This is a genomic window from Aquimarina longa SW024 (assembly GCF_001401755.1).
Taxonomy (GTDB): domain Bacteria; phylum Bacteroidota; class Bacteroidia; order Flavobacteriales; family Flavobacteriaceae; genus Aquimarina; species Aquimarina longa.
Genome location: NZ_AVQK01000015.1, coordinates 1 through 57,671, shown reverse-complemented (window position 1 = coordinate 57,671; position 57,671 = coordinate 1). Strand labels below are relative to the sequence as shown.

Below are 57,671 nucleotides of genomic sequence, written 5' to 3'. Positions count from 1 at the left end.
TTGGGGACTTCAGATGAGGCAATGTATTTTTTAAGATTATGATTTGGTCTTTTATCAATATCCAACTGAAGCAAAAATCTACTTTTTTCTCCTCCTCCTACTCCTTCATCATCTGTATTATATAACAAATATACTTTTTTGGCTCTTTGAATTAATCTATAAAAATGATATGTATATATCGCATCCTTCTCTTTATAAGTAGGTAGATCATATGCTCTTTTTAAATCATAGGGTATAAAAGAGTTCATGCTCTTGCCTGCTGGTAAAATTCCTTCATTAACTGAGGTGATAATCACAGTTTCAAAATCAAGGCAACGAGATTCTAACATCCCCATAAGCTGCAAACCTCTAAATGGTTCTCCAGAAAAATCTAATGTCTCTTTCATCAAAATATCTTTATATAGTGTATACAAAGATCCTATTGTTTTTAAGCATTGATAGCTATCATGTAATGCAGATACTTTATTAAAGATCAAATGAAAATGGTATACACATTCTAATTCTAGTTCATCTTTTTTTACGGAAAGACAATGCTTAAGTGCTAATACTATTTTTTTACAATAATCCAAAGCAGTAGTAGTATCATTCCATGATCCAAACAATAATGCTAATGTTTCTTGTTTTTTATCTGAAACATGCTCTTGTAATTTTTTTAGTGTAATATAAATTATATTTTCTTTAGATATAATCGCAATCAAATGTGCAGCCTCAAGGCCTAATAATCTATTTCCGGGCTGGCTATTTAAAATCTCTAATACCGATTTATAATAAAACCCTTTATAACTATAGTTTTTATGAAGATTGAATAATAACTCAAAAAAAGAAGCTATAGGAACTTCTTTAAGAGGTAATCCCATTGTAATATTTAGAAATTCAACTGTATTCGGAAGGGAGTTAAGTACTGGTTGTAATAAACTTTCATCCGCAAGTACCAGTGCTGTTTTCTCCATATCAGATTTAGGAATAACAGTAAGTAATTGTCCAACAGATTTAGCTTGTCCTATATTCTTAGGAACTCCAACAAGTGTAATATCTTTTTGCTGAGAGAAATTATCACGTATCCACTTAAATGGTTTTTCTTGATAATACGTCCATTGTTTTTTATATTTTCTTAGGAACAGGGATGCTTCGTGGTATGTGTTATCAATAAAAAACTGATCTGCATCCCAATATACCTGTGCAATACCAGCTTCTAAAAGAGATTGAAAAATGATTTGCTCGGCATTATTTAAAGCATTAAATCCTACTAAAATGTGCTTCCTTTTTTCTTCTTTAATATAAGATGAGATATCTTCTGATGCTTTTCGATACAATAACCCTTGATATCCTATTTTTTTTAAAAGAAGTTTATCTCTAAAATTAGTATAATAATCTATGAGGCTTTCCCAGAATTGTATATAATTTTTAACTAATTCTGTTTTTTCTTTTTGTAAATACCAATGATTTAAATCTTGTATTCCTGATAAGTATGAAAAAAAAGACTCGTGATCTATACAATATCTATCGACTTCATTAAAATCATAAATCATTGTCTGAGCCCAATTACTAAATGTTTCGAAATTTTCTTTTTTTAAATGAGGATGAGTCTTTAAATAAGTATCATAAAATTCAAATAATGTCTGGATATTATCGATTTGTTGAAGCCCAGATAATCTAATTATGAACTCTTCTATACTAAGGATTATTGGAACAAAAAAAGTTTGATCAGGATATGTTTCTAACAGTTCTTTCTTAAGAAAAAGCCCTGCTCTTTTGCTAGGGACAATAAAAATCAAGTCGCTTATTTTTTCTGGAGCGTCTTGTAATTCTAATATTACTTCTTTTAAAAAACTTTTCAAGTGTTTGTTATTTTAGAGTGTTTAGCTATTTAAACGTATACTTGATCTCTAATTTTTCTTAAACCTACTTCCCTATCTTTCTTACAGAATTAAGCATAGATTTTTTTGTTTTATCACCTTGTATAATTTATACTCAATATACCATCTTATTTTCTCAATACAAATTCTTAAGAGGACACCATACAATTTAATTATCGTTTAAGTGGATAATGTAGTATATCGTTAATCTACATTATCTAAAATAAGCGTATTATACCGGTTTCTTATATGAAATCAATATAACCTAGAATTAAAAAAATAGAATTTAGAACAAAATATGAATTGGCATAAAGCCTTATATTTTGTTTTTAGGTAAAAATAAAAGCGCCTCGAAAATTCGAGGCGCTTTTTTACTATTTATCTTGGTAAGATTTTTATACTTATTTTACTAAGTTAATCTCTACACGTCTGTTTTGTGCTCTACCAGCTCTAGTTTTGTTAGAAGCGATAGGTCTGTCTTCACCGTAACCAACAGCAGATAATCTAAATTGATCGATCCCGTTATCTGTTAAGTAATTTTTAACAGCGTTAGCTCTAGAATCAGATAATCTCTGGTTTGATTTAGCAGCACCAGCGCTATCAGTATGTCCTTCTACAGTAAACTTAGCAGTAGGATATTCTTTTAATATAGCGATGATATCTCCAAGTGCCTTATTAGATTCTGCTTTAATACTAGATTTACCAGAATCAAATAAGATTGTTTTTGCATATGAGTTAAGTGTTTTCTGTACTTCTTCTGTTACTTCTGGGCAACCATTGTTTGCTACAGTACCAGCAACATCAGGACAGTTATCATCTTTATCTAATACACCGTCTCCATCTTTATCTTTGAAAGGACATCCGTTATTAGCAGCTGGTCCAGCTTCGTTTGGACAACCATCTTTACCATCAGCGATTCCATCACCATCAGCATCAGGACATCCATTAAGTGCAGGTAATCCAGCTTCAGTAGGACAATCATCTTTAGGATCTGGAACTCCGTCACCGTCTGTATCAGGACATCCATTAAATTCTGCAGTACCTGCAGTATCAGGACAATCATCTTTAGCATCAGTGATTCCATCACCATCAGTATCAGGACATCCTTTAAATTCTGCTAAACCAGGAACGTCTGGACACTCATCATCTTTATCATATACTCCGTCTCCATCTGTATCTTTACCTCCAAATGCAAAAGTAAGTCCTGCAGAATGTTGGAAATGTGTAGGAATGTAATCTACAAAACCTCCATTGCTATTAGCGTATTCTTCAAATACATGCTTATATGTTGATTGAATGTTGAACGCAAGATTCTCTGTTAACCAAAAGTTAAAACCAAGAGATCCGTTTAATGTTCCTGCTCCTACTTCATCAATCCAAGTATAACCTCCACCTACTCCTAGGTAAGGCTCAAACCATTTTGTGTTTAATGCATTTTTAAGGCTATAGCTAATTTTTCCATCAGCTGCATAGTAAGATAGGTCATCAACTTTTACCGTTTCCCCACTATTTGGAAGCTCTCCAAATTTTTCTATTTTATTAACTGACCCTGCAACTGTAAAAGAAAAACCATCCCCTATATATCTCCCAACAGATAATTTGGAAACAGATGGAAGAATGTTCCAGTGGTCGCTAGCATTAAAATATTCATCGAAAATTTCTCCCTGATTAGTAAGGTCTCCCCCAGTAGGAAAGATGTCAACGGCATTAATACCTATAGAAACCGCCCAAGGATTGTTTTCATCTTGTGCATTCGCCGTACTAAGTCCAAGTACTAGTAACGAAGCCACTAAAAATCTGCTAAGATGTTTCATATTCAATAATTTAATTTTTAAGTGTTAATTAGAGCAAATGTAATATGTTAAAAATAACTGTCAAAGACAAATCTAATAAATTTTTCTTAACATACCAGTAAATATAATAGCTTTGGAAGGTATTTCAATTTTTCCTTATAAAAAAAATATCCAAAAAACATGATATTAATCATGTTAGAGAAAAATTACAGTATTTGTCATAATAACTAGCTACAATTATAAGACAAAAATATCTTTTATCTCTAAAAAAAATTAGTAATTATAAAAATAATTCCTTAATCTATATATACATTAACGAGATTTCTTCATTAGAATATAATAAAATTGTATTCTTTACAACATATCCTATATCTTCGAGAAGTGACCTATATTTCTGTATCTGTATTGCATGAGAAATATCATATACACCTGTTTTATAGTCTATTATTGTAATTATATTATTTTTATCAATTACTATTCTATCTGGTCTAAACAATTTCCCATTAGAAATTATATCTCTTTCATTATATATTTTATTATCGATAGAAAAATATTGAGAAAGCTTAGGGTGATCAACAATCCTTTTTATTTCATTATAAAAGATTTCTTTTTCAGAACTCGAAACCTTGCCTATATCATGCGCTTCTTGGATAACTTTTTCAACATCACTATGTGTTTCGATAGAAGCCATAAGATCGTGTATCAAATTTCCTTTCTCTATGGCGCTTTGCTGAGAGGTATCCCATAGTTTCCCCGAATTAGTTACAATATTAACCTTATATTTCTTTGAAGCATCTTCGAATCGAGAAAGAGAAATTATTTTTAATTTTTCTTCTGCATCAGTGCTTATAATATCTGGCTTTATAGGGTTTCCAAAATCGTATGTTATCTTTTCGAGGTTCCATTGACCTAAATGTTTCAAATATGCAATTAATTTTCCTGAAAATTTATGAGGGTTACTCTCTTCTTTTGAATTTAGTTTCAAATTGGACAATATATATAATTGCTCTTTAGCTCTGGTAAGTACTACATATAAGAGATTAAAGGCATCTAATTCCAATTGAGATTGTCGGTTCAAAACAATTTCTTTAGTGGCATCACTATACTCAGATATGTTTTTATTGTAGTTAATAAATACTTCTTCAAAATTAGCATAGTCTTCTTTGACAACAGACAACCATGTTTTGGGTTCTATTTCTTCATACATATCAATATCTGCATATGGATAAATCACACAGGGAAATTCAAGTCCTTTGGCTTTATGTATAGTAATAATCTGTATAGCACCTTCTGCTTTGGGAGCTATAATACTTAGTTTATCTTTATGGGCATGCCAATATGCCAAAAACCCTACAACACCTTCTATATATCTCTGAGTGAATGTAAATACTACATCAAGAAAAAATTGCACATATGCTATTGCTTTATCAGCCAAAGAAAAAGTAGATATAATATATTCTACAGCATCATAGAGAGGTTTTACAGCTAATTCAGAAAAACTAAAACTGATTCCCAGAGTTTCTAACTCAGAAGAAAAGAATGTTTTGGTAGTATTATCCATCATTTTTTGTAAAAATATGTGCTTTTCTTCTACTGAAAATTGCTCGGTTAAAAAATGTAATACATTAATTTTTGATTGCAAATGATCTGGTTGTATACTCCAAGTCAGCAAATTGATAATGAATCTTACCTGAGGAGCATTATTAATTAATAGGGTTTCAGAAGAAATTATAGCTAAGCCTTTTTGAGTAAGAAAGTCTGCTATAACAACTCCTTCTTTACGCTTTCTTACAATAATGCAAATTTCATTAAGAGCATATCCTTTATTATTTAATTCTATTATCGTTTCATATGTTTTTTCTGGATATAATTCGTTTTCTACAGCAACATTTTTAGCTTTTATAAACGATACATTAACATATCCATTCTTCTTAGAATTAATCTCTTGTCTGTTACCTTCCAAATATAGCTTCTGGTGTTTTTCATCACTAAAATCTCCAGACAAAAAAGTAAATAAGCTATTATTAAATTTAACAACCTCTTCATGACTACGATAATTCTTAGGTAAATTAAGGACTTGCTTTTCTTGTATCGAAAAAGGATCTTTATCAGAAGACAGGTCTATAAATTGTTCTGCTTTACCACCTCTCCATCGATAAATAGCCTGCTTAGCATCTCCTACTATAGTAACTTTACCTCTTTTTCCTGCTAATGTTTCTGTAGAAACTGCATTATCTATAAGAGGAACCAAATTATTCCACTGCAATTCCGATGTGTCTTGAAATTCATCAACAAAATAATCCCTATACCGCTCTCCTAAACGTTCATAAATAAATGGTGCTGGTTGTCCTTGTATTGCTTCACTTATAATAGCATTAAACTCTGATATTAATAAAATCTTTCTTTCTTTTTTAATCTCTAACACTTCTTTATTAATTGCATTTAATACTGAGAGTGGAGTTATGTTTTTTAAGATGTTATTAAACAATGTAAGTTGCGATAATTGAGTTTTTGTTGTTACAAAAGCTTCTTCGATCTCAGGCCGGATACTATCAATACTTTCTTTTTTAGTATTCTCTAATGTTTTTGTGTAAAAACTAGTAGTTTCAATATTTTGAGCCCATTTTGTTTTTTTAAAATCAAATTTGGTTACTCCATCACAAAGTTTTTGAAAATGATTTGGAATAGTGCCTCTACTAAAATCTTTATGATCTAATCCTAAACTGTGTATTTGATTAAGAATTTTTTGTGAGGAATCTTTGATGATATGTTTTAAGTCTGTAATTTTTTTATGCAATATTTTTTTCAGCTCCTCAAAATCACTAGTTTCTTTCTCTGAAAGTTTATTAAGATGTTCCCGATCATTTTCACTAAACAAAAGTTTAGCAATCTTATTTAGTTCTATAGTAATATCCCAACTTTTATCATCTTCTAATTTACTGATTGCAAAATCAATAATTAGCCTAGTAAGTTCCTGATTTAAACCTATTTTAGCAATCACCGCATCTACAGCCTCTTCAATTAGAGCATCTGTATTCATTTCAATCTCAAAATTCATAGGAATCCCTAAATCATATGCAAATGTTCTGATTACTCTATGGGTAAATGTATCAATGGTAACAACATCAAACGCGGCATAGTTATGAAGAATACTCTTTAGAATTCGTTTTGCTTTCTGTTTAAGTTCTTTTTCAGGAACCTTAATTGCGACTACTAGTTCTTTTAATAAGCTCTGATATTTTAATGGGGTATTCTGTTTACTAATCGCAACAAGGTTTTCTAAAATCCTTGTTTTCATCTCGGCAACTGCCTTATTTGTAAAAGTTATCGCTAAAATATTTTTATAACTATCTTTAAACTCTCCTTTTAATAAAGCAATTAAGTATGCTTTTACCAAGGTATAGGTTTTCCCCGCACCTGCGGCGGCATTATATACGGTAAAAGCTGTATCTGGATTCAATTCTTTTTTTTACTAAAATACTAAAAGCAGAGATTTTTATATCATAGATTAGTATAAATAAAATAGCGACAAAGTCATCATTTTTACTAGTGTATTGTTTTTAATTAATTTATAACAATTATAAATTTTTATTCACCACTCGAATTGTTAAATTTGGTGTCATTTTATTTTTTATTAATCAAAATAATAACATATGTCATTCGAATTACCAAAATTAAACTACGCCTTTGATGCGTTAGAACCTCATATAGATGCCCGTACTATGGAAATTCATCATGATAAACATCATGCTGGGTATACAAACAAGCTAAATGCTGCCATTGAAGGAACTGATCTTGAAGGAAAAACTATAGAAAACATCCTTATTAATCTTGATCTTTCAAACACAGCTGTTAGAAATAATGGTGGAGGATACTATAACCATAATTTATTCTGGGAGATAATGTCTCCTAATGGTGGAGGAAAACCTTCTGGAGAGCTTTCTGATGCAATAAATGCAGCGTATGAATCTTTTGATGCTTTCAAAGAAGCGTTCTCTAATGCTGCTGGTACTCGATTTGGTTCAGGATGGGCTTGGTTATGCGTTCACCCAGGAGGAAAAGTAGAAATCTGTTCTACCCCTAACCAAGACAATCCTTTAATGTCTGGTATTGGTTGTGGAGGAACTCCAATCGTAGCATTAGATGTTTGGGAGCACGCATATTACCTAAACTATCAAAATCGTCGTCCTGATTATGTTTCTGCATTTTTTAATGTAATTAACTGGGACGAAGTATCAAAACGATACGCACAGTATAAATAATTTTTTCACATTAAGAATACGAAAAAGAGTCGCAATGAATATTGCGACTCTTTTTTATATATAAATTTTACGAAATGTCTAAAAATAAAAAAAGGTGGAAGATCCACCTTTTTTTGCCCCAAATCTACCATGAACTTAACCTACTTATGCTATGGCTCTGCTAATATATAAGGTTATTTCATAGTGAAAAAATGTTTTAGATGAAAGGTCAAAATATTTGTTGAACTACACAAATAAGCTTTTTTTAACAGCTAACATTTTTGATTTTTTAATAAGCTCTTTTATTTACTCCTTCAAAGAAGTTTATAAATGCCTTATTTACAACTCTATTTCCTCCAGCTGTTGGGTAATCTCCCGTAAAATACCAATCACCAAGATTCTTAGGACAAGCCTTATGAAGATTATCAACTGTTTGATATATAATTTTTACTGTTGCTTTTACTGAATCATCACTTAACAGCTCTGATATTTTATCACTTACTTCTTGATCAGAGAATCCGCTATAAATTTCTTTTACAAAATTTTGCACTTCTGAATCTTTTAAATTTTCTTGTGCTTTACATTTTTCATAAACCTGTTCTACCAAGTCATAATTTCCATTTTCTTTTAAAAGTTCTAATGCTGCCTGAAATGCAACCAAACCTTCTAATCTAGCCATATCAATTCCATAACAATCAGGATAACGAATCTGTGGTGCAGAAGAGACCACAACGATCTTTTTTGGCTCTAATCTATCCATCATTTTGATAATACTCTTTTTAAGGGTTGTCCCTCTTACGATACTATCATCGATAATCACTAGGTTATCTTCTTTTTTTACTGCACCATATGTTACGTCATAAACATGAGCTACTAAATCATCTCTACTACTATCTTCTGTAATAAAAGTACGAAGCTTAGCATCTTTAATTGCTATTTTTTCTGTTCTTAATCGAGAGGATAAAATTTCTGATAGTCGTTCATCTGTTAATGTTTCCTTTTCAGCAAGTATCGTTTCGGTTTTCTGCTTATTTAGTTCATCTTGTGCAGCTTCTACCATACCATAAAAAGAAGTTTCAGCAGTATTAGGGATAAAAGAAAAAACAGTATTCATCGTATCATGATCAATCTCTTCTAAAACCTGAGGCATAATTAATTTCCCCAACTTTTTTCTTTCTTTATAAATTTCAGCATCACTCCCTCTCGAAAAATAAATTCGCTCAAAAGAACATGCTTTTCGTTCTAATGGATCAATAATTCTATCTATAGAAGTATCTCCATTTTTTTTAATAATGATTGCTTTTCCTGGATCAAGTTCTATTACATCATCAAAATCGACATTAAATACCGTTTGAATTACTGGTCTTTCTGATGCTACCACGACTACTTCTTCATCCTTATAATAGTATGCTGGTCTAATTCCTGCAGGGTCTCTTAAAACAAAAGCATCACCATGTCCTAACATACCAGCCATAGCATATCCTCCATCCCAATCCCTAGATGACTTTTTAAGAATTTTAGTAACATTTAATCGATCTGCAATCTGTGGAGAGGCTTCATTTTTATTAAATCCTTCTTTTTTTAATTTCTTATATAGTTTTGCTACCTCTGAATCTAAAAAGTGACCTATTTTTTCCATTACAGTAATAGTATCCACTCTATCTTTAGGATGCTGACCTAATCTAATAAGGTTATCAAACAACACATCATTGTTTGTCATATTAAAATTACCCGCTACAATAAGATTACGATGCATCCAATTGTTTTGTCTTAGAAAAGGGTGCACACTCTCTACACTATTTTTACCAAATGTTCCATATCGTACATGCCCAAGAAGTACTTCTCCAATATAGGGGATATGTTTTTTTTGCAGAGTTACATCATCAGCGTATTCTGGGTGATCTACTAATTCTTTATTAATCCTATCATTAATCTGCGAAAAAATATCTTGTATTGGTTGTGATTGACTAGATCGAACTCTACTTATATAACGCTCTCCAGGAGCAGTATCTAGTTTAATACTTGCAAATCCTGCACCATCCTGACCGCGATTATGCTGTTTCTCCATCATTAAATACATTTTATTCACTCCATAAAATGCACTTCCGTATTTTTCTTTATAATACTCTAATGGCTTTAATAGTCTAATAAATGCTATACCGCATTCGTGTTTTAATGCATCACTCATTGTATTCCAAAAATTCTAAATATTGTTGTGTTTAGGTAACCCATAATTAAAAAAGCCCCAATAATCACTAGGGCTATGTTTATATCAAAACAATTCAATTTCGAATTGTGTTAATTTTTTAAACTGCTGAAGTCGTTTTAAAACCTCATTACGATCTAAATTTTCCATCCGTTCTGTACCAAATTTTTCTACACAAAATGAAGCTAAATTCGAACCATGAATAACGGCTTTTTTCATATTCTCAAATGAAATATCATTTGTCTTGGCTAGATATCCTGAAAAACCTCCTGCAAATGTATCTCCCGCACCAGTAGGATCAAAAACTTCTTCTAATGGTAAGGCTGGAGCAAAGAAAATCTGTTCTTCATGAAATAACAAGGCTCCATGTTCTCCTTTTTTAATTACCACATATTTTGGGCCCATTTTTTCGATCACCCTAGCAGCTTTTACCAGAGAATACTCTCCACTTAACTGTCTAGCTTCCTCATCATTGATCGTAATCACATCTACTTTAGCAATTACTTTTAATAAATCATCTAATGTATTATCCATCCAAAAATTCATCGTATCAAGTACGATTAGTTTAGGAGTAGTGGTAAGTTGTTCTATAACGCTAAGTTGTACTAATGGATGTAAGTTACCTAACATTATAATCTCTGAGTCTTTATGTGTATCAGGAACCACAGGGCTAAAATCAGCCAATACATTAAGTTGAGTTTCTAAAGTATCTCTAGAATTTAAATCATTATGATATCGGCCTCTCCAGAAAAAAGTTTTTCCTCCTTTTACTATTTCTATGGCTGATATATCTATATTTTTCCTTTCAAGCATAGTTAAATAATCTAAAGGAAAATCTTCTCCTACTACAGAAACAATTGCAGAAGAAACATTAAAATTAGATGCAGAAAGTGCAATATAGGGAGCCGCTCCTCCTAATATTTTGTCAGTTTTCCCAAAAGGAGTCTCAATAGCATCAAAAGCGACAGAACCAACAATAAGTAATTTGCTCATAAACTAGCGTTATATTTTTTTGCAAATATACGCTTTTGTATTTCCAAATCTAATTAACTTAGGGGTTAGTTACCTCATCATCAAAATCATCTTTACTATCTTTTTTATGTTTTCGTTTTCTATTATCATCCTAAGAACAGTACACTGGATAGTTACTATATCTTTTAAAACTAATAAAAAATAGCCTTCCTAAGTAAAAAACTCTACAAACCAAACACTTTCATAATTTACAACACATCCTTTTTAGAATCTATATAAAATAGATTACTACTTCTTAAAAATAAATCTATGATTCAAGGTGTCGTTTTTACATCAAAAAAAAAAATTATGTATAAATATTTAAAATAAATCACATGTTTTTAATTATAGGAAAAATATTATGGAAATTCACTTTTTAGCTCTGTTTTAAAAACAGTCTATTTATTTGATAGCCATAAATAACCTACTGTAAATCAACACTTATCTTATATACTTTATTAGAAATGTAATTGTTTTTAGGTCATGTCTTAAATTTTAAGAAAATGATAATTTTTTAGATAAAAAACTACCAATAATCATCAATTCTAAAATTAATATGAAGTAAATGTAAAATAAATGTAAAAATATAGCGTTATCCCCAGACACAAACTCAAAATTATCAATTTATGAAAAATTTAAATTTAACTAAATTTATTTTTATCGCTTTGCTTTCGATTTCATTCTTTAGCTGTGAAAAAGATTCTGAAAGCGTTTTCGAAACAAGTCAAAATGAAGCAGCTAAAAACGCTCATGTATGTATTGCTAAATGGGATATTGATTATTCAAAAGCAGCCAGTGTTAAAGCAAAACAATGGGAACCTGGTCAAACTATTCGTGTAAAATTTCTGAATGGTAATAACTTTGTCCAATCTAAAGTAAAGCAATACGCTAAAGAATGGGAAAAATATGCCAATCTAAAATTTGAATTTGTTTCTTCAAGTAGTAATGCAAATATTAAAATCGGTTTTAAAGAAGGTCAATTTGCAGACGATGGTGGATCTTGGTCTTATTTAGGAACTGATTCTAATAACTATGATCATAGTATGCATTTTGGATGGTTTAATAATAATACTTCTGACACTGAATTTAGAAGAACTACCATTCACGAATTTGGACATGCCCTTGGTTTGATTCATGAACACCAAAACCCTGTGGCTAAAATTAACTGGGACAAAGAAGCTGTTTACGCATACTATGCTGGACCACCTAATAACTGGAATAGACAACAAGTAGATCACAATCTTTTTAGACGTTATGAAAAAAACATCACTAATTATAGTGTATATGATCGTCAATCAATTATGCATTACTCTATCCCAGCAGAACATACCACAGATGGAGTTGCTGTAGGAAATAACACAAGATTGTCCTCTACAGATAAATCTTTTATCGCCTCGATATATCCAGGTACTAGTACTGGTGGTGGTAACTGTGATGGTGTAGCTGAATATAATGGTAATAGTAATTCTTATTCTGTTGGAGATAAAGTAACCTATCAAGGAACTTTATTCCAAAAAACAGCTACTGGATGGGATAACCTTGGAGCATGTGATAGTACTCCTAGTACTGATATTTGTGCAGGTGTAGCTGAGTATAATGGTAATAGCAGTTCTTATTCTGCTGGAGACAAGGTAACTTATCAGGGAACCTTATATCAAAAAACAGCTACCGGATGGAATAATCTTGGAGCATGTGGAACTAGTGCTGCTAATAAAGCAAAAAGCAACGCAGCGGTTGTATCCTTACCTGTTCAATAATTAAAGTTTAAGCTTAATTAAAAATGCTCCGAAAAAATATTCGGAGCATTTTTTTATAAATAACATTCCCTGAGGATACATTTTTTAAAACTATTTCATTTCCTTCCAAAATCTGCAGGAATCTCTCCCCAAGCTTTTGTTTCCCATTTTACAATTTTAGTAGTATAAGTATTGTCTTTGAGCCATTGTATTGCACGGTCTACCAAATGAAACATTTCTTCGTTTTTTGGTGTTCTTTCTAGCTTTGTTCTACAGATTTTCTTTTTCACCCATCCTATTGCTATTCTAGAATCAGAATAAATAATACGATCGCTATTTTTCTTTTTTAGATAAGCCAGACCATGTACTAGTGCTAAAAACTCTCCTATATTATTTGTGCCTTGTATAAAAGGTCCTTGATGAAACAATTGTTTTTCCGTTTGAGTATCTACTCCACGATACTCCATCTTTCCAGGATTACCACTTGATGCAGCATCTACAGAAATAGAATATAGATTAGGTTCTCCTATCTTTTCTACCTGTTCGGGGGTAAGTGTAGCTTTTGGCTTACTTTTTCCTTTATAATCCTCGTAATTTCCATCGTATGCCTTTTTTGCTATATCAAACGATTCAAAAGATTTATATTTTGCACCTGCATATCCATCTACTGCTGCCTTACAATCACTCCACTTAGTATAAATCCCAGGGGTATGTCCTTCCCAAACCACATAAAATTTTTCTTTCTTAGCCATTTTCTTTGTTGATCATTATTTATTAATAGATATGTTCGGCTTCGTCAAATATATTTTTGGATATCACATTGAACCTGTCAAAGCTAATTTATAATACAAAAGTACTTCACTAACTAAGCTATCTTAGATGAATATCCTTAAACTAATCTTCTTTAGTAAGTAATAATTTTTCGATAACAACAGGAAAGTGTTTATGTTCTAATCGATGAATCGCCTGAGCAACATCTTCGGCAGAATCTCCTTCTGATATTGAAGTTGTAGCCTGAAAAACTATTGCTCCTTCATCATAATGCTCGTTTACATAATGAATAGTAATCCCGCTTTCTTTTTCTTTATTTTTAACTACAGCCTCATGTACATGATGTCCATACATTCCTTTTCCTCCATATTTAGGTAATAATGCTGGGTGAACATTTACAACCATATTAGGAAAAACATCGATAATTTTTTTAGGAAATATCCATAAAAACCCAGCCAACACAATTATATCAGGTTTGGCATCTTTTAAAATATTAAGAACCTCATTGGTCTCATAAAATGACTCTTTGTCAAAGTGTAACGCCTTTACCTTCAAGGCATGAGCTCTTTTTAAAACTTTGGCACGCAGGTTGTTAGAGAATACATGTGTTACCTCGGCAATTTTTCGCTTGTGAAAGTATTTAATTATATTTTCAGCATTAGTACCTGAACCAGAAGCAAAAATTATAATACGTTTCATAGATAGTATGATAAATTGTTAATTAGAGAGCACAAAAAAAATAATTATTATCCATTTTTAGGCAGCAAAAAGCTAATACTTCGCTATATTTGATAAAATACAGATACATTTTTACGGGATTGTGGGGTTTTAAAATAAAGTTTTTTATTTTTGCCACCTAATTTAAAAATTAAAATTAAACATTATGTCAGACATTGCATCAAGAGTAAAAGCGATAATCGTTGACAAATTAGGAGTAGACGAAAACGAAGTTGTAAATGAAGCTAGTTTCACAAACGACCTAGGCGCTGATTCGTTAGACACCGTAGAATTGATTATGGAATTCGAAAAAGAATTCGATATTCAGATTCCAGATGATCAAGCTGAGAACATTGCAACAGTTGGTCAAGCAATATCATATATTGAAGACGCAAAGTAATAATTTCACAACAAAGTATGAATCTTAAGCGAGTTGTAGTCACAGGACTAGGGGCGTTAACGCCTATCGGTAACAATATTGATGAATATTGGGATGGATTAGTTAATGGTAAAAGCGGTTGCGCACCCATTAGCTATTTCGACACCGAGCATTTCAAGACTAAATTTGCTTGTGAAGTCAAAAATTATTCTCCTACAGATTATTTTGATAGAAAAGAAGCACGTAAGCTTGATAAATTTGCTCAGTATGCCATTGTATCTTCTGAAGAAGCTATAAAAGATGCTGCTATTGATCTAGAAAAGGTTGATAAATTTAGAGTTGGTGTAATCTGGGGAGCAGGAATTGGTGGAATAGAAACTTTTCAGGAAGAAGTAGTTGGTTATGCCAATGGTAATGGAACACCTCGTTTCAACCCTTTCTTTATCCCGAAAATGATTGCCGATATTGCTCCAGGACATATTTCTATCCGAAATGGTTTTATGGGACCTAATTATACCACTGTATCTGCCTGTGCTTCTTCTGCTAATGCAATGATCGATGCACTAAACTATATCCGTTTAGGACATTGTGATATTATTATTACAGGAGGAAGTGAAGCTGCAGTTACTATAGCTGGTATGGGAGGATTTAATGCGATGCACGCTTTATCTACAAGAAATGATAGTCCAGAAACAGCCTCCAGACCATTTGACGCAACCAGAGATGGTTTTGTTTTGGGAGAAGGTAGTGGGGCTCTTATTCTTGAAGAATATGAACACGCAAAAGCACGAGGTGCTAAAATTTATGCCGAAGTCGTCGGTGGAGGAATGTCTAGTGATGCATATCATATGACAGCACCACACCCTGATGGAATAGGCGTAGAACGTGTGATGCTTAACTGTTTAAAAGATGCAGGAGTTACACCAGAACAAGTAGACGCTATAAACACTCATGGCACATCCACTCCTTTAGGAGATGTGGCAGAACTGAAAGCTATTACTAAAGTTTTTGGAGATCATACATCTAATATCAATATCAATTCGACAAAATCTATGACAGGACACTTACTTGGTGCTGCAGGAGCAATAGAAGCAATAGCATCTATTCTAGCTATGCAAAACAGTATTGTGCCTCCTACTATCAATCACACGACTGTGGATGAAAACATAGATTCTTCATTGAATTTGACATTAAACAAAGCGCAAAAACGTGACATCACATATGCAATGAGTAATACTTTTGGTTTCGGAGGTCATAACGCTTGTGTGTTATTTAAAAAATTGAACGAATAAATGAATGTTATTCGAAACATATTTAATTCCCGCTCTGAAAAGAACGGGAATTTTTTTGCCAAAATTCAAAAAATACTAGGTTTCAAACCCAAAACTATCAGTACGTACGAAAAAGCATTTACTCATAGATCTTTAAATCTAAAAGATAAAAAAGGAAATGCAATCAATTTCGAAAGGCTAGAGTTTCTTGGTGATGCTATGCTTAGTTGCGTTATTGCTGCGCACTTATTCAAAGAAGTACCTGAAGGCAATGAAGGCTATTTAACCAAAATGAGAGCCAAAATTGTAAGTAGAAAGCATCTTAATGAACTTGGTAAAGATCTTAAATTAATTGAATTAGTAAGAACCAATATTCCAAAATCTCAATTTGGAATAAATATACATGGTAACCTTTTTGAAGCCTTAATTGGAGCTATTTATCTAGATCGTGGTTTTGTATACTGTGAACGATTTATACAAGAAGCCGTTATTAACCCCTATGTAGACATAGAAAGTCTCGAGGGGCAAGTTATTAGCTATAAAAGCTTGTTGATAGAATGGTGTCAAAAAGAGAAGAAAGCGTTTAATTATGAAGTGTATGAGGATACAGGAAAAGACGAAATGAAGCATTTTGCCGTAAAACTTTGGATAGATGACAAAGTAATTGCAAAAGCACGAGCTACTTCAAAAAAGAAAGCGGAAGAAAAAGCTTCAAAAAGAGCTTATTTTGCATTTCAATCTAAGATTAATATCTAGATCGTTACAAACAATATGTACCAAAATATCTGTTTCTTATATAAATTCTAATTTTTATAAGCAAAAGATACTAACTCTATCGTTTTCGTAAAATAACTTTATAATTAATTAAACTTGTTGGATGATATAATTTGTATATTTCGTGTTAATTATGAAATAAAATCAAAGTGGCTATTCAACGTTTAGTAATAGATAGCATTACCGATGATGACTATGAGCTTATTGCTATTCATTGTTCATTACCTTCATATAGATTAGCATTTTTGTTAAATAAAAGTCTGAATTTAAAGCTTTTTAGAAAAAAAGAAGATATTAATTTTAACTATAATAATGATCTTATAGCAAATTTTCCGCTATATCAGTATGATGATCATTTTAAGTATAATACATACAATCTTTTTGGAAATAAATTTCAAATTCACACAGGATCAAAAAGCCATCTTTCTGAAGGGTTATTTACTAATATAGTATCAGATATATATGCTACAAAATATTTAATTCCAGAATTAAAAAATGTAGATTATTTTTTAAAGGTAGAAACAGAATCTTCAAATTTCTCTAGTACATCTTTAGTTACTAACATAGCTGCTATTTCACAAATTATAACCGCATATACAATAGAGTGGTCAACACTTAAATCAAAAAACAACTTAATATTCGAATAATGCCAAAACGTAAAAAAACTAAAATAGTTGCTACCCTAGGACCCGCAACAAGTAGCGAAGAGATCTTAAAAAAAATGCTGGAAGCTGGTGTTAACGTTTTCAGGATAAATTTCTCTCATGCTGATTATAGCGATGTTAAAGAGCGTGTAACAATGATACGAAAATTAAGTAAAGAACATGGCTATAATGCAGCAATACTTGGTGATCTACAAGGACCAAAATTGCGAGTAGGTGTTATGAAAGGTGATGTCATTGTTAATGATGGAGATACTATCAATTTTGTAACAGGAGAACCCTTTGAAGGTTCTTCTGAGAAAGTTTATATGAACTACCAAAGTTTTCCTAAAGATGTAAAAGCAGGAGAAAAAATATTATTAGATGATGGTAAATTAATTTTTGAAGTTGTTTCTTCAAACAAAAAAGACACCGTTAAAGCCAAAGTAATACAAGGAGGGCCTTTAAAATCTAAAAAAGGTGTTAATTTACCAAATACCAAAATCTCTTTACCTGCATTGACAGAAAAAGATGTAAAAGATGCCATTTTTGCTTGTAAACAAGGAGTTGACTGGATGGCACTATCTTTTGTCCGACATGCTCAGGATCTTATCGAATTACAAGATCTTATCAAAGAACATAGCGAACATAAAATCCCAATTATTGCCAAAATTGAGAAGCCTGAAGGTGTAGAAAATATTGATAAAATTGTGGCTTATTGTGATGGACTAATGGTTGCCCGAGGAGATCTAGGAGTAGAAATTCCTGCTCAGGAAGTCCCGTTAATTCAGAAAAAATTAGTGTTGAAAGCAAAAACAGCTAGGATACCTGTAATTATCGCAACACAGATGATGGAAACCATGATTGATAGCCTTACACCAACACGTGCTGAGGTAAATGATGTGGCTAACTCAGTAATGGATGGAGCTGATGCTGTGATGTTATCCGGTGAGACTTCTGTAGGGAAGTATCCAGTACAAGTAATTGAAACCATGTCTAAAGTCATTAAAAGTGTCGAAGACTCGGATTTAATAACAGTTCCTCAAGCTCCTCCACACATTAGAACTAACAGATTTATTACTAAATCAATTTGTTATCATGCCGCGCATATGGCAAATGATATTAATGCTAAAGCAATCTGTACTCTTACCAATAGTGGATATACTGCTTTTCAAATCTCTGCATGGAGACCAGATGCTCATATTTTGGTCTTTACAAGTAATCATAGAATCCTTTCTCAGCTTAGCCTTCTTTGGGGAGTAAAAGCCTTTTACTACGACAAATTTGTAAGTACTGATGAAACTGTAGAGGATATTAATAAAATTGCATTAGAACGTGGTTTTGTACAACAAGGTGACATGTTGATCAATCTTGCTGCAATGCCTATTACAGCAAAAGGAATGGTAAACACACTTAGGGTTTCACAGATTTAAGAATAGTAAAAAATAAGTAGAAGAGGATACCCAGTTCTTTCGGGTATCCTCTTTTCTATAATGTTTGTTTTAAAAAGATAGCTTCTAGATCTTCTATTGTAACTGGTTTTATAAGATAATCTTTAACTGTATTAATCGTCTTTGCTCTTTCTATATCAACTGGATTAATCGAGGAGCTTACAATATAAAGCGTAATTGTTTTTCCAAGTTTATTTTTGATTTTAGTAAAATTTTCCAAAAATTCCCAACCGTCCATTATTGGCATGTTTAAATCAAGGAAAATAATTTCAGGAATTGCTTTTTTATCTAAATTAGTTAAAATAGCTTCAAAATAGTTAAAAGCATCCATCCCATTTTGGAATACCATTAAATTTCTACATAAATTTTTTACTTCCACAATTTTTTTTACAAGATTTACATACATACTATCATCATCAATAATACATGCTAGCCCTATTCTATGTCCCATAATAAAGTATTGTATTTGTTTTAAAATTCAATTATAAAAGTTGTACCTACATTAACCTCACTCTCAACAGTAATTTTACCATCTAATGATTCTACTTGGTTTTTTGTTAAAAACAGTCCTATTCCTACAGCATCCTCATTATAATGAAATGTCTTATACATCCCAAATATTTTATCTTTAAACAATTTCATATCAATTCCTCTACCATTATCTGAAATTCTTAAATATTCATTATCATCCAAACAGTAAGTTTTTATCTCTAGTATTGGATCTCTATCAGGATGTTTATATTTTATAGCATTTGTTATCAGGTTTAATAAAATACTTTCTAAATATGCAGGAATATAATTAATCGTATTTAAATTCTTAAAATCTACATTAATCTGCGCATTACTCATAACAATCATTTGTCCGATACCGTTTACTACCAAATTATAAGCATCTTGAAACTTAACCGGTTTTTTTTTCTGACTTTTATTAGTATGAATTGCTACAATTTCATTAAGGTGTTCAATAGTAGTATTTAGGCTACATGATATCTGTTTAACATCTTTAATAAATGCTATTTTTTCTTCAATATTATCTATGTCTTCGATTAATTGTACTAATAAAGATAAGTTACTAGTATGTGACCTAAGATTATGAGATACAATATGTGCAAAATTAAATAGTCTAGAATTCTGGGAAGCAATAATATCAATTGATTTTCGTAATCTTAATTCTTTTCTTTTGATCTCATCGATGTCTTGAAAAACACCTCTAACACCTATAATTTCTTTATTTTTATTATATACTGGTTTTCCTATTGCTTTTACCCAAAAAACTCTTTTTTTAGCAGTCACCATTTTAATCTCGGTATTAAAAGGTGTGCCTGCCATAGCACAATTAAAAAATAAACTTGCAGCTTGTTGCCTAGAATCTTCTGTATAATAATTAGTAGAATCTCTAAGAGAAGGAATATAATCATCTGGATATTCCAAAATTCGTCTAGTTTCAAAATCCCAATAACTTTTCTTTTCTTCAAAATCTACATACCAACTCCCTGTAGAAGTCATCTGTGCAGTTTCTTTATAATAAAAATTATCTTTTGTGGTTGCTTGTTCTGGTTCTAATTTTACTTCAGAAAAAAATATAAAATTAACTTCAGATTTTATATCTACTGGTAGTTCGTCATTAGTTGCGCATCGATATAACTTATACTTCCCTTCTTTTGCTAGAATCTTTATATGCTGCCTAAAATCAATAGAATTATTCTTATAATTTAAAAAATTATCTCTAAAAACAGAAGTATCATCCTCATGTATTAAATACTCCAAAAAATAATCTATTGTTGGTCGCACTTCTTCCTTCATATAACCTAAACTCTCATAGAATTTTTTTGACCAAATCTCTTTCTGTGAATCATCACAAAGCTCCCAATACCCTGAGTTGAAGTCTTTCGCTACAACATTAAATAGCTCCTTTTTAAGCATTAATACTATTTTAAATATCTAAATTACACTAACAAGATAGGGATTTATTAATTATTTGCTTTAGTTATATAGTCTCTAACAGTAATTTTAATGTAATTCATCCTTTTAGTTTACCATTTACAGTAAGGATAGTTTGCTGTTTAAAACAGCTCATTTAGCATAAATACGACAACCTAAATAATTAAAAGCTATAGTTTTATAATCTTAAAAAGCTATCTAAACGTTAGGACTGTCTTTTGAAACTAAAGTAGAATGTATCGAAGTATATAGTTTTAACTATATCTAAGATTTATAAATTCAATGAGTAGATATAGTGAATAGAACATACTGATCTTATTATCATAAAATAACAAAACCATACGTCAATTTAGCCGTATGGTTCTATATCTACTATTATATAAAATATTCTGAGATAATATTTAAGTATAAGTTACATATTATAAAAAAGGATATTATTGTATATCTGTATGATTAAAACTAAATAAATTAATCCTACAAAAACCTTATAAATACTATCGCTACTTAATTTATGTTAACACTCTTAACTATTTTTTAATTGTGGCCAGTTATTTACATGTCTTTCTGCATCTCCATAGCTTACTTGTTCACAACTTATTACAATACGCACTATATTTTGAGCAGTACCCTCTGTCTCCATAATATCATCATACCGCACACAATATCCTCGATCAAAGTCGATATTCTTACGTACCTGCATCCCTGTACTATCATGAACCTGCAATCCTCCCTTTTTTACTGCAGTTTTAGACAATGCCCATTCATTAAGCATTGTATCTTGTGATTTACTTACATCTAGAGTTACTGCTATTTGACCTGCTACTGGATTGGACCGTACCATGCCATTATAATCTGTTCCTTGAGAAATAGTATAATGATAATCTATCACTTTAATTGTTTCCCCATCAATATTTAATACCCCTTGTATCATAATTATAAGTTTTTAATTTTTTTATAAAAATACCTGCCGTTTTTTAGTATACCTAAATCAATAATACTAAATTTTTGTTAAAAAACCTTGCTTTCTGTTTTGTATTTTGGCATAGATAGATTTAATTTCTATAATCTTATATACTATAATACTTTAATCCATGGTTGAAACGTTTAATTCTTCTAAAACTTCTCTACATTAAAATATTATTTTCATAATCATTTCGATAAATTTACTCTGAAGTTGTCTTAATTTACTTCAAAACTAACCTGAACATTTTTCTTACCATTACTAACTACAGCGTAGTATGCACCTACAGGAAGATAATATTTCTCATTTTTTCTTTGAGTAATTTTTTCATCAGGAAACTCTTTTTCTAAAATATTTTTACCTTTTTCTGTAATAGATAGATCGTACGCTACATAATTAAACCCTTTAGCGCTTTTAGTAGAAAATTCTTGTATTACTTTTCCTTCTTGGGTAGTAATTTTAATTAAAAAATCTTCCGAACTATCTGTATAAAACTTAATCATGGTAGTTGGTTCACTAGAGTCAAACCATTTACTCCATGATGATCCCCATTGTTCTGACCATTCTATCTCAGGCATTTTAAAAACGTGTAGCGCTTTACTCATTATCTTATTATCTAGCAACTGCAAAGCTTCTATATTAGTTTTATAAATACCTCTGCCATGAGTACCTAATAATAGGTCTTTTTTATCTGGCTGTATAACAATATCATGTACTGCTACATTAGGCAATCCATTAGAAAATACTTGCCAAGTTGTTCCTTTATCTAATGAGACATACGCCCCATTATCTGCTCCTAGATAAAGTATATTTTCATTTTCAGGATCTTCTTTAATAACATTTATAGCAGATATTGGTAGGTTACTTCCTATATTTTTCCAATTCTGCCCATAATCTTCACTTACATACACATAAGGTTTAAAATCATCCCATCGATAGCCATTTAGAGTAACATATACTCTTTCTTTTTTATGAGAAGAAGCAAACACTCTTGACACCCAAAGGTCTTTAGGGAAAGTATTAGAAATTTTAGTCCAACTATCTCCAGAATTTTTGGTTATATATACCAATCCATCATCACTACCGGTATATATTAATCCAAACTGAAATGGAGATTCTGCAATAGTAGTCAATGTACCATAAACTACATTTCCTTTTTTTCCTCCCTTGGTTAAATCATTTGATATGGCAGCCCACTCTTCTCCTTTATTCATAGATCGCATTAGCTTGTTACCTCCCATATATAAAATATCTTGATTATGGGATGATAACAAAATCGGTGTTTGCCAATTAAATCGATATGGAGATTCGCCCAACTCATGTTTTGGCTGAATATATATTTGTTCTTTAGTTGCACGATTCAATCTAAAATAATTTCCGAATTGAAATCCTGTGTATACAATATCAGCATTCCTATTATCAATCTCAATTTGCATACCATCACCTCCCATAATACTCTCCCAAGAATAATGACCATTTTGATGCCATGATACATCTTCTTTAGCATTATGCGGGCCTACCCAAACTCCATTATCTTGTAGTCCTCCATATACATTATAAGGTTCTTCATAATCTATATTAATAGCATAAAACTGCCCTACACTAGGTTGGTTCGCTTTAATCCAGTGATTACCATCATCGTATGATATGTTTAACCCTCCGTCATTACCATTAACCAAATGCTTTGGATTCTGAGGGTTAATCCATAATGCATGATGATCTGCATGAACATTTTTATCACTGATGCTTATAAACGTTTTTCCTCCGTCTTTAGATTTCAATATTGGAACTCCTGATATGTATACATGATCTCTATTAGCGGGATTTACTTGTATCTGAGCAAAATAATAACCATAACTATAAAACAAATCATCTATATATCCTGTATGTGTTTTCTTCCAGGATTTTCCGGCATCATCACTACGATATACTTCTGCTCCTATAACAGGGGTATCAAATAGCATGGAATTAGCATCCTCTAGATACTTAGTAATATCAATTGGTTGCACGGTTCCACTTCTAATTAATTGTTTTAGGTTATCTGCTCGATATTTTTCCTGGAATCCATTGGTCTTTAAAAACGCATTCAACCTTTTGTTTTCTAGTTTCAAAAAGTTTTCGTCAGACATTGTTCTAAAGTCATCTTTGGTCAATCCTATATTATTTTTTTGAGAATCACTTTTCTTTCTTCTAAACTGATTATCATGTACAGCATATAGCGTATTTTCATCAAAAACAGCTAGCCCTATTCGTCCTACTCCTTCTCCTGTAGGAAAGCCACTCCCTTCTAAAGAAACTTTGCTCCACGTATCACCTGCATCTATACTTTTATAAATTCCTGATCCAGAACCACTACCACTAAAATCCCATGCTTTTCGATCTCTATCCCAAGCAGCAGCATACATTATACTAAAGTTATCTGAGGCAACCGACACATCAATAACCCCTGTTTTATCGTTTATAAATAAGGTTTTTTTCCAAGTAATTCCTCCATCAATAGTTTTATAAATTCCTCGTTCTTTATTAGAAGAATACAAGTGTCCTGTTACTCCTACAACTACCTCATCTGAATTATTCGGATTGAGTATAATTCTACCAATATGATGAGAATCTTGTAATCCTACATTCTTCCATGTTTTACCATTATCAATAGATTTTAAGATCCCTGTTCCTGCATAGGATGATCTTGATGAATTATTCTCTCCTGTACCAACCCAAATGATATTATTTTTCCAATCTACAGCAATATCTCCAACATTAATCGTTTCTGCTAAATCTAAAACTGGTTTAAAAGTAGTTCCATTATTTATGGTATACCATACGCCTCCAGAAGCATAACCGACATAAAATTCTGTTGTATTATTAGGGTTTACATCTACATCCACTACACGACCACTCATAACTGTCGGTCCTATATTTTTAAAAGGTATATTTTTTACCAATGAGGATGTTTCCATTTGTTTTTTGTGAACCAATCCTTTTTGTATCACATCTGCGGTAGTAGCGGGTTGTTGAGAAAAAAGAATAAGAGAAGAAAAAAAGAATATTAACGATGCGAATATTTTCATATTATAGATATAATTAAGCTACTGAAAATAGATATTGTTAAAATAACCTCAAAATTTTTACATATTGTTTAACATTACATCCTTTTGGCTTTAGTATTTTTGATAAAAAATTAGTATTCTTAATCCTCAATTGATCAATAAGATCTGTGAGGTTTATAATTAAATATCATATACATAATGAAGTATCACCAAATAGATAGAAATCTCTTTATCAAGAATCGTAAAAACTTTGCTGCGCAGATGAAACCTAATAGCATTGCTGTATTTAATAGTAATGATATATATCCAATAAGTGCTGATAGTATAATGCCTTTTCAGCAGCATAGAGATATTTTTTATCTAAGTGGTGTTGATCAAGAAGAAAGTATGTTATTACTTTTTCCTGATGCTCCTTCAGAAAAACATCGTGAAATTTTGTTTTTAAAAGAAACTAATGAACATATTGCAATTTGGGAAGGTGAAAAACTTACCAAAGAACGTGCTTTTGATGTTTCAGGAGTTAAAACAGTATATTGGCTTAAAGATTTAGAAAAGGTTTTTTATGAAGTAATGACACAGTGTGAAACAGTATATGTAAATACTAATGAACACTACAGATCAAGTGTTGTAACAGAAACTCGTGAGGATCGCTTTACAAAATGGTGGAAAGAAAAATATCCTGCTCACACTGTAGCAAAAAGTAATCCTATCTTACAACGACTACGTGCTGTAAAGGATGCTATAGAAATTGATCTAATGCAAACTGCTTGTAATATTACCGAAAAAGGATTTCGAAGACTTCTCAGCTTTGTAAAACCTAATGTTTGGGAATATAATATTGAAGCAGAATTGTTGCATGAGTTTATCAATCACAGATCCAAAGGTTTTGCATATACCCCTATAATTGCAAGTGGAAATAATGCTAATGTACTTCATTATATTGAAAACAATCAACAATGTAAAGCAGGAGATTTAATTCTTATGGATATCGCTGCAGAATATGCTAATTATGCTAGTGATTTATCACGTACCATACCTGTATCAGGAAAATTTACTACTCGCCAAAGAGCTGTGTATGATGCCGTTCTTAGAGTTAAAAATGAAGCTACTAAATTATTAGTTCCAGGAGCTATTTGGGCTGATTATCACGTAGAGGTTGGTAAACTTATGACTTCAGAACTACTAGGATTAAGACTTTTGGACAAAGCTGATGTACAAAACGAAGATCCAGAATGGCCTGCATACAAAAAATACTTTATGCATGGTACTTCTCATCATATTGGTTTAGATACTCATGACTATGGTATTCTTACAGAACCAATGAAAGCAAATATGGTATTTACTGTAGAACCTGGGATTTACCTCCCTGATGAAGGGTTCGGAATTCGATTAGAGGATGATGTCGTGATACAAGAAAAAGGGGTGCCTTTTAATTTAATGGGTAATATCCCTATTGAAGCTGAAGAAATTGAAGAATTAATGAATAAGTAATACTCATAACTCATTGATTTACAATTAAAATAAGGGCATCTATTAGCATAGATGCCCATTTAAAAATAACTTCAAATAAAAGATGCTAAAGATTTTTTCTTTAATATTTTGTTTCTATCTAACTGTTTATTCTGTTTCTGCTCAGGATCAAAAAGAAATAGATCTTTCTCAATTTAATCAAGTAATTTCTTCACCACAAGATAGTATTACTAAATATAAGAAACTGCTGAGTGCCTCCCACCGTACTGGTGACTTTAAAGCATTTAAAAATTATAGCCAAATAATTTTGCACATTGCAATCGCTAATGATCTGAAGGAAGAACGAATTTCAGCATTAGTATATATGGCTATTTATCATCAACAAATAGATCAATATGACGAGTCTATAGTCAAATACCTTGAGGCAGAAAAATTAAGTGAATCTCTCCCAGAAAACTCTTTTTCAAGAATTCTTGTACAAGTTAATATGGGAAATTTATATAATCATATTCAAGATTATGAAAAGGTAAAATCATCTATGAAAAAGGTCATTACGTTGGCCTCCTATCAGGAAAATCCTGATAGATTTATTATTTCGGCATATAATTCCCTCGGCACCGCAAATCTCAATCAAGGTAATTATTCGCAAGCTCTGAAATACATGTATAAAGTAAAAGATCTGGCTGAAAAAATGAACCGGAATGATAAAATCATTGGAGCCTTGATCAATATTGCCGAATGTCAGCGTTATTTAAAGCAATATGACCAAGCTATAGAGAATAGCAAAAAAGCGTTAGATAAAATTGATGAAAATGAATCGGTTGAACTAATCGCCTCGGCAAATGTTATTATTGGAATTTCTCGTTATTTATCGAACCAACCTATTAAAGCGCTTCCTAATTTAAAAAAGGCGAGAAATATTGCTGGCGAAGGTAATTTTCTAAATATTAAAATGGAAGCCCATCAATATTTAGCAAAAACCTATGAGGCTCTAGATAGTATAAAAAAATCTTTACAAGAGCAAAAAGCGTATACCAATACTCGAGAAAAATACTTAAAAACCCTCTCTAAAGCTCAGCGGCTAAAAGTGGAAAAAGAGTCTGAAAACAAGTCTGATATTATATCTGAACAACAGAGATCTATTGTATTTCTAAGTAAAGAAAAACAAGTATATGTATTTGTCGGAGTATTTCTAATGATCGTATTAATCGTGTCCTCAATAATTTATTGGAACAAACGTAGAAAACTTGCAGAAGAGTCTTTACAGCTACAAGATGATAAGGCTTTACTTAAAAACGAAAACGAAGCCTTAAAGGATAAATTAAATACGTTTGCTCAAAAGATTCAAAAACAAGAAAGTGTAAAAGGAAACACCAGAACTCAACAGCCAAAAAAATCTTCGCTTAGTCGTGAAGATCAACAAAAACATATGAAGCTTATTCTAAATTACATGGAAGAGAAAAAGCCTTATTTAGACCATGAGATCAAACAATCTGATATCGCAAATAAATTAGATATGAGTGTACATCTTTTTTCTGAAGTACTGAATGTGTGTTTTCAAAAAAACTTCAATAATTTCATTAATTTATATAGAGTTGATACAGCAAAACAGTTAATGAAAGAACCTAAATACCAACACTACAAAATTCTGGCTATTGGCTATGAAGCTGGTTTTCCCAGTAAAACGTCGTTTAACAGGGTTTTCAAAAACCTAGTAGGTCTTACACCTACCGAATATCAAAAAAAACTAACATACTAATTTCAAAAACAGAAAACATTTAGATGCTCCATTTTATAATATGGTACTCTTTTCTTTACCATTCTTTATACTTTTCCAACTTAATAAAAGTATAATTAAAAATGAAAACATTAAAAATTGTATTAGGTGTTTTTTTGACTTTTACACTTCTTTTTCTAGGATTATCAATACTCACCTTTAATTATTTCAAGAATGGAGGAAGCTCTAATAGTGGAGGTGATGGTTTAGGAGGCTTTATAGAACTTGTCTTTTTTGCAGGAGTATTTTTAATTTGCTTAATAGGATCAATAAGTATTAGTTCTATATTATTTTTACCCAAAGCTTCTAGCATCATTCGATTTATAGTTGCCACATTACTTTCTGTACTTACTGTTTATTTTATTTTGGCTTTTACATTTCTACCATATATCCGTTTTTGGTAACATCTTGATTTGATGAACCTATGCTTTAAAGACAGCTTGTAAAACTACATGTTCCAAATTATAATCTGGTACTTTTTTCTTGTTAATGTAGTCTACATTTGATCAAAATATTTTACAAATCTACTAAAAAGTAAAACCTAGATCTTTTAATTATGAAATATGTATTCCTCAAAGTTTTTTTGATAATCCTAATGTCATTATCTTTTTCTTGTAGTCCCGAAGATGGAAAAAATGGAATTGATGGTGTAGATGGTATAGATGGTACTACTAATGGGTTAGGAACTCTAATTCTTACAGGAGATATTACGAATGAAGATGCAGTAAAAATTATAGAACAAGGTGTTGGAAAAGATACCCACACTATAATAGTCTCCAATACTACCAATGTAACCACATTAGACTTATCAAAAATTTCGGTTGTAACAAAACTAGAAGTTATAGATAATGAAAAACTAGAAACTATTAATTTGTCTAATTTAAAATCCATTTTGGATAACGGAATCATTAGAAACAACAATGCATTAACAAATATTAATCTCGATAACTTAACTGTTATAGATAATCTTAGGGTTAGTGACAATAATGTATTACCACTTATAAGCCTACCCAAACTATTAAGCAATGCAAAAAATCTTTACTTTTCTCGAAATCCTCTACTAAAAAATCTTAGCATACCATCATTGACTCAAGCACGAACTTTATTTATTGCTAATCTTGATAACTTAACAAGTATAGATATCAATACTTTAGAAAATGTGAGTTCTTTAACTATTCGAGAGAATAAAAAATTAACAACTATTAATCTAGCCAATTTAGCCAATGCGTTTAGAATAAAGATTAATGATAATGACATGATCAAAAGTATTACATTTTCAAACTTAGAAAGTGTAACTAACAATATAGACATAAGAGAAGATCTCTTAGAAGTTATCGAATTTAGTAAGCTTAGTGCTTTTCCTACTCTTAATATTGATTCTACAGTGTTATTAACTACAGTTGATTTTCCTTTAGCCGAGGTTTTCAGTAGATTACAACTAAATAGCCCTGGTAAACTCTCTACAGAAGCTATAGATCAGGTTATCACCACACTGGTAAATATCACTCCTGCTATTACAGAAACAGTAATTTCAATTAATGGTATAGCATCTGCACAAGCGCTAATAGATGCAGAAACTTTAAGAACTAATGGTAATACTGTTAACATTATAGAATAGTTTTTAATCCGGAATATATTCAAAAACTATTAACATCAATTTTAAAAAATAGCACCAAATTCTTTTAATTATGAAACATATATTTCTTTTAATAACCCTAACAATACTAACTATATCTTGTAGTTCTGACGGAGCAGATGGTATTGACGGAGCCAACGGTATTAATGGTACTGGTGGAGAAAATGGATTAGGACTTCTTGTATTTTCTGGAGATATTACTGATGAAGATGCCGCAAAAATCATAGCAGAAAATACTGGGAAAAACACACATACCATTATCATCAAAAACACTACAAATTTAACAACAATAGAAATCTCCGAAATCTCAACCTTGGTTGAACTAGAGGTAATCGGAAATGAAAAATTACAGACACTCGCTATAGCTAATCTCGAATCTATTTTTGGAGAAGCAAAGATTCAAACAAACGTAGCACTAACCTCTATTAATTTTTCTAAGCTTACTACTATAGGAAGCTTTGCCATTAACGGAAGCCCTTTATTAGAAAATTTAAGCTTCCCCTCACTAATTGATTCTAAAAATAGTTTGTCTATATCAAATCTAGATAACTTAACAACTTTAGATCTATCCTCTTTGGTATCTGCTAATTTTATGCAAATTAATCGTAATGAAAAACTACCTACTATCGATTTACCAAAACTAATCGTTCTAAGGAAGGCCTTGATTTCAGATAATATAACTATAGAAACCATAAATCTACCTGTACTTAATACTATTGAGGTTCCCGAAGACGAAGACATTAACGGTAGCCTATCTATTGAACGAAATACAACTCTAACAGCAATACATCTTAATGCTCTTACTTCTATAAACATACTTACTATTAGAAACAATGAAAATCTAGTTACAGTACATCTAGATAAATTAGTGTCTCTGGGTTCTGTTTCTTTTGGTTCAAACCCAAAAATAACTACGATATCTTTTCCTAATATAACAACTATAAACAACATTAATTTTTCTGAAAACGATCTAGTAACGAATATTGCATTTCCCGATTTAAGAAATCTGGAATCTAATCTTACAATTACTGGTAACGACATACTAGAGACATTATCATTTCCTATGTTAACTTCTATTGGAACTGAGAATCGCTTTCGTTTTAGAATTAGGGATAATGATATGATTAGAAATATTGAATTCCCAAATTTAGAAAGCGTTAATTCAACTACAATAGATATTAGTGAAGACCTTTTAGAAACCGTAGACTTCTCGAAACTTGCTACTTTTTCTACTTTAAATATAGACTCTACAGTTTTACTTAGCTCAGTTATTCTTTCTTCTATTCAAGATTTCGAAAGATTAGATCTCAATAGTTCAGGTAAACTTTCTACAGCGGCAATAGATGGTATATTAACCCGATTGGTAAATATTACTCCTGTGATTACTAATAAAACAATTTCAATACAAGGAGTAGCATCTGCACAAGCACAAACCAATGCAGATACATTAAGATCTAATAGTAATACTGTAAATATTACTGAATAGTTTTTACAGCAGTTTAATTTAAAAAAAACCTAAATCATTTAATTATGAAATATATATATCTTATACTTTTTTTGCTAACGGTAGCAATAACTACTATTTCATGCGAGGCAGAAGATGGAAAAAATGGAGTAGATGGCGCCAATGGGATTAATGCAGGATTAGAGTTTTTGGTATTTGCAGGAGATATTACAGACGAAGATGCTGCAAAAATAATCTCAGAAAATTTCGGAAAGACCACAGTTGCTATTTTGGTTACAAATACCACTAATCTAACAACATTAGAGTTGCCCGAAATAGCAACTATGACCAAGTTAACACTAACCAATAACGAAAAACTTCAGCGCCTTGTTTTTCCGAGTCTAGAATCTGTTTCAGGTAAAATTGTTATCCAATCCAATCCTTCTTTGACAACAGTCAATTTAGAAAATTTGATTAGTGCAGGAGATATTTATTATAAAAAAAACAAAGCATTGACCTCAATTAACATGAGCAAGCTAGACAGAGTACAAAATTTTGTGTTTGATAAAAACCCTTTGTTACAAAGTATTAATTTACCAATGCTTACCAAAGTCGGAGACGAATTTAAAATATTAAATCATGAGAGTTTATCATCTCTTGATGCAAGCGCTTTACTAACTACAAACGAGCTTTTTGTTAACAAAAATGAAAAACTGCAGACTATTGACCTCTCAAGTATAACAAATACTGGTAAGGTATCCATATCTCAAAATCCAGTATTAGAAACTGTCGATTTATCACAACTCACAACTACCTCAGCTATTATAAACCTGAACATTAATCCCAAATTAACAACAATAACACTACCTAATTTAGTTAATTCTGAGAGTTTACATATTTCTAACAATACAAATCTACAAACTGTTTCTTGTCCCGCTTTGATCAAATTAAATGGAGAGCTAACAATTTCTAACAATATTAACTTAGAAGCATTATTTTTTCCCACGGTAACTTCAATTGGTTCTGAAACCAGTAGATCTTTCATTAGAATTACAAGGAATGAAATACTAAAAAATATTGATTTTTCAAGCCTAGAAACTTTTGTTGCAAATAGTATTACTATTGAATCCGATGCTTTAGAAACCGTAAACTTCAATAGTCTCACTACTTTTTCTGATTTACGTATTAATTCTACAGCTACATTAACATCAATGAAAATTTCTTCGGTTCTGGATTTTACAAATCTACAACTACCCGAAATACCTACAGAAGATATCAACACGCTATTTACAAGACTCGTAAATATTTCTCCTGCAATCACTGGTAAAAGAATATCGGTAGGAGGAGCTGCATCTATGCAAGCGCTTACAAATGCAGAAACATTAAGATCTAATGGAAATACAGTTATTATTAGACCTTAGTTTTTATAAAATAAAAACATAAGTTCAAAAAAAATTAAAAGAAGATGTTCTGGCATGACTAAACATCAATTTCAAAATAAAAAATTAAAACCATTTGGATATCAGCTAAGGAACAGATTAAAGAAGAACGTGAATTTACATTGTTAACTGGAAATTGCTCACCTAATGGCGTTAGACTGCTATTGAAACGACGCGATACACGAGTATTCTTATGAGTTTAAAACCCATGATACCTGTTAATTATATGTTCTTTATCTATATTTTCAATAATTTATAGAATATTTCCTATAGTTCTTTCGTTACAGACAAAACTCTTTTTTCACATCATGCAACGAATGAAAATTACAGCTGGTCATCAGCAGGCTATGCCATATATAGTTGTTGAAAAAGCAGAAGATTTTATCGATTTTATTCGAAAAATTTTTCAAGCACAGGAGATGATACGGCGATTAGACATAAATAATAGGATCCAACATTCTGAAATCAAAATAGGAGATACTACCCTATTTCTTACAGAAGCATCACAGCATCATCCCGCACATCCTGGATCTATGTATGTATATGTAAAAGATACAGATCAAACTTATTATGAAGCTATAAATGCTGGAGCCATATCCTTAATGGAACCTATGGAAGAAGACCATGATCTTAGAGGAGCTGGTTTTAAAGATCCTTTTGGAAATACTTGGTGGATTGCAACATTAAATTAATATCAACTCTTTTTTGAATTAACCAGAAAAAAAATAAATCATTCTGGTTAATTCAAAACAAAACTGATATAGATTCAAAACAAATGATTATTTACATCCTAAATCTTTTTGAGATTGTATGTCATTTGTAGGAAAGCATAATCCAGATTGTATTGCTTTGGGCACGTATCTAGTAAGGTCTGGATCTCGTAAACTCCGTTCTATAAAAACCGTTAGATCATCTATTTCTTGATTTGTTAAATTGATATTTCCAAACTGAATCGCTAGATTTTCAACTGTTACCTCTTTAGATTGAGGAATTCCTTTGTTTTTATAGACTATGACATCTCTTACTGATGTAAATGTTCCACCATGACCGTAAAAATTGTTATCTATCAAATTGTATAAAGTTGGTGTTTTAAACTTATAATTATCTTCAGCGTTTTTAGTAAACCCTCCTCTTCCTTTCTTTACATTATCAAAATCTACATTTTTTAATACTACTGCTTTTGCTGAATTATCAAAGTCTCCCATTCCAAAAGCATGAAAACTTCTATCATTTAATGCTGGTCCTGTATGACATTCATAGCATTTTGCTTTTCCAAAAAAAATAATTGCTCCTCTTTTTTCAGTAGTATTCATAGCATCATAATCTCCTCTTAACCATTCTTGCCATGGAGATTTATTAGCAAGTAATGTTCTTTCATAAGCAGCTATAGCAAGTCCGGCATTTTTAGTGGTATATCGTTCTTTTTCTGGAATATCGCTAAAAGCTAAATCAAATAGTTCTTTATATCCAAAGGTATTTACAAAATCACTATTAATTTTTAATCTATGGGCACCCTGACCTTTTATTGCCTGAATTTCAACCCCCTGAAGTCTTAAAAAATTCTCCTCTATTTTGCCCCAATTAGATTCTGTACCCTCATTAGTTCCTGTCCCTCCAAACTGCCCATTCCAAAGCATAACATCTTGATATGCTACATTAAGAAGTGTTGGTGAACGAACTGGTTGTATATCTACAGAGTCGATAGGAACATTCTTATTTATGAATCTTCCATCACCATTCATTCCAAAACCAATACCACATTCTCCAACACCTTGCCTTAGTCCTGAACTAAATCCTGCAGCTACCTGATGACAAGAGGCACAAGAATAGGTGCCTTTCATCTTATCTATTTTTGGATTTCCTCCAGATGCTGTTTCATGTAATAGTAATTTTCCTAATGTTACTTTTTGTCTTGTAATCGGGTTTTTAGGGTCTTGAGGAATTTTAAGATAATCATCACTTTGGGGTAAGATAAAATAAGAAAGTCCATTTTGTTCTGAAATAGTTGTCACCAATTTTCTTAAATTCTCATCTAAATCTGATTTTATAGGAACATAATCATCATTATTGCAAGAAGTTAAAAGTATTCCAATAAGCACTAGAGTAATTGTTTTTCGCATAGGTTTTTTCGTTATTTGGGATATAAATAATCATTATTGTTCAGTGCCAAAATAGTAAAAACGATTACAATATGATCTTAGATTTTACTCAAAAAAGTATCTAATTTCACAATGTTTGATTATTATTTCATCTCTTTATATATGAAAAGATATTTATCCCTAAGAGCACAATTAACGTGGGTACCAACCATGCTAGACTATACACTCCTAGAGGAAGAACTTCTAAAACCGGACGAGCAATATTTTGCATTCCTATAGCTCCTAAAAAATCAGGAATACTAAATATAATTGTCGTAATAACGACGGTTCTAAATACTGATACAGTAGTAAATCTGTCGGGTAAAACATTTAATACTATTAGAATAATAGTAATAGGATAAATAAACATCAATGCTGGTATCGCTATATTGATGATATAATGTACATCAAATTGCCCTATTAATACTCCAAGAACACATGATATAATTGCAGTAATAAGATATGATTTATGAGAATCATTACATAACCCTTTTATAAAATCTGCGGTACCTGTTATAATACCTACTGCAGTAGTAAAACAAGCTATTCCAACCAAAGCACTCAGGAAAATTTTACCAATATTACCAAGGGTTTTCATACTCAATCCCGATAATAAATCAGTTCTGGTTACCTCTGCACTAAACTGAGTATTAAACAGTGCTCCAGTATAAATCATTCCTGAATAAATAATCAAAAGACCTATTCCTGCTATAATACCTGATTTTATAATCAATCTGCGATTTTGTTCAAAGTTATTTATTCCTTTTATATGTAATGAAACGATAATCACTCCACCTACTACAACAGCTCCTATAGCATCAAAAGTTTGATATCCTTCTAGCAACCCACTAATTACTGGTGCTTGCAATTCAGATGGATTCATAACAGGGGTTTCTATAAAAAAAACACCTATACAAATAATACTAAGAATAACAATAAATATAATTGGAGATAGAAATTTACCTAATAAATTAAGAATCTTAGATCTATTAAGTACAAAAATCAATACTAACACAAAATATAACGTACTAGTTAACAAAGGGCTTGTACCAAAAAAAGGTTGAACTGCCATTTCATGTGTTACCGAAGCTGTTCTTGGAGAAGGTAATGCTATAGATATTAGATATACCAGTATACAATAAACAAGACTAAACGTCGGAGATACCTTTTTTGCAAAATCTAACATGGTGCCCTGTAATCTCGCATACGCAAAAATCCCTAATAAGGGTATAATCACTGCAGAAATTACAAATCCTATAATTACCATAAACCATGCATCACCAGCTTTAAAACCAAGAAGAGGAGGGAGCATAAGATTTCCTGCACCAAAAAACATAGAAAATAATGCAAATCCTGCTATGAAAGTTTCTTTATTAAATCTCATTTAATTACGTTTATTTGTCTAAAAATAAACTTTCAAAATGATAATAACATACAAAGGGATTAAAATAAATTATAACACCTTTGGAAAAGGGAACTCTATTATTCTACTACATGGGTTTTTAGAAAACGCTACCATGTGGGAAGAAACAATCAAACAGCTATCGACTTCGTACCATTGTATAACTATTGATTTATTAGGTCATGGTAATACAGAATGCTTAGGTTATATACATACTATGGAAGATATGGCTAGGGCTATTAAAGTAATTATAGATCACTTAAATATTCCTAAAGCAATTTTTATTGGCCATTCAATGGGGGGCTATGTAGCTTTAGCATATCTCGATCTTTTTCCTGATCATATTTCTGGTATAGCATTACTCAATTCTACAGCATTACCTGACAGTCCAGAAAGAAAAAAAAACCGTAATAGAGCAATTGAGATTGTTAAAAAAAATCCCAATGCATATACTAGTATGGCAATTGCCAATCTGTTTGCACAAAAAAACCGAAATCGATTTTTAGATCAAATAGCTGCAATTAAAAATCATGCTTCTAATACACCTCTACAGGGTATTATTGCTGCTTTAGAAGGCATGAAATCTCGTAAAGATCGTACTACTATTCTTTCGAGTTTTAATGGTTCCAAAATTATATTTGCAGGAAAACAAGACCCAGTACTATCTTATGAGCAAAGTGCTAAAGAATCTAAACATTACGAAATTGACCTTATTAGTTTCGATGGAGGACATATGTCATATTTAGAAAATAAAGATGAATATATAACCGAACTATATACGTTTTTAAATTCTATATCCTAATATCATGAATTTATTGTAATACTATTTTTTGGTTATACTTCAGAATAGTTTATTTTCTTTTACAAAAAGTAAGAGTTATTTTTAAAAAACCAGATTAACGACATTTTTATCAGTCAAAACAACTAAAAACTCTTGTTTTTTAGTTAAAAAAGCTTCATTAGTCATTTTTTCTTACAAATACTATTGTTTGTACGAAAAATATCCCTATACTTGTGTATATTAATAATCTATAACTATTTTACATGAGTTTTTAACCCCAGAAAACAATGAAAAAAAATACCCCAAACCTCGCATTTTCCTTTTCAAAAATTTATTGCTCTTTATTTGGGCATGACTATCTTCTTTCTAAAAATGTCACCCATCATATTAAAGAATACACTTGTGCACATTGTGGTGAACAGGCTACAACTAATAGTAGAGGTCGATTAGAAGTCATGACACCAAAATTAAAAGAAATTAATAATGCTTTAGCTTTTGTTCATGCTAAAAAACAAGCAAAAGCCAGTAACCCGAATACTTCTCTTAAGATAGCATTATAAGTTTTATTATTTTTTGATTGGGTTCCATCCTTGGGCTGTTATTTCAATTCTTTCATTAGCTCTAGTCACTAGACCTATACCGCTTTTTTCATCTGCTATATGGCCAATAACAGTAAGGCTAGGATTTGCTTTAATTTTTGGATAATCTTCCTGTTTAATTGTAAACAACAACTCATAATCTTCTCCACCGTTTAATGCAACTGTTGTGCTGTTCAATTTAAATTCTTCACAAGTAGCTATAACTGTAGGATCTAATGGAATTTTTTCTTCATATAAATTTACTCCAACTTTAGATTGAGTACAGAGATGTATAATCTCTGATGATAACCCATCACTGATATCAATCATGCTTGTTGGCTTGACATCTAATCCCCTAAGAAGTTCTGAGATGTCTTTTCGTGCTTCTGGCTTAAGTTGTCTCTCAATCAAGTAAGCGTATTGGTCAAGATCTGGTTGTGAATTAGGATTAACTTCATACACTTGTTTCTCACGCTCTAATACCTGAAGTCCTAAATATGCAGCTCCTAAATCACCTGTTACAACCAGTAAGTCATTTTCTTTAGCTCCACTACGGTATACTAAGTCTTCTTCATTTGCATACCCAATAGCAGTAATACTAATCAATAATCCTTTTGTTGATGAGGTCGTATCCCCTCCTACCACATCAATATTATATAATTTTGCAGCTGTTTTAATTCCTTCATATAATTCTTCCAAAGCTTCTAAGGGAAATCTATTTGATACAGCAATAGAAACTGTAACCTGAGTAGCTACTGCATTCATAGCGTATACATCCGAAAGATTTACAATTACAGCCTTATATCCTAAATGCTTTAAAGGAACGTAAGATAGATCAAAGTGTACTCCTTCGATCAATAAGTCTGTAGTCAATACACATTTTTTATTCTCAAAATCTAATACCGCAGCATCATCCCCAATACCAAAGGATGTGGATTTTTGCGTATTCTCAAAACCCTTAGTCAAGTGATTAATAAGTCCAAATTCTCCCAATTCAGACAACTGTGTTCTTAGTTTATTTTTATCTTCAATCATTTTGCAAAGGTAATTGATCATTACGAATTGGCATTCATTTCAGACATCATAATCTTCTATTATAGTTTTCGCTTATTGTAATATATGATAGATAAATGTTAGGTTATGTAAATAAAATCTACTTATGTAGTATATTTGCATTTCATTTAGAGTTAATCTATTTATATAAAGTATGATTAAAGTATCAGACATAGCAAAAAAGAAAGTAATCGAATTGATGAGTGATGATGGATATAGTGTGACTACTGATTATGTTCGCGTAGGAGTAAAAAGTGGTGGTTGTTCTGGTTTATCATATGATTTAAAGTTTGATAAAGAGCAACAAGAAGAAGACAAAGTATTTGAGGATAATGGTGTGAAAATTATTGTAGATAAGAAAAGTTTCCTCTATTTAATTGGTACCACCTTAGAATATTCTGGCGGTTTGAACGGTACTGGTTTTGTCTTTAATAATCCCAATGCTAGTAGAACTTGCGGTTGTGGAGAAAGTTTTTCCCTTTAATTGATAAAAAAATCCTGAATTACATATAGGATAAAAAAAATGGCATATACCGAAGACGATTTAAAGAAAGAGTTAGAAACCAAAGAATATGAGTATGGATTTTATACCGATATAGAATCTGATACTTTTCCTGTAGGTCTTAATGAAAATATAGTTCGTGCAATTTCTAAGAAAAAAGAAGAGCCAGAATGGATGACAGAATGGAGGCTTGAAGCGTATCGTATCTGGGAACAAATGGAAGAACCCGAATGGGCTAATGTTGCTTATACAAAACCTGATTTTCAAAATATATCGTACTACTCTGCTCCAAATAAAAAGCCTAAATACAATAGTATTGATGAGGTAGATCCTGAATTACTTGAAACTTTTGAAAAATTAGGGATCTCGTTAGAAGAACAAAAGAAACTGGCAGGTGTTGCTGTAGACATTGTAATGGACTCTGTATCAGTAGCTACAACATTTAAGTCAACTCTTGCAGAAAAAGGAATTATATTTTGTTCTATTTCTGAAGCAATTAAAGAACACCCTGAATTAGTAAAAAAATATATTGGATCTGTAGTTCCACAAAAAGATAATTTTTATGCAGCTTTAAATTCTGCAGTATTTAGTGATGGTTCTTTTTGTTATATTCCTAAAGGAGTTCGTTGCCCTATGGAATTATCAACCTATTTTAGAATCAATCAAGCAGGTACAGGTCAGTTCGAACGTACTTTGGTTATAGCAGATCAAGGAAGTTACGTAAGTTATCTAGAGGGTTGTACAGCACCATCTCGTGATGAAAACCAACTACACGCTGCTGTTGTAGAATTAATTGCTTTAGATGATGCCGAAATAAAATATTCTACAGTACAAAACTGGTATCCTGGTAATGCTGAAGGAAAAGGAGGAGTCTATAATTTTGTAACCAAAAGAGGTTTATGTGAGACTAACTCTAAGATTTCATGGACTCAAGTAGAAACAGGATCAGCAATCACTTGGAAATATCCATCTTGTGTGCTTAAAGGTGATAATTCTGTTGGAGAATTTTATTCTATCGCAGTTACGAATAATTATCAACAAGCAGATACAGGTACAAAAATGATACATTTAGGTAAAAACACTAAAAGTACTATTATTTCTAAAGGTATTTCTGCCGGAAAATCTCAAAATAGTTATCGAGGATTAGTACAAATAAATAGTAGAGCCGCCAATGCTCGTAATTTTTCACAATGTGATTCTTTATTAATGGGCAATGAATGCGGAGCTCATACGTTTCCATATATAGAAGCTAAAAATAAAACTGCTCAAATAGAGCATGAAGCTACTACAAGCAAAATAGGTGAAGATCAAATCTTTTATTGTAATCAACGAGGAATTGATACAGAAAAAGCAATAGCCTTAATCGTTAATGGGTTTAGTAAAGAGGTCTTAAACAAACTACCTATGGAGTTCGCTGTAGAAGCACAAAAACTTCTAGAAATTTCTTTAGAAGGCTCTGTTGGGTAAGTTAATTGTAAAACCATCAAATCTACTATTAATGAAAAAACTATTCATTCTATTCGCACTAAGTACAGTACTTTTTTCTTGTAATTCTAAAAATGAAAAACTCGATTTAATTCGAGGTGAATTTATTCTTTTAGACGATGCTGCTGTCATAAAAGGAGACGACTTTATTTATGGTGTTGTTATTAATGAATTAACAAATGAGCTGGCAAAAAAAATTAAACCCTTACAACGAGAAGAGTATGATATGGTTCCTGTAGTCATAAAAGGAATTATAAAACCCAATCCAGAACAAGGGTGGGAAGAAATAGTAGAAATCAAAGAAATTATTGGAGTAAGTACTCCAACATCAGAGTTACCCACTAAAATCAAATCTTTAGAAAAAGAAAACTCTGATACAAACTCAGACAAAAAAAGTTAAATACATAAATTATATCTCAAAAGAGGTAAAAGCATTGCGCAACATGTTAGAAATAAACGATTTACACGCAAGTGTCGAAGGAAAAGAAATTTTAAAAGGTCTTAACCTAAATGTAAAAGCTGGAGAGATTCATGCCATTATGGGGCCTAACGGTGCAGGGAAAAGTACATTAGCGAGTATCATTGCCGGTAAAGAGGAATATGAAGTAACCAAAGGTAATATCGTCTTAGAAAAAGAAGATATCGAAGAACTTGCTGCAGAAGAGCGTGCACATAAAGGTATTTTTCTATCTTTTCAATACCCTGTAGAGATCCCAGGAGTAACGGTAACAAATTTTATGAAAACCGCTATCAATGAGACTCGAAAAGCACAAGGATTAGAAGAAATGCCTGCTAAGGATATGCTTAAAAAAATTCGTGAAAAATCTGAACTCTTAGAAATAGATCGCAAGTTTTTATCTCGTTCTCTTAATGAAGGATTCTCTGGAGGAGAAAAAAAGCGTAATGAAATTTTCCAAATGGCAATGATGGAGCCTAAATTGGCTATACTAGATGAAACAGATTCTGGACTTGATATTGATGCTTTACGTATTGTCGCCAATGGAGTAAACAAACTAAAAAGCGAGCAAAATGCTATCGTAGTTATTACACATTACCAACGTTTATTAGATTATATTATCCCTGACTTTGTACACGTCCTGTATGATGGCAAAATTGTAAAATCTGGAACCAAAGAGTTAGCCTTAGAGCTAGAAGAAAAAGGATACGACTGGATTAAAGAAGAAATAAACGCATAGTTATGGAATTGAAAGATAAACTAGTATCTTCTTTTTTGGCTTTTGAAAATACGGTAGACGTAGATACAGCTGTTCATGACATTAGAAGTCAAGCTATTAAGACTTTTGAAGAAAAAGGGTTTCCTACTAAAAAAGAAGAAGCTTGGAAATATACTTCTCTAAATACTGTATTAAAACACGATTATAGTATTTTTCCAAAAGAAGAAAATGCTATAGAGTTTAAAGACATAAAACGATATTTTCTTTATGATCTTGATACGTATAAAATTGTATTTATTGATGGTCAATATTCTTCTCATTTATCTGAGACTACTCATGATAAGATAGATGTTTGCTTAATGTCATCGGCATTAACTCATGAAAAATATAAACCAATAATCGATACTTATTTTAATAAAATAACTCCTCAAGATGGACTTTCGTCTTTAAACACTGCATTTTCTAGAGAAGGAGCCTATATTTATATTCCAAAAAACACAATCGCAGATAAGCCTATACAGATTATACATTTTGCTACAGGAAAAGAGTCTGCTCAGATGCTACAACCTCGTAATTTAATTGTTGTAGGAGAAAATTCTAATGTTCAAATTATTGAGCGGCATCAAAGTTTAAGCAAAAATCCAGTACTTACCAATTCTGTATCTGAGATTTTTGCAGATAAAAGTGCTTTTGTAGACTACTACAAAATCCAAAATGACGACCAAAGTGCTTCTCTAATAGACAGCACTTATATTGAGCAACATGCAAAAAGCGTAGCATCTGTACATACTTTTGCTTTTGGTGGAAATATCACTAGAAACAACCTTAACTTTTACCAAAAAGGAGAAGGAATTGATTCTATTCTTAATGGTGTAACAATCATTGAAGGAAAACAACATGTAGATCACAATACATTAGTACATCATACAGAACCAAACTGCGAAAGCCATCAGGATTATAAAGGTATTTTTGATGAAAGAGCTACTGGTGTTTTTAATGGAAAAATTATAGTAAACAAAGAGGCACAAAAAACAAATGCTTTTCAGTCTAATAATAATATCTTACTTAGTGATAAAGCGACGATCAATTCTAAACCTCAGTTAGAGATTTTTGCAGATGATGTAAAATGCTCTCACGGATGTACTATTGGGCAATTAGATGATAATGCATTATTTTATATGAAATCTCGTGGTATTGGAGAAAAAGAAGCAAGAGCATTATTGATGTATGCATTTGCTAATAATGTATTGTCTAGTGTAAAAATACCTCAACTAAAAAGCAGAATTAATAAACTAATTGCTAAAAAACTTGGAGTGGATATTGGTTTCGATTTATAAATCAATCCTTTAAAAAATATGATCAAAGCCAAATCTATACAAGATTTGGCTTTTCGTTTTTAAGATCTCCCTACCCTTTACTCTACTGCCTCAGTAATCTCTTTCAGAAATGTATTAAAATCTACCCCTGCATCTCCGATTAACCCAAATCGTACAATTACCAAATCTTTAGAAGGGATAACAAACACTCGTTGCCCCTGAAATCCATTAGCAGAAAACATATCTCTAGGTGCATCGGGATAAAAACCGCCAGAATTTAACCAAAAATGCCCTCCATAATCCCCATTAGATGTAGGGCTTGGAGTAGTTACATAATCTACCCATTCTGGATTAAAAATTTGTGTTCCATTCCAATTGCCTTTATGAAGGTATAACAATCCAAATTTACCCCAATCTCTCACAGTAGCCCAAGCATAAGAAGAACCTACATAGTTACCTTTCATATCAGTCTCCATAAGCATAGAGTGCATTCCTATTTTATCAATAAACTCTCGGTAAGGATAATCTAGATACTCTTGATAGTTTTTAAACTGCTTTCGCAAAATCCCAGATAATAAATTAGAAACACCAGAAGAATAATACCAATACTCATTAGGCTTATGAATAGCTTTTTTATGAATCTGAGGAGTAGTCATATCTGATGCAACATATAACATTTTTGTAACATCAGATATAGACCCATAATCCTCTTCCCATTCTAAACCACAGTTCATCTGTAGTAAATTATTGATGGTAATCTCTTTTCTTACATCATTTTGCCACTCCTCTATAGGGGCTTTACTATAAATATCTATTTTACCCTGCCCTTGTAGTACTCCATATACTGTACTAAGGATACTCTTAGTCATAGACCATCCTAATAATTTAGAATCTTTATCTAATCCATTGATATACTTTTCTGCAATGATCTGATCTTTATAGAGCACCATAACAGCTCTTGTTTTTTGTATATTCTCTCCATTAGTATCAAAAATTGAAGCAACTGCTTTAGTTACTGTATCATAATTAATAGTAGTAAAAACAGTATCTTTTTGTTTTAGATCTCCATATGGATATGCTAATCCCGTATCCGTTATAGTTCTATTTGGTACTAAAGCAAGCTTATCTTCATCAAAATCATCATCAATCAAAACACTGCCTAATCCTTCTCTATAAATCGCTTTTCTTTCTTTAAGACCAAAAACAGAAGAGATGGTAACTCTTTCCTCTACATCAATCTTATCGTCTGCCAAATTAACTGGAGAAAAATTATTATCATTTGTATCTGTGTATTCTAAACTACGATTGGCTACAAAAACTGATGAGTTTATATTCTTAGCAGAATACCCTGTCAATATAGTAAGTTTTGGATAATTCAGAGCAACTACACCACAAATCCCCACAAAAAGAATAAGAACTATAACTCTGATACTTTTTTTAAAGCGTTTCATAGGAAAATTAAGAATTAAATAATTCTAAAAATAAAAAAATAGGATTAGATATAACTGTATTATCTGTTATATTAAACTTAATTTTTTAAAGTATTTTCATCACTTTATCAAAATAATTTAATACCCTTCTTAATCTAATATCCATCATTATATAGGCTCAAAATTTTCTTCTACAGCAAGACATTTGACAATTGGTATTAGTATTTTTGCAAAAATAATTTGATATGCTAGATGTACAAAACATACGAGAAGATTTCCCTATTCTTAAACGACAAGTAAATGGTAAACCTTTAGTCTATTTTGATAATGCAGCAACTTCACAAACACCACAAACTGTTATTGATGCTATAGTAGATTATTATAGTAATTACAATGCTAATATACATCGTGGTGTACATACATTATCACAAGAAGCAACAGATGCTTATGAGATTGCTCGTAAAAAAGTACAAGAACATTTTAGCGCTAAACATTCTCATGAGATTATTTTAACCTCAGGAACAACACATAGTATTAACATTGTAGCTACTGGTTTTACAAACTTGCTTTCTAAAGGAGATGAAATTATCGTTTCTGCATTAGAACATCACTCTAATATTGTACCATGGCAGATGCTTTGTGAGCGTACAGGGGCTATTCTTAAAGTTATTCCTATGAACGAAGAAGGAGAGTTACTAATGGATGTGTATGATCAGTTGCTCTCTAATAAAACCAAACTCGTTTTTACCAATCATATTTCTAATGCATTAGGAACGATAAATCCTATCGAAGAAATTATTAAAAAAGCACATAATGCTGGCGCTGCTGTATTAATCGATGGCGCGCAAGCATGTCCACATGTAAAACCAGATGTACAAGCTCTCGATGTAGATTTTTATGTTGCCTCAGCGCATAAGCTTTGTGGTCCTACAGGTGTTGGTTTATTATATGGTAAAGAAGAATGGTTAAATAAACTCCCTCCTTATCAGGGTGGTGGAGAAATGATAGATGAAGTAACTTTTGAAAAAACTACCTATGCAGGATTACCTCATAAGTTTGAAGCAGGTACTCCTAATATCTGTGGTGGTATCGCATTTGGAGTAGCATTAGACTATATGAATAGTATCGGTTTTGATGCTATTGCAGCATACGAAAATGAACTATTAGAGTACGGTACACAAAAGTTATTAGAAATCGAAGGTTTAAAAATATACGGTACTTCTAAAAATAAAACCTCTGTAATCTCTTTTAATATAGATCATATTCATCCCTATGATATAGGAAGTATTATAGATAAACTGGGGATTGCTGTACGTACAGGACATCACTGTGCACAACCCATCATGGATTTTTATAAGATCCCAGGAACTATAAGAGCTTCTTTCTCTTTTTATAATACCAAAGAAGAGATTGATAGTTTGGTTGAAGCTGTAAAAAAAGCAAAAATGATGTTAGCATAATTTAGATTTGATAATATTTCATACCTACTAGGCTGGAATCCATCATGGAAACAAAGGAAACCTTTTTTTATAAAATCTGATAATCAAAAAGATACACCTTAACTTAATAATATTGGGGTAAAGTCCACGAGGTATGCTTCCGAAAAAATAGTTTGATTTCGGAGCAAGACTTGGAACATTAAACTCTCTATGGGAGTAAAAAATTTTAAATCATAGATCTATAAAACAAATTGCAGTATATAATTATTTACTAATAACCATAGTAACACCTTAGGTTTAATTTCATTTTAATATCTTTAAAAGAAAAATTCTATGAATAAGTTTGTGCTCTTATTAGTTATTGTTTTTTTGTGCTCTTCTTGTCAAAAGACAAAAAGAGTTTTTATTGGTAGTCATCAAGCAGATTGTGTTGGTGTAGTCCCTCAAAAATGCTTATTATATAAAGAAAACGCTTCTGATCAATGGTCCAACTTTTATGATACTATAACAGGTTTTGAATATGAAGCAGGATATCTTTATGAAATCGAAGTTATAATTACCAAAATTGAAAACCCTCCTGCAGACGGTTCTTCATTACGATATACTTTAGTAAAAATAATATCAAAAGAAAAAGATCAGTCTGTAGCACAACATACTTCTAAGAAAACCCAAAATCATAAAGATGATATTATAAGTATCGAGTATGAGGCACTCTCTAGAGGCTCTTTTTTGCAAATCAAGATCAATAAAGACCTTATAAAAACAAGTAGTGATAGAAATCTAGAAAAAATTAATACTAAAAAATGCGCTGAAAAAGATTGGAATACAATCCTTTCTGTTCTTAAAAATATAGATATTGATAAAATTAGTGAATTAGAAGCTCCAACTGGTAAAAGGCTTTTTGATGGTGCTCCACATGCACAGTTAAAAATCACTTCTAAGATTAAATCAATCACCTCTAGTGGTTTTGATCATGGTTCGCCTCCTAAAGAACTACAGCAATTGGTTTCTACTATGCTATCATTATCAGAACATACTGAATAGCAGCAAATAACACACCTTCATACATTGTTTTTATAATCAAAGTAATATTGATACAGATTAGCACATAATTTATATAATAATCAATTTAGTTCGTATTGAAAATCTTGATTATGGTTATTTCTTATTGTATTTTTGTGAAAAAATTATAGCTCATGACGATTCAAGAAATCCAGGAAGAGATAGTTGATGAATTTGATATGTTTGATGATTGGATGCAACGATACGAATATATGATTGAATTGGGGAAATCACTCCCTCTAATCAAAGAAAAATATAAAACAGATACTAATATCATAAAAGGATGCCAAAGTAAAGTATGGGTACATGCCGAGATGAAAAATGACAAGGTAGCCTTTACTGCCGATAGCGATGCTATTATCACTAAAGGAATCATTGCAATACTGATACGTGTTTTTTCTGGACAACACCCAACAGATATTATCGAAGCAAATACCGATTTTATTGATAAAATTGGATTAAAAGAACATCTATCTCCAACACGTGCTAATGGTTTGGTAAGCATGATAAAGCAATTAAAACTATATGCGATTGCTTATCAAACACAACTAAATTAAATATAGCTTTTTCATATGATTAAGTTATATCTTTAAAAAACAAAACAAATGAGCGAAACGACTATAGACACTAATGAATTAGGAGAAAAAATTGTAAAAGTCTTAAAAACAATTTATGATCCAGAAATCCCTGTAGATATATATGAACTAGGATTAATATATGATGTATTTGTTAATGAAGATTACGATGTAAAAATCCTAATGACACTTACCTCTCCTAATTGTCCGGTTGCAGAATCTTTACCTCAAGAAATACAAGAAAAGGTAAAATCTCTTGATGCAGTAAACGATGTAGAGATGGAACTTACCTTTGATCCACCATGGTCACAAGATTTAATGAGTGAAGAAGCTAAATTAGAGTTAGGAATGCTTTAATCCCTCATCGAGGGTCTAAGTTTGCCTCTAAAACAAAATATATTTCCAGAAACAAACCTCTAGAGTTTGCTCCAAAATTGTTAATTTAATATAAAAAATAGGTTTTAACACTATTTTCTAACATCTTGTAAATTAAGGAACATGAATCCTGAACATTATAGTAAATTAGAAAAAATGTATCTACAAGCAGCTATTAATACGACACTGTATGAGACAACTACTATAAAAATCTCTGAAGGTATAACAGAAATCAAACTACAGATTTCTGAAAAATATTTTCATGCATTAGGAGCAATACATGGTTCTGTTTATTTTAAGTTGTTAGACGATGCTGCCTTTTTTGCTGTAAACTCTATTGTAAAAGATGCTTTTGTACTTACCACTTCATTCAATATTAACTTAATACGACCTGTTAATAAAGGAGTCATCACCGCTATTGGAAAACTAAAATTTAAATCCAGAAATCTTTATGTTGCAGAAGCAACATTGTATAATGAAAATGGTAAAGATATTGCATTTGGTACTGGTAATTTCACAAAAAGTAATGTAACATTGTCAGAAAAAATAGGATATAAATAACGGTATTAGCCTCAAGGCGAGCCTCGGGGAATTAACCCCAAGAAAAATGAGAATATAATGGCCGAAGAAATTATAAATAGAGTAGCAAATAACAAAAACTTAATCACCTTTGATTTAGAAGACTATTATCCAGAAGGAGATCGTATACTTTTTGATATCAAAGATTGGCTTTTTGAAGGGCTACTACTACGCGAAAAAGAGTTTAGAAAACAGGTCTCTGATCATGATTGGAGTCAATATAAGGATACATATGTTGCATTAAACTGTTCTACAGATGCTATTATCCCTGGTTGGGCATATCTTTTGGTAACTAGTGCATTACTTCCATTTACAAAAAAAGTAGTCGTAGGATCCTTAGAAACTTTGGAAACAGTACTCTATACTCCTATTATAAATACTATTGATATCTCATCATATAAAGACAAACTTATTATCATAAAGGGGTGTGCTCATAAACCTGTTCCACAAGGAGCTTACATTGCTATACTACAGAAACTGCAACCTATTGCCAAAAGCATTATGTATGGAGAAGCATGCTCTGCAGTTCCTTTATATAAAAGAAAATAATCTTTTTATCCTCTAATCTGGTCTTTTATCGAAAAAAAACACTGTAAGTAGTTTCATATAACACAAAAATATTCTGTAAAATTATATTTGCCGACGTAAAAAAATAGGCAGTCATTGATATCAATTACCATATTACTTAACTTTTAAAAATGACTCAATTAAATTACTAAAATTAACTGACTACATGAAAAAAACACTTTTAACTCTAGCATTAATAGCAACCTCAGCAATTTCATTTGCTCAGGACGAAGCAAAAAAAGATGACACTCCAAAAGATGGATGGACAAGAGGTGGAAATATAAGTTTATTGTTTAATCAATCTGCTTTTAATAATGATTGGACTAGCGGTGGAGTTTCTAATATAGCTGCTAACCTATCTGTATCTTATGACTTTAATTATAGAAAAGGACCACTAACATGGGATAATAAAATTATTGCTGATTACGGGTTAACAAAACTAAAAGATGAAGATTTCTCAAGAAAGACAAATGATCGTTTCGAGTTTAATTCTTTAATTGGTAAACAAATCAAAGAATCTAACTGGTATTATTCATTCTTTTTAAACTTTAGAACTCAGATGGATCAAGGGTTTATATACGAAAAAGACGAAGATGGAAAAGATATAAGAACCTCTAGAACTCATTTCTTTTCTCCTGCATACTTACAATTCGGTCCAGGTATGTTATGGAAAAAAAGTGATAATCTGAAAGTGAATATTGCTCCTGCAACAGCTAGGTTTATCTTTGTTGATGATAAGTTTACAAAAGCAGAAGGACAGGCTGCTATCGATGCATTTAATGCTACTGGTGGTTATTTCGGGGTAGATGCTAATGAAACTTCTCGTTTTGAATTTGGAGCAGCAGTTAGTGCATATGCTAAATTTGATCTTATGAAAAACGTATCTATGGAAAATATCCTTAATCTATATTCTAATTACCTAGAAGATCCACAGAATGTAGATATTGATTATACCGCTAATGTAGTAATGAAAATTAATAAGTATTTATCTACTAATATTACATTCCAAGCAATCTATGATGACAATGCAGTGGGTGCTTTTCAAATCAGAGAAGTATTTGGGCTTGGTGTAAATTATGGGTTTTAAGAAAAAGCATATATAATATCAATATAAGTACAAATTTAAAAAAAGGCTTGTTTTACAGTAAAACAAGCCTTTTTATACTATTTAATATACAGAAGTTGCATATCAAACTCATACTGATCCTCTCCTATTATACTAAAACCACTACGCTCATATAAATATCGAGCAGGATTCTCTTTTAATACCTTTAATTTTAAGCTTTTACCTAAGGCTTTAGCTTCAGTAATTATATCTTTAAGAACACTCTTTCCAATTCCTTGACCTTGATATTCTGGTAATATTTGTAACTGTATGATTTCTATATAGTGCACTTTTTCTATATGTTTTAGCATACCCACTCTTTGAGCAGATAACGATAATACATAAGCATTTTCATATTCAAAATTTACTCTAGATAAGTGTTCTTCATCTGATAAATGAATCCTTGAATTCTTTAAATGCTCATCCATCGTTAGTTTTCTTAACCTAAATAAGAAATCTTTATCTGATTCTTGTGCCTTAATTAACTCTATTTTTTTCATCTATCTAAAATTTTACAAAAAAATGATATTCAGTAGTTTAATCATTTTATTTAACATTAATTTTGGCTAACCAAATACTCATTATAGGCCTTCATAAGAGATCTGTGATATATCTCAAAACCGATAAGGTACTATTTTCTTTAACAACAGAATTACTTTTCAATTTGAAAAACTAAACGCATCCTTTATATTTGCATTCTACCCCTGCAATAGAATTCATATGAAAAGAATTTTTCTAGCAGTTTTTGTACTCTTTTTAATACTAAAAACTTCTGGTCAAGAAAAACAAAAAGTAAAATATCTCGATTCCATTCAAGTTAACTTAAAACGTTCCTTAGATAGTATTTTAAAAAACACTCCAAATGAATTGAATACTATTATTTTAAAACAAAAATTAAAGGAGATTAGCCCTAAGAAAATAAAAACAGAACAATTAGGATGGAAAACCAAGGCTGTTTATTCCTTACTTTTTAATCAGTCTGCATTTAATTTAGATTGGCAAGGAGGGGGAACTTCTAATATTGCCGGAAATACAGCATTAACTTTTGAGTTTAATTATAAGCGAAATAATCTGGTTTGGGACAATAAAATTTTATCTGATTATGGTCTCACTTTTTTAAAAGGAGAAAATTTTGCTCGCAAAACTAATGATAGGATTGAATTCAACTCTAGATTAGGTCAAAGAATCGGACAAAGTTTTTGGAACTATTCTTTATTTATCAATTTCAGATCTCAATTTGCTAAAGGATATCGATTTACTAAAGACCCTAAAACAGAAGAAACCATTCGTACAGAAGAAACTCATTTTTTCTCTCCGGCTTTTATACAAATAGGTCCAGGTCTATTATGGAAAAAAAGTGATAACTTAAACATTAATATCGCTCCTGTTACTGCTCGTATTATACTTGTGGATAAACAATTTACTAATATTGAGGGGTATAAAGATGGGGATTACTTTGGAGTAGATACCGGTAAAAGCTCTAGATTTGAGTTTGGTGGATCACTAGCTGCTTATAATAAATTTATGGTTTTAAAAAATGTAACGGTAGAGAATCTATTAAATTTATATTCTAATTACATTGAGGATCCAGCCAATATAGATATTGACTACACATTAACTATTAACTTACTAGTTAATAAATATATTACAGGTAGTTTTGTCTTTCAGGCAATCTATGATGACAATGCAACAACTGGATTTCAGATACGAGAAGTAATTGGATTAGGTCTTAAATATCAATTTTAATATAATAATCAATAAACTCGAAGTATATTTAGTTTATAATTAGACCTCACAGGTCTTAAGACCTGTGAGGTCTAATTATTTCTAATCTATTCTAAGGTATAGCTTTCTTCAATTTTCACTTTTTTATGTAAATGCGCATATTCAAAATTGGACTTACCTTCAAATAGAGAAAGTATAAATTCTCTATTAAGCTTAGAGTCTTTAGAAGACAAAAAGCTTTGGTACGAAGAGAACGAATATTTTCTAAAATCTGATACCATTTTATGATGTTCTGGATTTAAATGTGTGTAGATAATAAGTTGTTTTAAATAGTCTTCATTTTCTATCTTTTTTCTCGAAAACCTATCTTTGAATAAGCTCCCGTCTCTATCATAAGCCTTATTGACCGCCTTTGCATAAGCATTAAACATGTTTGAAAACTTCTGAGAAATTAATTTTCCCTCAACATGATCATGGGTTTTGACTACTAAATGAAAATGATTTTTTAATAAGCAATATGCATAAACTTCACATACATCTAAAATATACTTCTCTAGTAAACTTAGAAAATAACTATAGTTACGATGGTTTTTAAAAATATCTTCTTTGTTATTTCCTCGATTGTATATATGAAAATAAGCATCAGGTGTTAATGGTTCGTATTTCATTTTTTAAGTTTTAATTTACACCTCACAGGTTTAAAACCTGTGAGGTGTAAATAATTAATATCATTATTCTTTTCCTATAATCTTAATAGCATCAATATGGTATCGTGTTGTTGCTCTAGGGTCTCCGCCGATATATCGAAAACCTATACGGACTGTACCATCTATACATGATACTCCAATAGGTCCACTAGGTATAGAATTTCCAAAACCATTTAATGGTCCTCTTGGGATTGTGGCATCTAGTTTTACCCATGATGTAGTTGTTGGATCCTTTGTAAATTCATTGGTTATAAAAACCTCCATAATATTTCCGTTATCATAACCTGCCTGTAGATCAAAATGTAAAGCCTCATCAGTAGACATACTTAGGTCAATCTCTGGAGTTATCAACCAAACTTCATATAGGCTTTCTTTAGACCTAAATCCTGTAATTTGCATATATTGATTGTTGGCAAAATCTCCTATTTTATAGGTTAATTTACCTCCTGTAGTATTCTTATTAATCCATCCTTTATCATGCAAATCTTTAGTTTTAATCCCTGTAAAATCTTCTCTAAATAACTCCTTCGTATCTCCTGCTATTATTTTACATTCTAAAACTAAAGGATCACAACGTATATCAGTATCAAATACAAGTCCTCTAGAGTCGTTAAGTACTAAGTTATATCTATTACCTAAAAAGTTTTTGGTTAATATTCCTTCAAAACTTCCTTGCGTAACTGGCAATTTAAGGCCTTTAAAATCAGAAAAAGTGCTTGTGCTTACTATTGTTGTTCTCCCTGTTGCACAACTTTCTATAATACGTTCTCCATCAAACTTATCATTAGTTTCTGCCGCAAAAGTAAAGACATTTTCTTCTTGAATGAGGTTTTTAGAAAACTGAAGATTATTAATCTTAACATATAAATTAAGAAGCTTATCCGTAAAATCCTCTAATACAACCTCTAATGGAGTTATTCTAACAATTTCTGTAGATCGTATCAGTACCTTATCTATATAAAAAGAGGGAATTGCTGCAATATCATTCCCTTCAGAAATTCCAAGGGTTGGAACACCGTTCTCTATCCCAATAGATAAACCATCTAATTTAATATAAACCTTACGACCAAATTCATAAGTGGTAAATAGAGGGTTATCATCGATTAGTACTCGTACTCCTGCTGATGGGTTAACATTTTTATCCTGAAGTATTACTTCTTTAAAAAAATTACTCGCTTTATCATTTGATACTACGTAACCTTCTATAAAATTATCCGTGTCTTTAAAAACTACCTTAGCATTTTCTCCTTCTTTTACTACCTCTTGCCCTAGAATACCAAGTAACGCATCAATTGTTACCATAGTTCCTTCTATATCTGGTTCTTCAATTGCTAATTCTGGTGTTTTAAAATCTTCTTGTACACAAGCTGTTAATATTTGTACAACAATCAAAATGCTAAAAAATTTCTTTATGTGAATTAAATTCATTTTTATACTATCTTTTTTTGTATTCATTATTTTTTAAGTTGATAATTTATAGGTCATTTTATTCGTTTTTTAAACCTCACAGGTCTTTAAGTTCTAATAGATTGATACATTAAATAACACTAATAAACATAAATCGCTAATAATCATTGCCCTTATTGATTTTTCCTTGTTTGAAAGTGTTGCTTAAAATCATTTAAAACCTTTAAATAGTTTAACCTATGTTTAACCATATTGATTATATTTGTCTTGAATTCAAATACTTACAACATGGCTTCAGTTAAAATTTTATTGTATAAGAATAAACAAAATTCTAAAGGAAAATATCCAATAGTTTTGCGAATTACAAAAGACCGTATTCCAAAGTATAAGTTTTTGGAATACATTGATCTTAAAGACTGGAATGAAGAGAAAACAGAGGTAAGACAATCCCATCACAGTTACAAGCTGTTGAATAACCTTATTGATAACGAATATGTCCGTGCAAAGAACTTAATCCTTGACTTCGAGGCTAAAGATAAAAATTTTACTGCCAACCAACTAATGACAATTTTAAAAGGCAACCGAGATTCTATGAATTTCTCGAAATTGGCTAAAGAATATCTTAAAGAAAAGAAATCATCTAATAAAAGAGGATATTCTTCCTGTGTCAGTCGGGTAGAAAAGTTTAAAGAATTCCTCAAAGGAGATGATATTCATTTTGAGAATATCACAGAATCCTTGATCAAGAGGTATGAGGTATATATGAAAGTGAATGGTTTAAAATCCAAAACTTCCAGAGCCAATTGCTTATCAGTTGTACGAACTATATTTAATAAAGCAATTACTGAAGGAATTGTGGATTCAGAATATTATCCATTTGGAAAACGTAAGTTCAAAATAAAGCACGGTAAAACTTTAAAAATAGGATTGGATAAGGAAGAGATAAAAAGGATTGAAATTTTAGAGTTAGAAGAAGGCTCCACGACATGGCACACCAGAAATGTATTTCTTTTTTCTTTTTACTTAGCAGGAATACGTATTAGTGATACATTGCACTTAAAATGGCAAGATATCCAAAGTGGGAGATTGTATTATCAGATGGGAAAAAATGAAAAACCTGATTCCCTTGAACTTCCTAGAAAAGCGTTGCACATACTGTCTCTCTATGAAAAAGATAAAATGAGTCATACTGATTTTATATTTCCAGAGTTGAAAAAAGCAAACCTAAAGGATGCTAAAGATATTGAACGAAAAATCAATTCAGCTGGAGCAAAATTTAATCAACATCTTAAAAAAATTGCTAAACAAGCTAAAATCAACAAAAAACTCACCAATCATATTTCTAGGCACAGTTTTGGTAATATTGCAGGAGCTAATATTCCTGTACAAATGCTTCAAAAGCTATACCGACATTCACATTTAAGTACAACTATTGGATATCAGTCCAATTTTGATCATACTAAAACTGACGAGGCTTTGAATACTGTTCTGGATTTTTGACCAGTTTATTAACCAAAATAGATTTATAAATCCGTTAATGGTTGTGAGATCGTCTCTGTATCTCCTATAACTTCTTTACTAAAAATATTATATTTAATTCCTGTTACTCCGTATCTGTTTTTAGAAGTAACTGCATAATTATTTCTGAATGTATCATCTACTTTAATTATTTCTATATTAATCCCTGAATCAAATAATGGAGCTGTTCCTCCTCGTATAGTTTTTTGTGTAGTCCGCTGAAAAATAACTATAAATATAGTCTCTGGATGTTGTTTTCGTAATCGATCAAAATCTTGTGAAAGTAACCTTGTCTTATTCCAACTATCAATAATGATCACATCAAAGTCTTTCGCTGCTCTCGAAATGGTATCATATCCATCAGGCAATTGATCTGTAATGAATATTTTACCCTGATTTTTAGACTGTAAATACTCTTGTTTCATTCTAGTGATGAGATCAGAGTGTTTCCCTATCTCTAAAGTAAAAATACCGATTTGATTTCCTATATCTGCAAAAGCGTCTGCTAATTGATACGTAAACCTTGTTTTCCCACCTCCCTGATCCCCTTCTATAGTAAGTGCTAATTCAAACTTTTCTAAGTCACCTAATAATTCTCCTAATGCACCATTGAGACGAAATGTATTAGTACTAATTTGTTTTGGTTGCCTATTGATTGCCGTAAAAAGAGGAACATTTTTTGTTTTTGATATCGAAAGGATATTAGTAGTACTAGGAGAAGATTCTGTAATATTTCCCAAAGGTTTTATTGTATTGTTGAAAACATGCCCCAGTTGTTTCCTCCATTTATGATTGATGACGATGTTTACTTTTTCATTTAGGGATAAGGTGTTATACTGAGTAATCAGTTTTTGTTGGATTTTTTCGATATGTGATGCATGAAGAGTATTCTTTGTAATTTCTTTTTTAGAGATAGCACACTGCAGGTCAATAATATAGTTTTTTAATGTAGCTCTATTTTGAACTGATTGATGCATTTGCAGAAACCTTTTTACAAAATCAACGAGTATAGTGTTGTCCTCATTAGTATTTATAATATCTTCACTAGCTAAATGCATATTAAGTTGTTTTATATAGATATCAATGGTTTCTCTGATTTCCTGCTCCTGATGGTAAAAACCTCTAGCTTCCATAAAAAACTGATGCCCTTTTTGTAATATTTCAGAGAGCTTTTTAATGTTTACAAGTGTAATCTCTTGATCATAATTATTAAAAGAAATACGATTTTTTTTCATTTAACAATTTTATAAATTTAGATGATGAGCTCTTCGGGATGATTCGGTTTTGTTCCTGTTTTGTTATTATTTTAACAAAGCAAATCGAATTCTAAGTGCTTTTGATTTTAATAGCATAGCAGCAGTTGTATTTCCACTTAAAGATTTGTTCATTTTATGGATATCATAATTAGCCGTTAGTACTTCGGTTTTCTTTTTATCTCGAGATCCTTTAGTAACACTAATTGTTTGTTGAATAGAATACTGCGCCCATTTATATTTTGTTTTATAGTATTCTAGTATATCCGATGGATAGCTGCTTAATAAAAACGTTCCTTTGATTGTACTGAGTAGTTTTAATAGATGTATAAAATCTTGCTTAGAATATCCTTTGTAATGCCCCATATCAGAATTAAAATATGGAGGATCTATATAGAAGAAACTATCAGAGGTATCCCTACTTTTTATAACTTTTAGCGCATCATTACATTCAATATCCACCAAATTTAACCGATCACAGATTTCTTTGGTAAATGCTTGTTTTTTATTAAAAATACCACGAGATATTCCGTTGGTTTTTCGTTCGTAGGCATATCCTCCAAACAGAATTTTAGAGAAACTCATATTGGTTTGCACCCAAAATGCCCAGGCACGTTTTACAGCATTTTTTTCAGTAGTATCTTGTAATATAGTCTTAGCTTCTGTATGTAGTTTTCGACTATGGGGTGTTGCTTGTATCAGTTTGTTGAGTTTAGCAAACTGAAGCTTACAAACCTTGTAAAAATTAACTACTCTTCCATCGAGATCGTTAATTACTTCTACTGGGCTTGGCTCTTTGGAAAAGAAAATAGCACCTCCTCCAACAAACGGTTCACAATAGAGGTTATGTTTTGGGATTAGAGAAAGTATACGTTTTGCTAAATTTTGTTTCCCTCCATAATAAGAAATAGGAGTCTTTTTGATTCGTTCTAATCCC

At 31.3% G+C, this 57,671-nt stretch carries 50 protein-coding genes (1 of these 50 running past the window's edge); 30 read left to right on the top strand and 20 right to left on the bottom strand.

Annotation, left to right across the window (positions count from 1 at the left end):
- From N456_RS02760 to N456_RS02750, 3 genes are all read right to left on the bottom strand, one after another.
- On the bottom strand, positions 1–1,838 hold the 5' portion of the coding sequence (locus N456_RS02760) for a PD-(D/E)XK nuclease family protein (protein ID WP_062053666.1). It extends 898 nt beyond the left edge of the window; 1,838 of the gene's 2,736 nt are visible here — the first part of the coding sequence; its start codon is at positions 1,836–1,838; the stop codon falls past the left edge of the window.
- Between the two features lie 419 nt (positions 1,839–2,257).
- Complete coding sequence (locus N456_RS02755) at positions 2,258–3,670, bottom strand: OmpA family protein (RefSeq protein WP_062053664.1); 1,413 nt, start codon at positions 3,668–3,670, stop codon at positions 2,258–2,260.
- A gap of 280 nt (positions 3,671–3,950) precedes the next feature.
- Positions 3,951–7,109 carry a UvrD-helicase domain-containing protein gene (locus N456_RS02750; protein WP_062053662.1) on the bottom strand — a complete coding sequence of 1,053 codons (3,159 nt, stop codon included), beginning with the start codon at positions 7,107–7,109 and terminating at the stop codon, positions 3,951–3,953.
- Between the two features lie 193 nt (positions 7,110–7,302).
- Here N456_RS02750 and N456_RS02745 point away from each other — a divergent pair, with 193 nt between their 5' ends.
- The gene (locus tag N456_RS02745; RefSeq protein WP_062053660.1) at positions 7,303–7,911 is read left to right on the top strand and encodes a superoxide dismutase; all 609 of its coding nucleotides are present in this window, start codon (positions 7,303–7,305) and stop codon (positions 7,909–7,911) included.
- A gap of 268 nt (positions 7,912–8,179) precedes the next feature.
- Here the strand turns inward: N456_RS02745 and N456_RS02740 are convergent, their stop codons facing one another.
- Complete coding sequence (locus N456_RS02740) at positions 8,180–10,078, bottom strand: hypothetical protein (RefSeq protein ID WP_062053658.1); 1,899 nt, start codon at positions 10,076–10,078, stop codon at positions 8,180–8,182.
- 84 nt (positions 10,079–10,162) lie between these two features.
- Positions 10,163–11,089 carry a PfkB family carbohydrate kinase gene (locus N456_RS02735; RefSeq protein ID WP_062053656.1) on the bottom strand — a complete coding sequence of 309 codons (927 nt, stop codon included), beginning with the start codon at positions 11,087–11,089 and terminating at the stop codon, positions 10,163–10,165.
- Positions 11,090–11,733: 644 nt separating this feature from the next.
- Between N456_RS02735 and N456_RS02730 the strand changes: the two genes are divergently transcribed.
- Positions 11,734–12,864: a matrixin family metalloprotease gene (locus N456_RS02730; RefSeq protein ID WP_062053653.1), complete on the top strand. Its 1,131-nt coding sequence runs from the start codon at positions 11,734–11,736 to the stop codon at positions 12,862–12,864.
- A gap of 95 nt (positions 12,865–12,959) precedes the next feature.
- On the opposite strand, the gene N456_RS02725 is transcribed toward N456_RS02730, so the two are convergent.
- Together N456_RS02725 and purN are read right to left on the bottom strand one after the other, a co-directional pair.
- On the bottom strand, positions 12,960–13,595 hold the full coding sequence (locus N456_RS02725; RefSeq protein WP_062053651.1) for a ribonuclease H1 domain-containing protein: 636 nt from the start codon (positions 13,593–13,595) through the stop codon (positions 12,960–12,962).
- 142 nt (positions 13,596–13,737) lie between these two features.
- On the bottom strand, positions 13,738–14,313 hold the full coding sequence (purN, locus tag N456_RS02720) for a phosphoribosylglycinamide formyltransferase (protein WP_062053649.1): 576 nt from the start codon (positions 14,311–14,313) through the stop codon (positions 13,738–13,740).
- A gap of 184 nt (positions 14,314–14,497) precedes the next feature.
- Between purN and N456_RS02715 the strand changes: the two genes are divergently transcribed.
- The 5 genes from N456_RS02715 to pyk all read left to right on the top strand — a co-directional run bounded on the left by N456_RS02715 (position 14,498) and on the right by pyk (position 18,829).
- The gene (locus N456_RS02715; protein WP_024768509.1) at positions 14,498–14,731 is read left to right on the top strand and encodes an acyl carrier protein; all 234 of its coding nucleotides are present in this window, start codon (positions 14,498–14,500) and stop codon (positions 14,729–14,731) included.
- 17 nt (positions 14,732–14,748) lie between these two features.
- A complete protein-coding gene (gene fabF, locus N456_RS02710; protein ID WP_062053647.1) occupies positions 14,749–16,002 on the top strand; it encodes a beta-ketoacyl-ACP synthase II in 1,254 nt (417 codons plus the stop codon).
- Positions 16,003–16,737: a ribonuclease III gene (rnc, locus tag N456_RS02705; protein WP_062053645.1), complete on the top strand. Its 735-nt coding sequence runs from the start codon at positions 16,003–16,005 to the stop codon at positions 16,735–16,737.
- 167 nt (positions 16,738–16,904) lie between these two features.
- Positions 16,905–17,402, top strand: coding sequence for an IPExxxVDY family protein (locus tag N456_RS02700; protein WP_062053643.1), 498 nt, complete (start codon positions 16,905–16,907; stop codon positions 17,400–17,402).
- Positions 17,402–18,829, top strand: coding sequence for a pyruvate kinase (pyk, locus tag N456_RS02695; RefSeq protein ID WP_062053641.1), 1,428 nt, complete (start codon positions 17,402–17,404; stop codon positions 18,827–18,829). The genes N456_RS02700 and pyk overlap by 1 nt, the downstream gene beginning before the upstream one ends.
- Positions 18,830–18,884: 55 nt before the next feature.
- Here pyk and N456_RS02690 read toward each other — a convergent pair whose 3' ends face one another.
- From N456_RS02690 to N456_RS02675, 4 genes are all read right to left on the bottom strand, one after another.
- On the bottom strand, positions 18,885–19,298 hold the full coding sequence (locus N456_RS02690) for a response regulator (protein ID WP_062053639.1): 414 nt from the start codon (positions 19,296–19,298) through the stop codon (positions 18,885–18,887).
- A gap of 20 nt (positions 19,299–19,318) precedes the next feature.
- Positions 19,319–20,770, bottom strand: a complete 1,452-nt coding sequence (locus N456_RS02685) for an ATP-binding protein (RefSeq protein WP_062053637.1) — start codon at positions 20,768–20,770, stop codon at positions 19,319–19,321.
- A 541-nt stretch (positions 20,771–21,311) separates the two neighbouring features.
- On the bottom strand, positions 21,312–21,719 hold the full coding sequence (gene tssD, locus N456_RS02680; protein WP_062053634.1) for a type VI secretion system tube protein TssD: 408 nt from the start codon (positions 21,717–21,719) through the stop codon (positions 21,312–21,314).
- Between the two features lie 248 nt (positions 21,720–21,967).
- Positions 21,968–24,817, bottom strand: a complete 2,850-nt coding sequence (locus N456_RS02675; protein WP_062053632.1) for a VPS10 domain-containing protein — start codon at positions 24,815–24,817, stop codon at positions 21,968–21,970.
- Between the two features lie 177 nt (positions 24,818–24,994).
- On the opposite strand from N456_RS02675, the gene N456_RS02670 reads away from it, so the two are divergent.
- The 7 genes from N456_RS02670 to N456_RS02640 all read left to right on the top strand — a co-directional run bounded on the left by N456_RS02670 (position 24,995) and on the right by N456_RS02640 (position 33,254).
- Positions 24,995–26,287: an aminopeptidase P family protein gene (locus tag N456_RS02670; protein ID WP_062053630.1), complete on the top strand. Its 1,293-nt coding sequence runs from the start codon at positions 24,995–24,997 to the stop codon at positions 26,285–26,287.
- Between the two features lie 82 nt (positions 26,288–26,369).
- Entirely contained in the window at positions 26,370–28,025 is a 1,656-nt protein-coding gene (locus N456_RS02665) for an AraC family transcriptional regulator (RefSeq protein ID WP_062053628.1), read from the top strand.
- A gap of 101 nt (positions 28,026–28,126) precedes the next feature.
- Entirely contained in the window at positions 28,127–28,447 is a 321-nt protein-coding gene (locus N456_RS02660) for a hypothetical protein (RefSeq protein WP_062053626.1), read from the top strand.
- 152 nt (positions 28,448–28,599) lie between these two features.
- A complete protein-coding gene (locus N456_RS02655; RefSeq protein WP_205410246.1) occupies positions 28,600–29,661 on the top strand; it encodes a hypothetical protein in 1,062 nt (353 codons plus the stop codon).
- 70 nt (positions 29,662–29,731) lie between these two features.
- The gene (locus tag N456_RS02650) at positions 29,732–31,165 is read left to right on the top strand and encodes a hypothetical protein (RefSeq protein ID WP_062053622.1); all 1,434 of its coding nucleotides are present in this window, start codon (positions 29,732–29,734) and stop codon (positions 31,163–31,165) included.
- 44 nt (positions 31,166–31,209) lie between these two features.
- Positions 31,210–32,544 (top strand): hypothetical protein, encoded by a 1,335-nt coding sequence (locus N456_RS02645; RefSeq protein WP_062053620.1) that lies wholly within the window; start codon positions 31,210–31,212, stop codon positions 32,542–32,544.
- A 326-nt stretch (positions 32,545–32,870) separates the two neighbouring features.
- Positions 32,871–33,254: a VOC family protein gene (locus tag N456_RS02640; protein ID WP_062053618.1), complete on the top strand. Its 384-nt coding sequence runs from the start codon at positions 32,871–32,873 to the stop codon at positions 33,252–33,254.
- An 87-nt stretch (positions 33,255–33,341) separates the two neighbouring features.
- Here N456_RS02640 and N456_RS02635 read toward each other — a convergent pair whose 3' ends face one another.
- Both N456_RS02635 and brnQ read right to left on the bottom strand, forming a co-directional pair.
- Positions 33,342–34,682, bottom strand: a complete 1,341-nt coding sequence (locus tag N456_RS02635) for a cytochrome-c peroxidase (RefSeq protein ID WP_062053616.1) — start codon at positions 34,680–34,682, stop codon at positions 33,342–33,344.
- A gap of 127 nt (positions 34,683–34,809) precedes the next feature.
- Positions 34,810–36,084 carry a branched-chain amino acid transport system II carrier protein gene (gene brnQ, locus N456_RS02630; protein WP_062053614.1) on the bottom strand — a complete coding sequence of 425 codons (1,275 nt, stop codon included), beginning with the start codon at positions 36,082–36,084 and terminating at the stop codon, positions 34,810–34,812.
- A 37-nt stretch (positions 36,085–36,121) separates the two neighbouring features.
- On the opposite strand from brnQ, the gene N456_RS02625 reads away from it, so the two are divergent.
- Both N456_RS02625 and N456_RS02620 read left to right on the top strand, forming a co-directional pair.
- Complete coding sequence (locus N456_RS02625; RefSeq protein ID WP_062053612.1) at positions 36,122–36,904, top strand: alpha/beta fold hydrolase; 783 nt, start codon at positions 36,122–36,124, stop codon at positions 36,902–36,904.
- A 266-nt stretch (positions 36,905–37,170) separates the two neighbouring features.
- The gene (locus N456_RS02620; RefSeq protein ID WP_062053610.1) at positions 37,171–37,443 is read left to right on the top strand and encodes a hypothetical protein; all 273 of its coding nucleotides are present in this window, start codon (positions 37,171–37,173) and stop codon (positions 37,441–37,443) included.
- A gap of 6 nt (positions 37,444–37,449) precedes the next feature.
- On the opposite strand, the gene thiL is transcribed toward N456_RS02620, so the two are convergent.
- The gene (thiL, locus tag N456_RS02615; RefSeq protein ID WP_062053608.1) at positions 37,450–38,496 is read right to left on the bottom strand and encodes a thiamine-phosphate kinase; all 1,047 of its coding nucleotides are present in this window, start codon (positions 38,494–38,496) and stop codon (positions 37,450–37,452) included.
- 172 nt (positions 38,497–38,668) lie between these two features.
- Here thiL and N456_RS23975 point away from each other — a divergent pair, with 172 nt between their 5' ends.
- The 5 genes from N456_RS23975 to sufD are packed head-to-tail and all read left to right on the top strand — an operon-like array spanning position 38,669 to position 43,013.
- Positions 38,669–38,998 carry a HesB/IscA family protein gene (locus N456_RS23975; RefSeq protein WP_062053606.1) on the top strand — a complete coding sequence of 110 codons (330 nt, stop codon included), beginning with the start codon at positions 38,669–38,671 and terminating at the stop codon, positions 38,996–38,998.
- A gap of 39 nt (positions 38,999–39,037) precedes the next feature.
- Positions 39,038–40,483 (top strand): Fe-S cluster assembly protein SufB, encoded by a 1,446-nt coding sequence (gene sufB / locus N456_RS02605; protein ID WP_062053604.1) that lies wholly within the window; start codon positions 39,038–39,040, stop codon positions 40,481–40,483.
- 31 nt (positions 40,484–40,514) lie between these two features.
- Positions 40,515–40,901, top strand: a complete 387-nt coding sequence (locus N456_RS02600) for a hypothetical protein (RefSeq protein ID WP_062053602.1) — start codon at positions 40,515–40,517, stop codon at positions 40,899–40,901.
- Between the two features lie 43 nt (positions 40,902–40,944).
- Complete coding sequence (gene sufC, locus N456_RS02595) at positions 40,945–41,697, top strand: Fe-S cluster assembly ATPase SufC (RefSeq protein ID WP_062053600.1); 753 nt, start codon at positions 40,945–40,947, stop codon at positions 41,695–41,697.
- Between the two features lie 2 nt (positions 41,698–41,699).
- The gene (gene sufD / locus N456_RS02590) at positions 41,700–43,013 is read left to right on the top strand and encodes a Fe-S cluster assembly protein SufD (protein ID WP_062053598.1); all 1,314 of its coding nucleotides are present in this window, start codon (positions 41,700–41,702) and stop codon (positions 43,011–43,013) included.
- Between the two features lie 77 nt (positions 43,014–43,090).
- Here sufD and N456_RS02585 read toward each other — a convergent pair whose 3' ends face one another.
- Positions 43,091–44,443 carry a serine hydrolase domain-containing protein gene (locus N456_RS02585; RefSeq protein WP_062053596.1) on the bottom strand — a complete coding sequence of 451 codons (1,353 nt, stop codon included), beginning with the start codon at positions 44,441–44,443 and terminating at the stop codon, positions 43,091–43,093.
- Between the two features lie 224 nt (positions 44,444–44,667).
- Here N456_RS02585 and N456_RS02580 point away from each other — a divergent pair, with 224 nt between their 5' ends.
- From N456_RS02580 to N456_RS02550, 7 genes are all read left to right on the top strand, one after another.
- Entirely contained in the window at positions 44,668–45,882 is a 1,215-nt protein-coding gene (locus tag N456_RS02580; protein WP_062053594.1) for an aminotransferase class V-fold PLP-dependent enzyme, read from the top strand.
- A gap of 312 nt (positions 45,883–46,194) precedes the next feature.
- On the top strand, positions 46,195–46,905 hold the full coding sequence (locus tag N456_RS02575) for a DUF4377 domain-containing protein (protein WP_062053592.1): 711 nt from the start codon (positions 46,195–46,197) through the stop codon (positions 46,903–46,905).
- Positions 46,906–47,057: 152 nt separating this feature from the next.
- Positions 47,058–47,480 carry a SufE family protein gene (locus tag N456_RS02570; RefSeq protein ID WP_062053590.1) on the top strand — a complete coding sequence of 141 codons (423 nt, stop codon included), beginning with the start codon at positions 47,058–47,060 and terminating at the stop codon, positions 47,478–47,480.
- A 48-nt stretch (positions 47,481–47,528) separates the two neighbouring features.
- The gene (locus N456_RS02565; RefSeq protein ID WP_062053588.1) at positions 47,529–47,855 is read left to right on the top strand and encodes an SUF system Fe-S cluster assembly protein; all 327 of its coding nucleotides are present in this window, start codon (positions 47,529–47,531) and stop codon (positions 47,853–47,855) included.
- Positions 47,856–47,996: 141 nt separating this feature from the next.
- On the top strand, positions 47,997–48,434 hold the full coding sequence (locus N456_RS02560; RefSeq protein ID WP_062053586.1) for a PaaI family thioesterase: 438 nt from the start codon (positions 47,997–47,999) through the stop codon (positions 48,432–48,434).
- 57 nt (positions 48,435–48,491) lie between these two features.
- The gene (locus N456_RS02555) at positions 48,492–49,001 is read left to right on the top strand and encodes a DUF2480 family protein (RefSeq protein ID WP_062053584.1); all 510 of its coding nucleotides are present in this window, start codon (positions 48,492–48,494) and stop codon (positions 48,999–49,001) included.
- Between the two features lie 184 nt (positions 49,002–49,185).
- Positions 49,186–50,106, top strand: coding sequence for a DUF3078 domain-containing protein (locus N456_RS02550; RefSeq protein ID WP_062053582.1), 921 nt, complete (start codon positions 49,186–49,188; stop codon positions 50,104–50,106).
- Between the two features lie 77 nt (positions 50,107–50,183).
- On the opposite strand, the gene N456_RS02545 is transcribed toward N456_RS02550, so the two are convergent.
- The gene (locus N456_RS02545) at positions 50,184–50,624 is read right to left on the bottom strand and encodes a GNAT family N-acetyltransferase (RefSeq protein ID WP_062053580.1); all 441 of its coding nucleotides are present in this window, start codon (positions 50,622–50,624) and stop codon (positions 50,184–50,186) included.
- Positions 50,625–50,844: 220 nt separating this feature from the next.
- Between N456_RS02545 and N456_RS02540 the strand changes: the two genes are divergently transcribed.
- Complete coding sequence (locus tag N456_RS02540; RefSeq protein WP_082422409.1) at positions 50,845–51,870, top strand: DUF3078 domain-containing protein; 1,026 nt, start codon at positions 50,845–50,847, stop codon at positions 51,868–51,870.
- 86 nt (positions 51,871–51,956) lie between these two features.
- Here the strand turns inward: N456_RS02540 and N456_RS02535 are convergent, their stop codons facing one another.
- Positions 51,957–52,517, bottom strand: coding sequence for a transposase (locus N456_RS02535; RefSeq protein ID WP_062053578.1), 561 nt, complete (start codon positions 52,515–52,517; stop codon positions 51,957–51,959).
- A gap of 63 nt (positions 52,518–52,580) precedes the next feature.
- Positions 52,581–54,011: a DUF5689 domain-containing protein gene (locus N456_RS02530; RefSeq protein WP_062053576.1), complete on the bottom strand. Its 1,431-nt coding sequence runs from the start codon at positions 54,009–54,011 to the stop codon at positions 52,581–52,583.
- A 240-nt stretch (positions 54,012–54,251) separates the two neighbouring features.
- Here N456_RS02530 and N456_RS02525 point away from each other — a divergent pair, with 240 nt between their 5' ends.
- Positions 54,252–55,463 (top strand): site-specific integrase, encoded by a 1,212-nt coding sequence (locus N456_RS02525; RefSeq protein WP_062053574.1) that lies wholly within the window; start codon positions 54,252–54,254, stop codon positions 55,461–55,463.
- A 23-nt stretch (positions 55,464–55,486) separates the two neighbouring features.
- Here the strand turns inward: N456_RS02525 and N456_RS02520 are convergent, their stop codons facing one another.
- Positions 55,487–56,716, bottom strand: a complete 1,230-nt coding sequence (locus N456_RS02520; protein WP_062053572.1) for a hypothetical protein — start codon at positions 56,714–56,716, stop codon at positions 55,487–55,489.
- A 66-nt stretch (positions 56,717–56,782) separates the two neighbouring features.
- Positions 56,783–57,671, bottom strand: an 889-nt coding sequence (locus tag N456_RS02515; protein WP_205410245.1) for a DNA adenine methylase, incomplete at its 5' end; no start/stop codon positions are given.

What these genes read in the sequence shown, in the direction of transcription:
- N456_RS02755 (WP_062053664.1), bottom strand. Translation starts at nt 3,670, where the DNA reads ATGAAACATCTTAGCAGATTTTTAGTGGCTTCGTTACTAGTACTTGGA.
- N456_RS02745 (WP_062053660.1), top strand. Translation starts at nt 7,303, where the DNA reads ATGTCATTCGAATTACCAAAATTAAACTACGCCTTTGATGCGTTAGAA.
- N456_RS02740 (WP_062053658.1), bottom strand. Translation starts at nt 10,078, where the DNA reads ATGAGTGATGCATTAAAACACGAATGCGGTATAGCATTTATTAGACTA.
- N456_RS02735 (WP_062053656.1), bottom strand. Translation starts at nt 11,089, where the DNA reads ATGAGCAAATTACTTATTGTTGGTTCTGTCGCTTTTGATGCTATTGAG.
- N456_RS02730 (WP_062053653.1), top strand. Translation starts at nt 11,734, where the DNA reads ATGAAAAATTTAAATTTAACTAAATTTATTTTTATCGCTTTGCTTTCG.
- N456_RS02725 (WP_062053651.1), bottom strand. Translation starts at nt 13,595, where the DNA reads ATGGCTAAGAAAGAAAAATTTTATGTGGTTTGGGAAGGACATACCCCT.
- purN (WP_062053649.1), bottom strand. Translation starts at nt 14,313, where the DNA reads ATGAAACGTATTATAATTTTTGCTTCTGGTTCAGGTACTAATGCTGAA.
- N456_RS02715 (WP_024768509.1), top strand. Translation starts at nt 14,498, where the DNA reads ATGTCAGACATTGCATCAAGAGTAAAAGCGATAATCGTTGACAAATTA.
- fabF (WP_062053647.1), top strand. Translation starts at nt 14,749, where the DNA reads ATGAATCTTAAGCGAGTTGTAGTCACAGGACTAGGGGCGTTAACGCCT.
- rnc (WP_062053645.1), top strand. Translation starts at nt 16,003, where the DNA reads ATGAATGTTATTCGAAACATATTTAATTCCCGCTCTGAAAAGAACGGG.
- pyk (WP_062053641.1), top strand. Translation starts at nt 17,402, where the DNA reads ATGCCAAAACGTAAAAAAACTAAAATAGTTGCTACCCTAGGACCCGCA.
- N456_RS02690 (WP_062053639.1), bottom strand. Translation starts at nt 19,298, where the DNA reads ATGGGACATAGAATAGGGCTAGCATGTATTATTGATGATGATAGTATG.
- N456_RS02685 (WP_062053637.1), bottom strand. Translation starts at nt 20,770, where the DNA reads ATGCTTAAAAAGGAGCTATTTAATGTTGTAGCGAAAGACTTCAACTCA.
- tssD (WP_062053634.1), bottom strand. Translation starts at nt 21,719, where the DNA reads ATGATACAAGGGGTATTAAATATTGATGGGGAAACAATTAAAGTGATA.
- N456_RS02675 (WP_062053632.1), bottom strand. Translation starts at nt 24,817, where the DNA reads ATGAAAATATTCGCATCGTTAATATTCTTTTTTTCTTCTCTTATTCTT.
- N456_RS02670 (WP_062053630.1), top strand. Translation starts at nt 24,995, where the DNA reads ATGAAGTATCACCAAATAGATAGAAATCTCTTTATCAAGAATCGTAAA.
- N456_RS02665 (WP_062053628.1), top strand. Translation starts at nt 26,370, where the DNA reads ATGCTAAAGATTTTTTCTTTAATATTTTGTTTCTATCTAACTGTTTAT.
- N456_RS02660 (WP_062053626.1), top strand. Translation starts at nt 28,127, where the DNA reads ATGAAAACATTAAAAATTGTATTAGGTGTTTTTTTGACTTTTACACTT.
- N456_RS02655 (WP_205410246.1), top strand. Translation starts at nt 28,600, where the DNA reads ATGAAATATGTATTCCTCAAAGTTTTTTTGATAATCCTAATGTCATTA.
- N456_RS02650 (WP_062053622.1), top strand. Translation starts at nt 29,732, where the DNA reads ATGAAACATATATTTCTTTTAATAACCCTAACAATACTAACTATATCT.
- N456_RS02645 (WP_062053620.1), top strand. Translation starts at nt 31,210, where the DNA reads ATGAAATATATATATCTTATACTTTTTTTGCTAACGGTAGCAATAACT.
- N456_RS02640 (WP_062053618.1), top strand. Translation starts at nt 32,871, where the DNA reads ATGCAACGAATGAAAATTACAGCTGGTCATCAGCAGGCTATGCCATAT.
- N456_RS02635 (WP_062053616.1), bottom strand. Translation starts at nt 34,682, where the DNA reads ATGCGAAAAACAATTACTCTAGTGCTTATTGGAATACTTTTAACTTCT.
- brnQ (WP_062053614.1), bottom strand. Translation starts at nt 36,084, where the DNA reads ATGAGATTTAATAAAGAAACTTTCATAGCAGGATTTGCATTATTTTCT.
- N456_RS02625 (WP_062053612.1), top strand. Translation starts at nt 36,122, where the DNA reads ATGATAATAACATACAAAGGGATTAAAATAAATTATAACACCTTTGGA.
- N456_RS02620 (WP_062053610.1), top strand. Translation starts at nt 37,171, where the DNA reads ATGAAAAAAAATACCCCAAACCTCGCATTTTCCTTTTCAAAAATTTAT.
- thiL (WP_062053608.1), bottom strand. Translation starts at nt 38,496, where the DNA reads ATGATTGAAGATAAAAATAAACTAAGAACACAGTTGTCTGAATTGGGA.
- N456_RS23975 (WP_062053606.1), top strand. Translation starts at nt 38,669, where the DNA reads ATGATTAAAGTATCAGACATAGCAAAAAAGAAAGTAATCGAATTGATG.
- sufB (WP_062053604.1), top strand. Translation starts at nt 39,038, where the DNA reads ATGGCATATACCGAAGACGATTTAAAGAAAGAGTTAGAAACCAAAGAA.
- N456_RS02600 (WP_062053602.1), top strand. Translation starts at nt 40,515, where the DNA reads ATGAAAAAACTATTCATTCTATTCGCACTAAGTACAGTACTTTTTTCT.
- sufC (WP_062053600.1), top strand. Translation starts at nt 40,945, where the DNA reads ATGTTAGAAATAAACGATTTACACGCAAGTGTCGAAGGAAAAGAAATT.
- sufD (WP_062053598.1), top strand. Translation starts at nt 41,700, where the DNA reads ATGGAATTGAAAGATAAACTAGTATCTTCTTTTTTGGCTTTTGAAAAT.
- N456_RS02585 (WP_062053596.1), bottom strand. Translation starts at nt 44,443, where the DNA reads ATGAAACGCTTTAAAAAAAGTATCAGAGTTATAGTTCTTATTCTTTTT.
- N456_RS02580 (WP_062053594.1), top strand. Translation starts at nt 44,668, where the DNA reads ATGCTAGATGTACAAAACATACGAGAAGATTTCCCTATTCTTAAACGA.
- N456_RS02575 (WP_062053592.1), top strand. Translation starts at nt 46,195, where the DNA reads ATGAATAAGTTTGTGCTCTTATTAGTTATTGTTTTTTTGTGCTCTTCT.
- N456_RS02570 (WP_062053590.1), top strand. Translation starts at nt 47,058, where the DNA reads ATGACGATTCAAGAAATCCAGGAAGAGATAGTTGATGAATTTGATATG.
- N456_RS02565 (WP_062053588.1), top strand. Translation starts at nt 47,529, where the DNA reads ATGAGCGAAACGACTATAGACACTAATGAATTAGGAGAAAAAATTGTA.
- N456_RS02560 (WP_062053586.1), top strand. Translation starts at nt 47,997, where the DNA reads ATGAATCCTGAACATTATAGTAAATTAGAAAAAATGTATCTACAAGCA.
- N456_RS02555 (WP_062053584.1), top strand. Translation starts at nt 48,492, where the DNA reads ATGGCCGAAGAAATTATAAATAGAGTAGCAAATAACAAAAACTTAATC.
- N456_RS02550 (WP_062053582.1), top strand. Translation starts at nt 49,186, where the DNA reads ATGAAAAAAACACTTTTAACTCTAGCATTAATAGCAACCTCAGCAATT.
- N456_RS02545 (WP_062053580.1), bottom strand. Translation starts at nt 50,624, where the DNA reads ATGAAAAAAATAGAGTTAATTAAGGCACAAGAATCAGATAAAGATTTC.
- N456_RS02540 (WP_082422409.1), top strand. Translation starts at nt 50,845, where the DNA reads ATGAAAAGAATTTTTCTAGCAGTTTTTGTACTCTTTTTAATACTAAAA.
- N456_RS02535 (WP_062053578.1), bottom strand. Translation starts at nt 52,517, where the DNA reads ATGAAATACGAACCATTAACACCTGATGCTTATTTTCATATATACAAT.
- N456_RS02530 (WP_062053576.1), bottom strand. Translation starts at nt 54,011, where the DNA reads ATGAATACAAAAAAAGATAGTATAAAAATGAATTTAATTCACATAAAG.
- N456_RS02525 (WP_062053574.1), top strand. Translation starts at nt 54,252, where the DNA reads ATGGCTTCAGTTAAAATTTTATTGTATAAGAATAAACAAAATTCTAAA.
- N456_RS02520 (WP_062053572.1), bottom strand. Translation starts at nt 56,716, where the DNA reads ATGAAAAAAAATCGTATTTCTTTTAATAATTATGATCAAGAGATTACA.